The following is a 57,091-nucleotide window of genomic DNA, read 5'->3' on the forward strand; positions in this document are numbered from 1 at the left end:
GGGACTCGAACCCCCACACCTTGCGGCACATGGACCTGAACCATGCGCGTCTACCAATTCCGCCACGTGGGCACTGAACTGCTTGCTACTCTCTGCTGCGTGTTCTGCATCAGAGGCCAGAACTATACGGTAGGCGTAGGGCTCCGTCAAGGGCGAAGAGAAAGAAAATCTTGCTCTCCAGGCATTGCACACTGTATCTTTTGTGGTTTGCATCTTTGCTCACGCTTTCGTAAGCTCTTCATGTTGGCCCCGTCACCTGATACAACCGGAGATAGGCAATGGACATATTGAACAACTGGTTCAGTAGCCAGGGATTCATGCCGCACGGCCACTGCTTCTTGTGGATACCTTCCATCCTGTGGATGAGCGTCATCTCTGACGCGATCATCGCGCTGGCTTACCTGACCATCCCCATCACGCTGCTCTATTTCATCCGCAAGCGGCGCGACATGCCGTTCGACTGGATGTTCATCGCCTTCGGCGTCTTCATCCTGGCCTGCGGCGGCACGCACGTGGCCGATATCTGGGTGATCTGGCATCCCGACTACTGGCTGTCGGTGATACTCAAGGCGATCACCGCCGTCGCCTCGCTGGTCACCGCCATCGTGCTGGTGCGGCTGGTGCCGGTGGCGCTGCGCATCCCGAGCCCGGGCCAGCTGGCCGCCGTCAACGCCGAGCTGCAGCGCGCCAACGACGACCTGCGCGCCGCCATGGAGCGCGCCGAGGTGGCCAACCGCGCCAAGAGCGCCTTCCTCGCATCCATGAGCCACGAGTTGCGCACGCCGCTCAACGCCATTCTCGGCTACACCCAAATCCTCAAGCGCGACAAAACCCTGGGCGCGGCGCAGCAGACCGGCATCAGCACGATACAGCAGGGCGGCCAGCATTTGCTGGCGCTGATTAACGACGTGCTGGATTTGTCGCGCGTCGAGGCGGGCAAGATGGACTTCCATCCGAAGCCGGTGGCGCTGGGCGATCTGCTGTCCGTGGTAGCCGACATCATGCGCGTGCGGGCCGAGCAAAAACACCTGCACTTCGAACTGGAGCTGGTGGCCGGCCTGCCGGTCGCGGTCAGCGTCGACGAGACGCGCCTGCGCCAGGTGTTGTTGAACTTGCTGGGCAACGCCGTCAAGTTCACCGACCGCGGCGCGGTGCGCCTGCGGGTGCTGCCGCTGCCGCCCAAGGCTGGCGCGGCCAAGGACCTGGCCTACCTGCGCTTCGAAGTGCGCGACGACGGCATCGGCATCGCCAACGACCATATCGAAGCGATTTTCCGGCCGTTCGAGCAGGTCGGCGATGCGTCGCGCCGCGCCGGCGGCACGGGCCTGGGGCTGGCGATCAGCCGCCAGCTGGTGCAGCTGATGGGCGGCGAATTGAAGGTGGAAAGCCAGCCCGGCCATGGCAGCCGTTTCTGGTTCGATGTGCCGCTGCAGGTGGTCGATGCGCCGAGCGCCGGCGCAGGCGGCGGCCACGTCGCCACCGGCTACACCGGGCCGCGCAAGACCATCCTGGTGGTGGACGACGTGGCGACCAACCGCGCCTTGATGCGCGACCTGCTGGGCGCGCTGGACTTCCGCATGCTGGAGGCCGACAACGGCGTCAGCGCCTTGCGCCAGATGGAGCAAGGCGTGCCCGACCTGGTGCTGCTGGACATGATGATGCCGGACATGGACGGCATCGAAACCATGCGCCGCCTGCGGGCGGACGCGCGCACGGCCCACACGCCGGTGCTGATGATTTCGGCCAGTTCGACGATGGAAGAGGAGGAGCGTTCACTCGAGGTCGGCGCCAATGCCTTCCTCAGCAAGCCGGTCGACGAGCAGGCGCTGCTGCGCGAGATCCGCGCCCAGCTCAAGCTGGAGTGGACGGAATGAAAAAAGCCTCCATCTCGTATGAACTCGATGGAGGCTTTTTGCGGAATTTTGTGGTGCCCACGGAGGGACTCGAACCCCCACACCTTGCGGCACATGGACCTGAACCATGCGCGTCTACCAATTCCGCCACGTGGGCACTGATGCTTCTAAACAACTCTGCTATTATAACGACGGGGAGAGTTTCGCGCCAGATGAACTTTCATTCCTTACTGCACATCAACCCTGTCTAGCAATTCTCGCGTTGCTGCTGCGAGAGACCAAGATTATAGAGCAATCCTGAGCATTGTCAAACGCCATTTTCTAAAAATCCCGGTGAAATTTGCGAAGGGGCCCTCAAATTGGTCAAGGGCAGCGTTTCCAAGTACACTATGGCTGTCGTCATGACATATATATGCACCTGACGGACTTGCCAGGCCGGATTTCCTCTGAATACTGTCAATATAACTACAGAAATACTTTTGAACCAATCTACCCACACCATTCCCAGCCGGGAGGAAATTCTCGGCATCTTCCGCAGCGCTAAGGCGCCGCTTGACCTGCGCGCACTGTCGAAGTCGCTGAAGGTCGCGACCGACGCCCAAGCCGTGTTGTCGCGCCGCCTGAACGCCATGCAGCGCGACGGCCAGATCGTCTCCGATGACAATGGCCACTTCTCGCTGGCCACCGAAACCGGCTTCGTTGCGGGCCGCGTCAGCAGCCACCGCGACGGCTTCGGCTTCGTCATCCCGGACGAGCCGGGCGAAGACCTGTTCCTGCCCGAGAAGGAAATGCAGAAAGTGCTGCACGGCGACCGCGTGCTGGCCAAGATCGTCGGCGTCGACCGCCGCGGCCGGCCGGAGGGCACCATCGTCGAAGTGGTCACCCGCGCCAACACCCACATCATCGGCCGCCTGTTGAACGAGAACGGCGCCTGGATCGTCGCGCCGGAAGACAAGCGCATCGCCCAGGACATCCTGGTCGAAGGCTCGATCGGCAAGGCCAAGTCGGGCCAGATCGTCAGCGTCGAACTGACCGAGCAACCGATGCGCTTCAAGCAGCCGGTCGGCAAGATCGTTGAAGTACTGGGCTCGCTGGACGACCCCGGCATGGAAATCGAAATCGCCGTGCGCAAGTTCGGCGTGCCGCACATCTTCTCGGACGCCGCGCTCAAGCAGGCCAACAAGCTGCCCGACCACGTGCGCGACGCCGACCTGGCCGACCGCGTCGACCTGCGCGACATCCCGATGGTGACCATCGACGGCGAAGACGCGCGCGACTTCGACGACGCGGTCTACTGCGAACCGGTCAAGATCGGCCGCACCAGCGCCTACCGCCTGATCGTCGCGATCGCCGACGTCAGCCACTACGTCAAGCCGAACGACGCGCTCGACGCCGACGCGCTCGAACGCAGCACCTCGGTCTACTTCCCGCGCCGCGTGATTCCGATGCTGCCGGAGAAGCTGTCGAACGGCCTGTGCTCGCTGAACCCGGCCGTCGACCGTTTGACCCTGGTGTGCGACGCCGTCGTCACCGCCAAGGGCGAGGTCAAGGCTTACCAGTTCTACCCGGCCGTGATCCACTCGGCCGCGCGCCTGACCTACACCGAAGTGGCCGATATCCTCGGCAACACCAAGGGTCCCGAGGCGGCGCGCCGCCCAGGCATCGTGCCGCACCTGCTGAACCTGTACGAGGTCTACCACGCGCTGCTGAAGGCGCGCACCGAGCGCGGCGCGATCGACTTCGAGACCACCGAGACCTACATCGTCTGCAACCCGTCCGGCAAGATCGAAAAGATCATCCCGCGCACCCGCAACGACGCGCACAAGCTGATCGAGGAATGCATGTTGACCGCCAACGTCTGCGCGGCCGACCTGCTGATCCGCCACAAGCATCCCGGCACCTACCGCATCCACGCCAGCCCGACCGCTGAAAAGCTCAAGCAGGTGCGCACCTTCCTCAAGCAGGTGGGCCTGAACCTGAACGGTGGCGACAAGCCGGCCGCCGGCGATTACGCCGAGCTGATGAAGCAGGTCAAGCAGCGTCCGGACGCGTCGCTGCTGCAAACCATGCTGCTGCGCTCGATGCAGCAGGCGGTCTACTCGCCCGACAACATCGGCCACTTCGGCCTGGCGTACGAGGCGTATGCCCACTTCACCAGCCCGATCCGCCGTTATCCGGACTTGCTGACGCACCGCGCCATCAAGGCCATCCTGCTGGGCAAGAAATACGAGCCTAAGATCGCCAGCACCAGCGTGCTGAACACGAACGTGTCCAACGCCACGCGCAAGCAGCAGGCCAAGGACAAGGCCGAGGGCAAGGAAAAGAAAGCCGTCGACCTGACCGTGTGGGACGCGCTGGGCGTGCACTGCTCGGCCAACGAGCGCCGCGCGGACGAAGCGTCGCGCGATGTCGAGGCCTGGCTGAAGTGCTACTTCATGCAGGACAAGCTGGGCGAGGAATACACCGGCGTCATCACCGGCGTGACCACCTTCGGCATCTTCGTGCAGCTGGACCAGCTGTTCGTCGAAGGCCTGGTGCACGTGACCGACCTCGGCGCCGATTACTTCCAGTACGACGACGCCCGCCACGAACTGCGCGGCGAGCGCACCGGCAAGCGTTTCCAGCTGACCGACCGCGTCAATGTGCAAGTGGTGCGCGTGGACCTGGAGTCGCGCAAGATCGACCTGCGCCTGGCCGGCGTCGACGCGCCGCCGCCGAAGGCAGACGGGCCGTCGAAGGATCGCAAGACCAACATCAAGCCTGGCCCGGCCGTGCCAAAAGCGCAGCCGACCGCGGCGGCTCCCAAAGCCGCTGCGAAGTCCGCGGCAAAACCGGCAGCCAAGCCTGCCGGGAACGCGCGCAACGGCCGCAAGACTAATGCCGGGGCGGTTGCCCCGGTAGCACCCCGAGCGGCGAAGCCTGTCTCAAAAAGTAAAAAGAAGCGATAAATGAGTAAGAATAAAATGATTTTTGGTTTCCACGCCGTGACCTCGCGTTTGCGTCATGAGGCTTCGTCCGTGGAAGAGATTTTCGTCGACATCGGCCGCGACGACCGCCGCATGAAGGACCTGGTGGCCAACGCCAAGGCCGCCGGCGTGCGCGTGATGCCGGTCGATTCGGCACGTCTGGACAAGATCGTCGGCACCCGCCGTCACCAGGGCGTGATCGCCTTCGCGTCGCAGCTGTCGCTGGCGCGCAATCTGGATGAACTGCTTGACGCCATCGACGGCCCGCCGCTGCTGCTGGTGCTGGACGGCATCACCGATCCGCACAACCTGGGCGCCTGCCTGCGCGTGGCCGACGGCGTCGGCGCCCATGCGGTGATCGTGCCGAAGGACCGCGCGGTCGGCTTGAACGCCACCGCCGCCAAGGTCGCCAGCGGCGCGGCCGAGACGGTGCCTTACATCACCGTGACCAACCTGGCGCGCACCCTGCGCGACTTGAAGGACCGCGACATCTGGCTGATCGGCACGTCCGACGACGGCGAAAAAGGTTTGTACGAAGCCGACTTCACCGGCCCGACCGCGCTGGTCATGGGTTCGGAAGGCGAGGGCATGCGCCGCCTGACCCGCGAGACCTGCGACATGCTGGTGTCCATTCCCATGTTCGGTTCGGTCGAGAGCCTGAACGTGTCCGTCGCATCGGGCGTCTGTCTGTACGAAGCGCGCCGCCAGCGTATCGCCAAGGACATCTAAGCGACACACATATCCGGCGGCCTGTTACGAGGGCCGCCGTCTCCCTCCCAGCAAGCCGCTTTCCAGCAACCACCGACCGAATACGCTACCATTAGCGTTTCAGTTGCCATCCTGATCATCCATGTTCCACCATTTGCGCCAAGACATTAACAGCATCATCGAACGCGATCCCGCGGCCCGCAACGCCTGGGAGGTGCTGACCTGCTACCCCGGCCTGCAGGCGATCGTCATGCACCGCTGGGCGCACTGGTGCTGGACGCACGGCATGAAATGGCTGGGGCGGTTCATCTCCTACCTGGCCCGCATCGTCACCGGCATCGAGATCCATCCCGGCGCCACCATCGGCCGCCGCGTGTTCATCGACCACGGTTTCGGCGTGGTCATCGGCGAGACGGCCGAGGTGGGTGACGACTGCACCATCTACCAGGGCGTGACCCTGGGCGGCACCTCGCTGCACACCGGCACCAAGCGCCATCCGACCCTGGCGCGCGGCGTCATCGTCGGCGCCGGCGCCAAGGTGCTGGGCGGCTTTACCGTGGGCGAGTACGCCAAGGTCGGCTCGAACGCCGTGCTGCTGAAGCCGGTGCCGCCGGGCGCCACGGCGGTCGGCAATCCGGCGCACATCGTGCAAAAGGACGTGGCGGCGGGCACCAGCGCGACCGCCAACCTGTTCTCCGCGTACGGTGTCACGCCCAACGGCGACGACCCGTTGTCGAAGGCCCTGCACGGCCTGATCAACCACGCCGTCAAGCAGGAAGAGCAGATCGAGCGCATCCTGGCGACGATGAAGGCGGCGGGGCTGCAGTGCCAGGGCGTGCCCGAATGTGATAAATTGAATTCCGACCAACTGAACAAGCTTGTCGAATAAGGATGCCGGATATGGAATCATCGCCCGATGGCGTGGAAGTGCTGGACCCGTTTGAAATCCGCGTGCTGGCCGTGCTGGCCGAAAAGGAAGCGCTGACGCCGGATAACTACCCGCTGTCGCTGAACGCGCTGGTGAACGGCTGCAATCAGCTGTCGAGCCGGGATCCGGTGATGTCGTTGTCGGAAGAGACGGTGGCCGACGTGCTGCAGCGGCTGATGCAGCGCAAGTACGTCAACGGCATCACGCAGGCGGGCGCGCGCGTGACCAAGTACGAGCACCGCATGCGCATCAAATGGTCGCTGGAGCAGGACAAGCTGGCCGTGCTGACGATACTGATGCTGCGCGGCCTGCAGACGGCGGGCGAAATCCGCACCCGCACCGGCCGCCTGCACGACTTCAAGTCGGTCGGCGATGTCGAGCTGGCGCTGCAATTCCTGATCGACAAATACCCGCCGCTGGTGTCGCGCCTGGCCCTGGCGCCCGGCACCAAGGAGCCGCGCTACGGCCAGCTGCTGGGCGGGGAAGAAGCCCTGGCCCGCGAAGAAACCGCCGCCGGCCTGGGCGGCTCGGTCAGTTCGGCGGGGCAGGGCGGCCGCGTCGCCGCGCTGGAGCAGGAAGTCCAGCAACTGCGCCAGCAAGTCGAAGAGCTGACCGCCCAGTTCGCCGAATTCCGCAAGCAGTTCGAATAGAATCCGGGGTCAGATCTGACATTTGGACACGACCTCTTCTGTAGCGAGCTACTACGGTTGAGAACGTGTCCAATTGTCGGATCTGACCCCGGATTTTTAGCCTTCTTCGCGACGGCGGCGCATGTAGACGGCGGCGGCGATCATTGCCACGCCGGCCGCCACGCCCAGCCACAAGCTCGTTCCGCCCAGCGTCGACCACGATGCGCCGAAGATCGTTTCCGGCACCGCCAGCTCATGGGGAACGTGGTTCAGCTCGATCTTGTCCGCCTCGAACACCAGCCACGAACCCGGGATCACGCCCAGCAGGATGCGGTCGACCACGTGGGTGACGAACCAGCCCGCGTTGATGCCGAAGTGCAGCGCCTTCTCGGCCCACACCAGCAGCAGCGACGTCACCAGCGGCGTGCCGACCGCCCACAGGAACACCTTGGAGCGCGCCATGCTCGATACCATCAGCAGCCAGCCCACCGTCGGCAGCGCCCACAGGATGTACACCGGCAGCAGGCCGACCAGGCGCAGCGGCGTCAGGTAGAAGTCCGGCGTCGCCAGCACCGCGCCGAACAGGTTGGTGCCGTGCGCCAGCATCATCACGCAGCCGGCCAGCAGGATCAGCAGCGACAGCAGCGTGCCGACGCCGATCGTGATCAGCGGCGCCACCACCAACGCCAGCAGCACCTTCGACAGCACGGTCGTGAAGTCCGACACCGGCAGCGATTTCCAGAACAGCAGGCTGCGGTCGCGGCGCTCGTCGTGCAGCGCGCCCAGGCAGTAGAAGAACACCAGGAAGCTCAGCATCATCAGCACCGGCATCGCCGAGGCCATGTATGCCTGCGACATGGTCTGCACGATGCGCATGCGCATCGCGCCTTCGATCGTGACCTTGCCGATCGAGATCGCGTCGCCGTCGTCGTTGAAGTTGACGTTGTGACCCAGGAAGATCGCGGCCAGCGCCAGCACCGCGATCAGCGTCGCGACCACCACGGGCGCCCAGAACAGCATGCCCTTGTGCTCCCACATCTCGCGCTTGATCAGCCATTTCATCGTTTTCATGCGTAGGTTCCTTTCATGGTCGCGACAAACAGGTCGGCAACGCTGGGCGTGCGCAGTTCGCCAAAAGTGGACAGCTGGTGGCGGGCGACCCCGTCAAACAGCATGATGGCCTTGCCGAACACGGTGCGCTGGCTCAGCGGCTGCAGCGCGTTGGCGGCGGCGATGAATTGCGGCTCGACCATCACTTCGGTGAAGCGCTCGCCCACTTCGTCCATCGACGCGGCCAGCGAGATCTGGCCGTCCTGGATGAACATCAGGTCGGTCAGGATGTGCTCGACTTCCTCGATCTGGTGCGTGGTGATCAGGATGGTCTTGTTTTCGTCGAAGTAGTCTTCCAGCAGGTTCTGGTAGAACTGCTTGCGGTACAGGATGTCCAGGCCCAGGGTCGGCTCGTCCAGCACCAGCAGCTTGGCGTCGATCGCCATCACCAGCGCCAGGTGCAGCTGCACCACCATGCCCTTGGACATGGCCTTGACCTTCATGTTCGGGCTCAGCTTGGTGTTGGCCAGGTATTTCTCCGCCTTGCTGCGGTCGAAACGGGGGTGCACGCCTTCGACGAAGGCGATCGCGTCCTTGACCTTCAGCCATTTCGGCAGGATGGCCACGTCGGCGATGAAGCAGACGTCGTTCATCAGCGCCTCGCGCTGGGTGCGCGGATCCATGCCCAGCACCGTCAGCTGGCCGTCGAACTGGGTCAGGCCCAGGATGGCCTTGAGGGTGGTGGTCTTGCCCGATCCGTTGGGGCCGATCAGGCCGACAATTCGGCCTGCCTCGACCGTGAAACTGGCGCCGTTCAGCGCGGCTTGCTTGCCGTATAACTTGCTGAGCTTGGACGCGGTGATGATGGCGCTCATGCCGCACCTCCGGGGTTGAGCGGCTTGAGCAGCATTTCCAGCTCCAGGCCGAGGCGGCGTATGCGTTCGAGCATCGCCGGCCATTCTTCGCGCAGGAAGCGCTCGCGTTCAGTGGCCAGCAGTTTGTCGCGGGCGCCGTCGGTAACGTACATGCCTAATCCCCTTCTTTTTTCTACGAGCGTTTCGTCTACCAGTTCCTGGTAGGCACGCGATACGGTTATCGGGTTGAGTTGGTAATCCGCAGCCACCTGCCGCACCGAGGGCAGGGCGTCGCCCGGCTTCAGCAGCCCGTCCAGCATCATGCCGACGACCTTGTCCTTCAGTTGCCGATAAATCGGCGCATTGTCATTCCAGCCTATCGTGGACATACATGGGTACCCCTTGATGTGTGTTAATGAAGTGGTGTTGTAGTGAACTATAACACTAAGATTCAAAAAAACAAGCGTTTTTGCTTTATGTTGTTTTATTGAACAAGGACAGCGCGTTGCCCAGCGCGGCGCCGGAGGCGGTGTTGTCGAAGATGCACCAGCCTTCGCGTTCTTTCAGGTAGGCGGCCACCTGGTCCAGATACGCCTCCTCGTAGGCGGAATAATAGATGCGGGGGCTGCCGTGCAGCCGCACGTAGGCCGCTTCCGCCGTCGGCACGTGCGGTCCCGGCTGGCCGGCTGGCGGGTCGGCGATCACGCGGGTGACGCCGTGGCGCTGCAGCAGCGCGCTGCCGTCATCGGCAAACCAGCTGTGGTGGCGCGCTTCGCAGGCGAGCATGCAGTTGAAGGTGTCGCGCAGGTGGCGGAAGAAATCGTCGGCCACGGCCTGCTCGAATTTCAGGCTGGGCGGCAACTGCACCAGCACGCAACCGAGCTTGCCGCCCAGCGCGCCGGCCTCGCCGGCAAAGCGCGCCAGCGGCGCGGCGATACCGGCCAGCCGGTTGTCGTGCGTGATCGAGCGCGGCAGCTTGACCGAGAAGCGGAAATCGTCCGGCACGCTGTCGGCCCAGCGCTGGTAGGTGGAGCTCTGGTGCGGACGGTAGAACGAGGAATTGATTTCCACCGCGTTCAGCACCTGCGCGTAGCGCTGCAGATGGCTGCCGTCGAAAGGAAAACTCGGCGCCCATTCCTTGCCGATACTCCAGCCAGCGCAGCCGATGCGAGTGTGGTTCATAATACGGGCGTCCCGCCTTCTTCAGAAAGACCAAATGACCGATCTTAAACGCTACGTAAAATTGGCCGCGCCCGCGATGCTGTTGTGTTTCCTGGCCGCCTGCGCCGGCCTGATCGGCCCGCGCCAGGTGGAATTGCCGCAGGCGCGCATGCAGCAAAGCCTGGAGCGCAAATTCCCCGTGCATCACCGCATGCTGGGTGTGTTCGAGGTGGAGTTGAGCCATCCGCAACTGGCGGTGCTGGCCGAGAACGACCGCGTGGCGCTGACCCTGGACGTCAACGTGGCGCCGCTGCTGGCGCGCCAGTCGTGGAGCGGCAGCATGGCCATTTCCGGCCGGCTGAAAGTCGACAGCATGCGCAACACGGTCTACATCACCGACGCGCACGTCGACCGCTTCGTCATCGACGGCATGGATGAAGGCAAGCAGAACCAGATTGCCAGCGTGGCCAACCTGCTGGGCGAGAACGCGCTCAAGGATGTGCCGGTGCACACCTTCAAGCCGGAAGACCTGCGCTATGCCGGCGTGCAGTTCGTGCTGACCGGCATCAGCACCCGTCCGGGCATGCTGGTCGCCAACTTGCAGCCGGCGCAGTAGTGCTGCCAGCTAGACGAAGCCGAGCTTGCGCGCGCCGGCATTGTAGTTGACCAGGCTGGGCAGCATGCTCAGCAGATCGCTGTTCGACACGCCCATCCAGCCGCCCAAGGTGGCGGCGTATTGCTCGATCGACGTGGTCGGCAGCAGGCGGCCCTGGCCGACGTCGTCCGGCCCGTCGCTGGCCACCACCGGCGCGCGCCCGTAGAAGCGGCCGCCATTGACCGCGCCGCCCAGCATGAAATGCATGCTGCCCCAGCCGTGGTCCGAACCGTCGTTGTTGCCGCTCAGCGTGCGGCCGAAGTCGGACGCGGTGAACGCCGTCACCTGATTCGATACGCCCAGCTCCACCGTGGCCGCGTAGAACGCCGCCATCGCATCGGCCACGCTTTTCAGCAGGCCGGGATGCACGCCGAGCAAGCCGTCGTGCGTGTCGAACCCACCCATCGAGACAAAGAACACCTGCCGCCTGGCGCCGATCGCCGGGGCGCTGGCGATCATGCGCGCCACCATTTTCAGCTGGCTGGCCAGGCCGTTGGCATCGGGGAAGGGCGTGTTGATCGCCGGCCCGCCGGCCAGCGCCGCCGTCAGCACGTCGTTGGCCGAGATGGCGCGCTGCGTCACCTGCGCGTAGTCGGAACGCATCGCATGGGCGTATTGCTGGGTGATCAGCGTCTGCAGCGCGCTGCTGCAGCTGGCCGAGCCGAACAGCGGTTTTTGCAGCGCATTGAACGGCACCGAGCCGTTGGGCGACACCTGGTACTGCACCGCCTGTTTGCCGGCCAGGAACACCGCGTTGCCGGACACGTTGACGCAGGTGAAGGTGGCGTTGCCGTTGCCCGACTGGAACAGGTCGCCCATGCGCCCGCCCCAGCCGGACGACGCGCCTTCCGGCAGCGACGACTGCCATTCCGATTGCTGGTCGTTGTGCGAGAACAGCTTGGACGGCAGCGGCGCCGACCGGGTGGTGTACTGCAGCTTGCTGGTCGGCTGGATCAGCGTGCCGACGTTCAGCAGCACGCCCATCTTGCCGGCGTTGAAGATCGGCAGCAGCGGCGCCAGCTCCGGCGCCAGCGCGTACTGGTGCGCCGTGCCGTTGACGTCGACCGGCGCCGCGGCCGGGTTGAGCAGCGTGGCCGACAGCGCGCTGTGCTGGTAGGCCAAGGTCGGCCGCAGGCCGTAGTAGGCGTTGTAGCTGGCGGCGTCGTAGGGCACCAGCGTGTTGGCGTAGTCGTTGCCGCCGTACAGGAACACGCAGACGATGGCCTTGTAGTCGCTGGCGGTGGCGGCCGAGGCTTCGGCCATCGCCGCCAGGTTGACGGCCAGCGGCGTCGCCACGCCGCTGAGGGCCAGCATCGAGGCGCGTTGCAGGAAGGCGCGGCGGGAGGAATCGGCGGTCATGGCGGCCTCTATTGTTGAATGAGATATTCGGGCGCGGCCAGCACCATCGTCAGCGCGGCGTAGATGCGGTTGTACAGCGCGGCCTCGGTCTTGGCGGACATGGTGTCGATGGCGCCGCGTATCAGGCCGATCGTGGCGCTGCCCAGTTGCCCGCCGGCCAGCACCAGGTTGATCTCGTCGACCAGCGCCTGGCCGTTGGCGGCCAGCGGCAGCAGCGTGGCGTAGTCGGGCAGCACGTCGGCCACGCCCTTGCTGACCGCGCGCTGCATGTAGTTGACGTAGCCGACCACCGACGATTCATTGGTCAGCTGGAATTCCGGCGCCACCAGTCCCGCCTTCGACACCGCGCTGTTCGGCGGCACGTAGCCGGGCCGGTAGAAATTGAACACCGACGGCGAGCGCAACGGGCTCTGGCCCAGCCGGGTGGAGGCGTCGCTGGTGTTGCCGATGTTCCAGGCGTCGGTGCTGGAGCCCGCGTTGTAGGCGCGCGCCCAGCCGATGAAGCGCAGCATCGGCTCGCGCAGCTTGCCGTAGTTGGGGCCGATATACGTGCTGGCGCGCGCCTCGGGATCGAGCAGCAGCGCCTTGATCACCGCCGCCAGATTGCCCTTGACGCCGCGCCCGTCGTTGTTGAACACGGCCGCGATGCGCCCGACGTAGGCCGGCGACGGGTTGCTGGTCACCAGTTTCTGGATCAGCTGGCGGCTGATGAAGGGCGCGACGTTGGCATGGGCGTAGATGATGTCGAGCGCGCTCTTCAGCGCGTCGGCGCCGGACAGCCCGGCCGGCACGGTGCTGCCGAGGAAGGTGGAGGCGCCGGTCTCGTGGCGTTTGGCGATCTGTATCATCGGCCGGCGCATGAAGTCGGGCACGGTGGCGGTCTGGCCGGCCATGTCGAAATCCCAGCCGGTGAACACGCGCGCCAGTCCGGTGATGTCGCCCAGGCCGTAGGTTTCCCGGGGTGCGCCGTCGACCAGCACCGGCGTGCCGTCGTCGTTCAGGCGCAGCAGGCCGATGGTGAACAGCTGCATCAATTCGCGCGCATAGTTTTCGTCGGGCAGGGCGCCGGTGGCCGGGTTCTGCTTGACGTTGCCGCGGAAGGTCAGGTACTGGCCCATGGCCGGGCTGGTCGAGATGGCGCCCAGCAGCGTGCGGTAGTTGCCGAAGGCGTGGTCTTCCAGCAGGTCCAGGTAGGCCGCCGCCGAAAAACTGCGCCAGCCGCCGCCGACCAGGCCGTCGATGGAAACCACGCAGATTTCCGACAGCGCCAGCGTCACGCGCTGGCGCAAGGTGTCCGGCGCGCTGATCAGCTTGCGCCAGGCGCAGGCGTCGAAGCCGGCCTGGGAGTTGCGGTGGCTCAGATCGTTGTAGCCCTTGGATACCAGCCAGTCCCAGCGGGTGCCGGAGCGGGGCGCGGCCAGCTGGGCGTCGATCCAGCCGGCATAGCCCTGCGCTTGCACCTGGGCGATGCCGGCGCGGCTGGCGCCCAGGGAGGCTTGCGCCAGGAAGCGGGCGGCGGCTGCCGCTGTGGGTGCTTGCGTCATCGGGAAGGTCTCCGTCCAGGATCGGATGTCAGCATTGCTTTTCAGTAATTTATGCCGAGTCCGCTCGACTTGCCACCGGAACTTTGTAAGCAAACGTTTTTGCGCAACAAGTGGCCGCAACTCGCACCGTTCGGCTGCATTTCGCGCCGCCGGCGTGCATTTCGTCGCATGCCGCCGCGCACGGCGGCCGGCAGCGGCATAGTGGCGTCACACCTTAACCAGCCCTATGGAGCCGATGATGATTCAGCAAATTATTTCCCACACCCCCGTGTACGTTTGGGCCTTGCTGGCCTTCCTGATCTATCGCGGCTTTCTCGCCAGCCGCGACCGCGAGATCACGCTGCTGAGGCTGTCCATCGTGCCGCTGGTGATGATGGGGCTGTCGCTGTCGGGCCTGGACGGCCACGGCGTGCTGGGCGCCGGCGTCTGGGGCGTCTGGGCGGCGGGCCTGCTGGCCGGCGCGGCGATCACGTGGAAGATCCAGCAAGGCGCCGACATCGTGGTCAACCGCGCCGCCGGCACGCTGTTCCAGCGCGGCAGCTGGACGCCGCTGGTGCTGATGATGGCCATCTTCGGCACCAAATACATGGTGGCGGTGTTCTCGGCCATGCATCCCGAAGCGCCGCGGCAATGGATGTTCGCGCTGAGCGTCACCACGCTGTACGGCCTGTTCAGCGGCGTGTTCGCCGGCCGCATGGCGCGCTGCGTGGCGGCCTGGCTGCAGCAGCCGGCCACGGCTGGCGCTTAAGTAATTGGCAACTTTCCTTGTGATACACGTCAAGAGCTTCTACAATTCGCGACATTGATGAACGAGTTGGAGCAGCTCCATGACGATTTTTGGTATTGGATTGCACGTGCTGGTGGCGATATTCTTCGCCATCCACGTGATCCGCAGCGGACAGCAGATGTATTGGCTGATGATTTTGTTCATGTTCCCCGGCCTGGGCAGCATCGTGTATTTCTTCGCGATCTACCTGCCGGATTCCAGGCTGAACCACGGCGCCCGCAAGATGGTGACGGCGGCGGCCAAGTCGCTCGACCCCGGCCGCGAACTGCGCGAGGCGCGCGACGCCTACGCCTACACGCCGACCGCGCAAAACCAGATGCGCCTGGCCACCGCGCTGCTGGAGGCGGGCAACGCCGACGAGGCGGCCGCCACCTACGAGGCCTGCCTGCAGGGGCCGTTCTCCGGCGACCTGGAAATCCGCTACGGCGCCGCGCGCGCCACGCTGGCCAGCGGCAATGCGGCGGCGGCGGTGGCGCACCTGCAAACCATCCGCAACAGCGACGCCAACTTCCGCGGCGAGCAAGTCTCGCTGTTGCTGGCGCAGGCTTTGGCGGCGGCGGGGCGCCAGGACGAGGCGAAGGCGGAGTTCGAATTCGCGCTGGGCCGCTACAACAGCTTCGCGGTCCAGGCCGAATTTGCGATCTGGGCGGCCGGCGCCGGCGACGCGCAGCGGGCCAACCAGCTGCACGCGGAACTGCAGCGCACCATGGAGCGCTGGGCGCGCCACACGCGCGACATCAACCAGGAATTGATACGGCGGCTGAACGCGGCGATGGCGTCGATCCGGCGCTGATTTACTTCGGCTTGACCGAATGGCCGGGATTGTTGATGCCGCCGGTCGCGGCGATGGCCTGGTTCAGCTTGGCCATGGTTTCCGCCGGCACGTCCTTGCTGCAGGCGATGTGGCGGCGCATGCCGGGCGGCATGTCCGGGAAATCATGGCGCACCGACGCTTGCACCGCCTTTTCCTTGTTGCGGAAAAATTCCCAGTCCTCGCGGTCGACGAACATGTAGGAAGCGCGGCCGGCGCTCAGCATGCGCATCATCAGCGTGGTTTCCACGGTACGGCTCATGATCTGGTTCTTGCTGCCCTTGATCATCTGGTCCAGCACCGGCCCGTAGGAAACGCCATCCACCTTGCCCAGCGACAGCGTGGGATCGGCCAGCAGCGAGGCCAGTGTCGGATGCGCCTTGACGCGGTCGACCGCTTTCGGCGAAATCAGCACCGTGTGCGGCAAGTCTTCGTGGATCGGCGAGGTGAACTGCGCCACCGCCTCGCGTTCGGGCAGGCGGTACCAGCTGATCGAGCAGTAGTTGGTGGCGCCGTGGGTGAAGTTGGCCCAGATGCGCTTCTGCGGTTCGTTGACGAAACGCGCCTTAAGCCCGGCGACGTCGAAAATCTCGTGCACGCGCTTCAGCAGGAAGCCCTTGGGCTGGCCGTTTTCGACGTAATGGTAGGGCGGCTTGTCGCGCCAGGCGACCGTCAGTTCCTGGGGCGCGCCCCAAGCCGCGCCGCTTGACAGTACTGCGGCGGCAACTATGCCTCGGTGTAAATGGGTGCCCATGTGGCCGATTATAGGCAGCGCGGCAAACGATGTCACGCTGTTATGATGTGGCCGCCGAGATCGTGGCGCGTGATGGCGCCGCGGCCGTCGATGGCGATCCAGCCGCCGCGCGGCGGCGTGGCGTCCGGCTCCCAGTCCGGCAGCACGTAGCGGCGCTTGCCGTCGACCGTGTGCAGGGCGGGGCGGTGCGTGTGGCCGTGGATCATGACGTCGGTGCCGGTTTGCGCGTACACGTCGCTGATCGCCTGCGGCGTCACGTCCATGATCTCGTAGGATTTGCTGCCCTGGTCCTTGCGGCTGTTCTCGCGCATGCCGGCGATGATCGCCTTGCGCTGCGCCAGCGGCATCGCGGTGAACTGCTGCTGCCAGCCGGGTTGCCGCACCATCGCGCGGAACTCCATGTACTTGACGTCCTCGGTGCACTGGGCGTCGCCGTGCAGCAGCGCCAGGCGCTGGCCGCCGATCTCGGCCACGTGGATTTCCGGCAGCAGGGTCAGGCCCGCCGCCGCGGCGAACTGCTGGCCGACCAGGAAATCGCGGTTGCCGGCGATCCAGTAGACGGACACGCCCGCATCGCTGACGCGGCGCAGCGCGGCAATGACTTGCTGGTGAAACGGATCGCTGAGATCGTCGTCGCCGGCCCAGTATTCAAACAGGTCGCCAAGCAGATACAGCTGTTGCGCGTGCCGCGCATGCTGGTCCAGGAAGTCGTAGAACGCTGCGCTGGTGGCCGGATGCGCGGGCTGCAAATGCAGATCGGAGATGAACAGCGCGCGGACATCGGCCGCGCGCATGCCGGTATTGCCCATTAAGCAGCCAGTTCGATCTTCTCGATGATCACGTCTTCCGCCGGCACGTCGGCGAACATGCCGCTGCGGGTGGTTTTGACTTTCTTGATGGCGTCGACCACGTCGGTGCCTTCGATGACTTTACCGAACACGGCGTAGCCCCAGCCGTCCTGGCCCGGGTAGTCGAGGAAGGAGTTGTTCTTCACGTTGATGAAGAACTGGGCCGATGCCGAGTGCGGCGCCGAGGTGCGGGCCATGGCCAGCGTGTACGGCTCGTTTTTCAGGCCGTTCTTGGCTTCGTTTTCCACCGTGTCGTCGGCAGGCTTCTGCTTCATGCCTGGCTCGAAACCGCCGCCCTGGACCATGAAGCCGTCGATCACGCGGTGGAAGATGGTGTTGGCGTAGTGGCCGGCTTCCATGTATTTCAGGAAGTTGGCTACCGATTTAGGCGCCTTCTCGTCGTTCAGTTCGACGGTCATGTTGCCCATGTTGGTGGTGATGATTACGTTGGTCATATTGTTATCCCGAGTAGTTAAAAGATGCGGCAAGGCCGCTATTTTACATTTTTGGCTGGACTGGCGTCTTCAAAATCGTCGCGGACTTGACCACGACCGGAATCACCGGGATGTTCTGGAAGCTGCCCTTGTCGTCGACCAGCACGCCCTTGATCTTGTCGACCACTTCCTGGCCCTTGACCACCTTGCCGAACACCGTGTAGCCGAAGCCGTCGCGGCCGGGGTAGTTCAGGGCGTCGTTGTCTTCCACGTTGATGAAGAATTGCGAGGTGGCCGAGTTGGGATCGCCGGAGCGCGCCATCGCCAGCGAGTACTTGCTGTTGGTCAGGCCATTCTGCGATTCGATCGGCACCGGCTTGTTGGTTTTCTTCTGCTTGAGCTTTTCGTCGAAGCCGCCGCCCTGGATCATGAAGCCGTCGATCACGCGGTGGAAGATGGTGCCCTTGTAGAAGCCGGCCTTGACGTAGGCGAGGAAATTGTCGACCGACTTGGGCGCCTTGTCGTGGTCCAGCTCGACGACGATGTCGCCCATCGTGGTCTTGATCTCGACTTGCGGCGTGGCGGCGGGCGCGGCCGGCGCCGCGGCCAGCACGGCGCCGGACAGGGCGACGCCGGCGAACATGGTCATCAGTTTGGCGAACAGCGATGGCTGGGTTTGTTGCATTGTTGCTTCCTCGTTTATAAGTGTTGATCAGTTCGACTTCTCAAAATCCCCGTTCAGATTGGGACTATGCTGTTTTTATCAATGCTATACTTGTTCATTCTACCCCTTAGAGGGTGGAAAGAAATACTACCGAGTGTCAGCCGGACCCCACGTGATACGAGTCTAAGCCAGGTGCGCCCCAACAATGCCGCGCCCGGTTCTTGTATTGCCCGGGACGGGGCACCCGCTTATAAAAAACACGCAAGAGTCCGATGAGCAATTTAAAGATTTACAACACGCTGGCGCGTGACAAGCAGACATTCGTACCGATCGAAGCCGGCAAAGTCCGCATGTACGTCTGCGGCATGACCATCTACGACTACTGCCACATCGGCCACGCCCGCATGATGATGGCGTTCGACGTCATGTACCGCTGGCTGATGGCCTCCGGCTACCAGGTCACCTACGCCCGCAACATCACCGACATCGACGACAAGATCATCAAGCGCGCGGTGGAAAACGGCGAGACCATCTCGCAGCTGACCACCCGCTTCACCAGGTATATGGACGAGGACACCGGCGCGCTGGGCATCCTGCCGGCCACGCTGGTGCCGCGCGCCACCGAATACGTGCCGCAGATGCTGGCGCTGATCGAGACGCTGGAGTCCAAGGAACTGGCCTACCAGGGCGAGGACGGCGACGTCAACTACGCGGTGCGCAACTTCCCCAACTATGGCAAGCTGTCGGGCAAGTCGCTGGACGACCTGCGCGCCGGCGAGCGCGTCGACGTCAACACCGGCAAGCGCGATCCGCTGGACTTCGTGCTGTGGAAGGCGTCCAAGGAATCGGAGCCGGACGAGGTGAAGTGGGATTCCAAGTGGGGCAAGGGCCGTCCGGGCTGGCACATCGAGTGCTCCGCGATGTGCTCGGCGCTGCTGGGCGAACACTTCGACATCCACGGCGGCGGCGCGGACCTGCAGTTCCCTCACCACGAAAACGAGATCGCGCAGTCCGAAGGCGCGTTCGGCCATACGATGGTCAACTACTGGGTGCACAACGGCTTCGTGCGCGTCGATAACGAAAAGATGTCCAAATCGCTGGGCAACTTCTTCACCATCCGCGACGTGCTGAAGAAATACGATGCCGAGGTGATCCGCTTCTTCATCATGCGCGCCCACTACCGCAGCCCGCTGAACTACTCGGACACGCACCTGGACGACGCCCGCGTCGCGCTGACCCGCCTGTACACCGCACTGGACGGTGTGGAGGGCGACGGCGCCGCGCTGGACTGGAAAGAAGCCCACGCGGTGCGCTTTGCCGAGGCGATGGACGACGACTTCAACACGCCGGTCGCGCTGGCCGTGCTGTTCGACCTGGTGAGCGAGCTGAACAAATCGAAAGCGCCGGCCGTGGCGCGCCAGCTCAAGGGCCTGGCCGATGTCATCGGCCTGCTGGGGCGCACGCCGCAGCAATTCCTGCAGGCCGCCGTCGGCGAGGCCGATGCCGCCGGCGACGCCGCCATCGCGCAGCAGATCGCCAGGCGCATCGAAGCCAAGAAGGCGCGCAACTTCGCCGAATCGGACAAGATCCGCGCCGACCTGCTGGCGGCCGGCGTGATCCTCGAAGACAAGCCTGACGGCACCACGAACTGGCGCCGCGCATAATGGTCACCGCCAAGGATAACGAGGGCGCAGGCGGCCCGCTATCGGCCGTTCCGCCGTACTGGGAAGAGGCCAAGATCGAGCTCATGAAGCGGGACCGCATCATGAAAAAACTGATCCCGCAATTTGGCGACCTGCACCTGGTCGGCCATGACGACCCGTTTACCACCTTGGCGCGTTCCATCGTCGGCCAGCAGGTGACCACCAAGGTGGCCGACGCCGCCTGGAAGAAGCTGCTGCTGGTCAGCCCGAAATGCACGCCGGCCCAGATCATCAAGGCCGGCGCCGAGCAATTGGCGGCCTGCGGCCTGTCCAAGCGCAAGACCGAGTACATCCTCGACCTGGCCGACCACTTCAAGAACAAGCGCGTCCACACCAGCCAGTGGGACCAGATGGATGACGAAGCCGTCATCGCCGAGCTGGTGCAGATCCGCGGCATCGGCCGCTGGACAGCCGAGATGTTTTTGATATTTAATCTGTTGCGTCCCAATGTACTGCCGCTTGACGACCCCGGCCTGATCCAGGGCATCAGCCAGAATTATTTTTCCGGCGAACCGGTCTCCCGCAGCGATGCGCGCGAGGTTTCGGCCAACTGGGAGCCCTGGCGCACGGTGGCGACATGGTACTTATGGCGTAGCCTGGACCCGGTTGCTGTAGAATAGATGCTCTAATCGCTGTGCGAGGCATTTTTGTGTCCGCATTTTGTCCGCTCGGCTGAGAATAAACACGGAGGTACAATGACCAAAACGACTTTCCTCAATTTTGAGCAACCCATTGCTGAACTCGACGGCAAAATCGAAGAACTGCGTTTCGTCCAGGACGATTCGGCTGTCGACATCTCTGAGGAGATCGACCGCCTGGCCAAGAAGAGCCAGCAGCTGACCAAGGACATCTACGCCAAGCTGACCCCCTGGCAGGTCGCGCAGATCGCGCGCCACCCGCAGCGTCCATACACGATGGACTATGTGAACGAAATCTTCACCGACTTCCACGAACTGCACGGCGACCGCACCTACGCGGACGACCTGTCGGTGGTCGGTGGCCTGGCCCGCTTCAACGGCCAGGCTTGCATGGTGATCGGCCACCAAAAGGGCCGCGACACCAAGGAACGCGCGATGCGCAACTTCGGCATGCCGAAGCCTGAGGGCTATCGCAAGGCCATGCGCCTGATGAAGCTGGCCGAGAAGTTCGGCATTCCGGTGTTCACCTTTGTCGACACGCCGGGCGCGTTCCCGGGCATCGACGCGGAAGAGCGCGGCCAGTCGGAAGCGATCGGCCACAATCTGTACGTGATGGCGGAACTGAAAGTGCCGCTGATCGCCACCATCATCGGCGAAGGCGGCTCCGGCGGCGCGCTGGCGATCGCCGTCGGCGACGCGGTGCTGATGCTGCAATACTCGACCTATTCGGTGATCTCGCCGGAAGGCTGCGCATCGATCCTGTGGAAGACTTCCGAGCGCGCCGCCGACGCGGCCGAAGCGCTGGGCCTGACCGCGCACCGCCTGAAGGCCATGGGCCTGATCGACAAGATCGTCACCGAGCCGCTGGGCGGCGCCCACCGCGATCCGAAACAGATGGCCACGCTGCTGAAGCGGGCGCTGGCCGATTCGCTGCGCCAGTTCCACGGCATGAAGACCAAGGACTTGCTGGAAGCCCGTCACGAGAAGCTGATGAGCTACGGTAAGTTCAAAGAAACCACGCCGCAGGAGTAATCCCGCCGCGCGTGTACACCGACCGGGGGCGCTTGCCCCCGGTTTGCATTTTGGAGCAGCAATTGAAGAAGCAACAGATTCCGACCTTGTCCTCGACCTTTGAGCAGGCCGTCGCCGCGGCGTTGTCGCCGGGCGCAACCGCGCCGCGCATGGCCGTGGCCCTCAGCGGCGGCCTCGATTCGTCGGCGCTGCTGCACCTGGCGCATGCCTACGCGCAAGCGCATGGCGTGGCCCTGTACGCCTTCCACATCCACCACGGCATCAGCCCGAACGCCGACGCCTGGCTGGCGCACTGCGAGCAGGCCTGCGCCGCGCTGGGCGTCACCTTCGAAGCGCGCCGCGTCCAGCTGGCGGACAAGCAAAAGTCCGGCACCGAGGCGGCCGCCCGCAAGGCCCGCTACGCCGCGCTGGGCGCGCTGTGCGCCGAACACGGCGTCAAGCTGCTGCTGACCGCGCACCACCTCGACGACCAGGCTGAAACCGTGCTGCTGCAACTGCTGCGCGGCTCCGGCACGGCCGGCCTGTCCGGCATGGACGCCGCCAACGCCGCGCCCGAGCTGCTGGCCAACCCGGCCCTGGTGATGGCGCGCCCGCTGCTGCCGGTCTCGCGCAAGCAGCTCGACGCCTACGTCGCCGGGCACGGCATCAGCCACATCCACGACGAATCCAACGACGACTCTCGCTTCGCCCGCAACGCGCTGCGCCACAAGGTGATGCCGGTGCTGGCCGACGCCTTTCCCGGCTTCCAGGAACGCTTCGCCCGCAGCGCCCAGCACGCCCAGTCCGCCCAGCGCCTGCTGACCGAGCTGGCCCGGCAGGACCTGGCCCTGTGCCTGGACGGCGACTGTCTCGACATCGGCAAGCTGCGCACGCTCAGCACGGACCGCAGCGCCAACCTGCTGCGCTACTGGTTCGGCACCCGCAACCTGCGCATGCCGAGCGCGGCCTGGCTGGCCGAGATGCAGGTCCAGCTGCTGGAGGCGCGCTACGACGCCCAGCTGCTGGTCACGCACCCGGACTGCCACGTCCGCCGCCACCGCGACCGCCTGCACCTGACGCCGAAGCTGGAAGACCTGGAAGGCACGCGCGAAGACGAGTTCGACAAATCCCCCGGCACCTCGTTCCAGTGGAACGGCGAGGCCGAGATGGCGTTCCCGGCCTACGGCGGCGTGCTGCACTTCGACCCGGCCGGCGAGGGCGAGGACGGCCTGGATCCCGACTGGCTGCGCGCCCAGCAGTTGATGATCGAGTTCCGCAAGGGCGGCGAGCGGCTCAAGCCCGCGTACAACCGCCCGACACGCGGACTCAAGTATCATTACCAGGCGCTGGACATCCCCGCCTGGGAGCGCGGCCGGCTGCCGGTGGTCAGCACGCCGAAGCAACTGCTGTTCGCCGCCGGCATCGGCATGGACTGCACGCAGCTGGCCGGCGGGGCGGGGCGCATGCGTCTGCGTTGGCAAGCGGTATAGACAATTGGGCCGATTTGCCGAATTTTGTATGTAGATATGTCTATACGGTATGACTTTATGAGCTTTTTGACTTGTTATTTTGCAGTGCGGCATGTAGAGTTAAGGGTTCCATTTACCTTTATTTGAGCGGAAAACTCACTGTTATGGCTTTAATCGTGCACAAATACGGCGGTACGTCGATGGGTTCGACGGACCGTATCAAGAACGTGGCGCTGCGTGTCGCCAAGTGGCATGACGCCGGGCACCGCATCGTCGTCGTCCCCTCGGCAATGTCCGGCGAAACCAATCGCCTGATCGCCCTGGCCAAGGAAATTCAAGCCCAGCCGGACCCGCGCGAGCTGGACATGATCGCCTCGACCGGCGAGCAAGTGTCCGTCGGCCTGCTGTCGATGGCGCTGCTGGCCATCGGCAAGAAGGCGGTTTCCTACGCCGGCTGGCAAGTCGCGATTAAAACCGATTCCGCGTTCACCAAAGCCCGTATCCAGTCGATCGACAACGAAAAAGTCAACCGCGACCTCGACGACGGCAAGATCGTCATCATCACCGGCTTCCAGGGCGTGGACGAGGGCGGCAACATCTCGACCCTCGGCCGCGGCGGCTCGGACACCTCCGCCGTGGCGATCGCCGCCGCGATGAAGGCCGACGAATGCCTGATTTTCACCGACGTAGACGGCGTGTACACGACCGATCCGCGCGTTGTTTCCGAAGCGCGCCGGCTCAAGGCGATCACGTTCGAGGAAATGCTGGAACTGGCGTCGCTGGGCTCGAAAGTGCTGCAGACCCGTTCGGTGGAATTCGCCGGCAACTACCGCGTGCCGACCCGCGTACTGTCGTCGCTGACCGACCCTATGCTGGACCTGGAAGAAGAAGCCAACTCGGGCACCCTGATTTCGTTTGAGGAAGATACACACATGGAACAAGCAGTCATCTCCGGTATCGCGTTTAACCGCGATGAGGCCAAAATCACCGTGCTTGGCGTGCCCGACCGTCCAGGCGTGGCGTACCACATCCTCGGCCCGGTGGCCGACGCCAACATCGAAGTCGACATGATCATACAGAATCAGTCGGTCGACGGTAAGACGGACTTCACCTTCACCGTATCGCGCAACGACTACCAGCGCGCGATCGACGTGCTGAACGGCACCAAGGCCGAACTGGGCGCCGCAAGCGTCACCGGCGACGCCAAGGTGTCGAAGATCTCGGTGGTCGGCGTGGGCATGCGTTCGCACGTGGGCGTGGCCTCGCAGATGTTCCGCACCTTGTCGGAAGAGGGCATCAACATCATGATGATCTCCACCTCGGAGATCAAGATTTCGGTGCTGATCGATGAAAAATACATGGAACTGGCCGTGCGCGCGCTGCACAAGGCGTTCGAGCTGGAAAAAGCCTGAACCCGGGCATAATTTTTTCGAAAAAAATCGTCGGCTAGCCTTGACCAATGTGGTCACGGTCTATACTATGACGGTCGTCTGCTCTAGCGCAGTTTGGCAGAAAAGACATAGTTGAGCGATCGACTAGGAGACGTGGCCGAGTGGCCGAAGGCACATCCCTGCTAAGGATGCATACGGCTTATACCTGTATCGTGGGTTCGAATCCCACCGTCTCCGCCAGAATCAGACAAAAAGCCCTTGATTTTCAAGGGCTTTTTGTTTTTCTGGACAGGTCCTCCGATTTCTGCCCACAAGCCTGCCCACAAACATGCTGCTGCTTCGAGTCCTCGTTGCGGCAACACGCATCGGCAGGCGGATTTACACTGGTACTAACCCAGGCGCGCACCGTGTGCCAGCGGCCGTGGACCCGTCGCGTCGAACTGCCGGCCGCCAAAGGCAATAGCGTCAGCCTGACCTGCATCGTGGCACGCGAATACGACGCCCCGCTTGGCCTGAAATCGATTGAGTGACGGCTGCTGACCAGTCGCGCCGCCGGCATGGCGGCGACCGTCGCCGAACTGATCGACTGGTATCGCTCCCGGTGGGGAGTCGAGATCCAATTTGACGTGATCAAGAATTCCTGCCGGGTCGAACGCTCCAACTGGGCGCCATCGAGCGCATTGGACCGCGCCTTGGCACGTATCTCTTGATGGTGTGGGGCGCCGCCCTATTTGGTGCGGCTTGGACGAGCCTGTGCGGTTGTGTGATAAAACACCGCTCCATCACAAAGACGGTGCTCAAAAACGATTAAGCAACGTAACTATTTGATTTTAAATAGGATTGTTACCTTGAGGTGCCTTTGTGAACGCGTCAGCATGAGGTTGTTCAAACAATCGGAGTGATGATGACAGCAAGTGCTTCTTCGGCTAAAAGCGCTCGACGACTGCCTACAAGCGTTCCGAATAGGGCCTGTGAAGAGGCTGCAGTTGCGCATTTGGTACAAGCCAAGATTGGTCTGTAACTCTCGGTGGGGGCCACCAGCGGCGTCCTCGATTGCTAGCCTTGACGTGGCTGATGTCGAACGGTTGTGGCATTTTGAATGTTCCCCTCGGCTGTGTTATCTGGATGGGAATTTGCGCTTCTTCGCTCTAGAAGTCGGTGCGCTCTTCGAGTATTTGCCCTCCTTCTGCGGGTTATCGCGTCCCATTTTTTTTGCTTCTCGGAAATCATTAGTTTTCCATATGGAAATTCTGACGGCGTCGTGGAAAGCTCAAAATATCCAACAATAAAATACTGTCAATACGAGTGAGTAAATTGCTAAACATTCGTAATTAACGAATCACTTGCATATAGGTGAATCTTTGCATACTATCGTTATGAGAGGCACAGCGGCACGTTGGTCGGTCGAGCTGAAGGACTGGTGAATTTGCTTTCGGTGCGATGCAGATGAGGTGTCGTGCATGTGGCCTCCTAATGGAGATGGCAGTTGGGCAACATAGCAGGCTGGGGCGGGTGTCTTGCTCTCGATGATCTGGTGAAGTGTCTGATCTTCGGTGTGGCACGTGTTTGCATCACCCCTAGGCGCTCTTTGCTCGGTCTGGTCCATCTTCATAACGTGAATAAATTATGTTGTGGGAGATGAGCTATGCAGCCGGACGAACTTATTCAAATTCAGAGCCAACTACGGTATCGGTTGCTCGAAGATTCGCGAACTCGCGTCAGCGGCGGTGCACGTGACCTGGCTGCACATCTTCTTTTGTATTTAGATGACGGGTTGTATTGCTGGAACCTGACAGTCTCTTGGCTGCGCGACGTGCTTGATGCCGACCGAGTAGATGGTGGATTTTTCACACAAGGCGATCAGGCGTTCATTCCGCTGGCGGAGTCGCTACATCCAACGCGCGAAGTCCCTTCTTCTGTCGGCCTCAAAGTTGATACTGGAGATTTTGGCGTTCGCTGCGTGAGGTCGTCGAACGTAACGGTGTCGTTTGCCGATGTCGAATCAGAGAACCGTGTTCAGTTCGCTTTGCGGCAGCACTTGCGGGCACTGGGAACTCGCTCCAGGTTGGCGGTTGCGCTGCGCGATGGAGAGGAGTCTGTCGGTCTGATTTGCGCCGATTGGATGGAAGCTGATAAAGCGACTGAACCTGGGCGCCGCGAACGGCTTGACGAAATCGCTCGGTCCGTCCTTGGTCCAGTGTTTGCCGCACTGCGCAGGGCGTCAAAGATATCGCCCCCGGTAGGGGGAGTTAAAACGGCTGTGCTCGATGTAGGTCCTGGGCTTGCATTGCTTACGCCCGCAGAGCGCAAAGTGGCCCAGCTCGCAGTTGAAGGATTGAGCTACAAGGAAATCGCCAGGAAGTTAAACCGATCTACGTTCACCGTTGATCATCAGTTGCGGAGCATTCGGGAAAAGCTGGGCGTTTGCTCAACTTCGAAAGCGATTCACATTCTGACTGAGGAACTGGTCGCATAGCGAGGAGGGCAGTCATCCCTGATGAACGTAGGCTTGTGAACTGCCTGATCAACCGCTATGCCACTCTGGAAGCAGATTATGGTGCGAAGCCTCGAGCATAGTCCCTGGGGCTCACGCCAAAGCGTCGTGCAAATGCCTTTCTGAGCACATCGAGGCTCTGATAGCCGCATTGGCGCATGATTTCTTCCATGGAGTTGGTGCCAAGTTCGAGCGCGCGACAGACGGCTTCGAGTCGAACGTCTTCGACATATTTTGCGGGCGTGGTTTGGAGGTCGCGCCGGAACATCCGTATGAGAGTTCTGCTACTTGTCGACACTCGGTCGGCCAGCATGTCGACTGTGAGTTCCATGTATAAATGATCGCAGATCCAGACGCATAGGTCATTGAGGCTGGAGTGGGGAGCATGTTGCGATAAAAGAGTGGTGCTGAACTGAGCCTGTCCACCTGGCCGCCGCAGGAACAGGACCATTTTTTTTGCGACCTCCAATGCGATGTCATCCCCTAGGTCATCGCCTACCAATTTGAGGGCAAGATCGATACCGGCTGATACGCCAGCAGATGTGTAGACGTGGTCGTCCTTTACCCAAATCGGGCTGGGGTCCACCTGCACGTCGGGAAAACGATCCGCCAATTGCTGTGCCATGCTCCAATGCGTGGTGGCTTTGCGACCATCCAGCAGCCCCGCCTCGGCGAGAGCAAACGCTCCGACACAGATCGAGCATACACGCCGTATTTTTTTGGAGTGAGATCGTATCCATTCAATGGTTGGCCGCTCAAATCGGTCAACTGCATTAAAGCCTGTCGCTACGAGCAGTGTGTCTATAGGCTTGCTTGAACGGCGTTCCTGCTCCAATGTCCTGTGCGCCCTTAGACCGATGCCAGTGTCGCTGTCCAGCGTAGCGTCTGGCGACGCACCGACTAGTTCAAGCGAGTAGGGCGCAGCTTGTGGTTCGAACTGACGGTTAGCGTAGGTAAACACTTCGGCGGGGCCGATGACGTCGAGTGCATCGACTGGAGGAAGGCCCAGAATTACGATTCGTTTTTTCATGGGGTATTATGGCGTAAAACATCTGAAAACTGTCATTTCGGACAGTCGCTAACTGCCTAAAATGAAGACCGTTATAAGTCAACTTTTGGAGAATATCTTGAACGCACCTGTAATCATTGGGGGCATTAGCGCGCCAGACTCGGAACTTACACGGAAAGCCGCTGGCCTTGTCAAAAAAGTTCACACAAAAACCTTGGTGAATCACTTGCACCGCTCGTGGTGGTTTGGCGAATTCATGGGGCGTGCACGTGGGCTGAAATACGACCGCGAGTTACTCTACCTCTCCGCGCTTCTGCACGACCTGGGCTTTACGAAAGAATATAGTGCGGATCAGCGTTTCGAAGTTGATGGCGCCAACGCGGCCAGCCGCTTTTTGGTGGAGAACGGTTACTCCCAAGAAAAAGCCAATTTAGTCTGGGATGCGATCGCGCTGCATTCGAGCATCGGGATTGTGGAGTATAGGCAGCCGGAAGTAGTGCTGACGTCAGCCGGCGCTGTCGCCGACGCATTTGGACTGCGTCTGCAGGAAATCACGCCGGAGCTTGTGGACGACGTGATCCAGCTCTATCCACGAATCGGTATGAAGGAAGCATTTACCCAAGCCTTGGCCGAGGTTGCACGTAAGAAGCCGCACCTGTGCATGGGGACCGGCTTGGCAGACATCGGGCGCCGGCACGTGCACGGCTTCGAGTGCGGAAATCTCTGTGACGCCATCGCCCACGCTCCTTTCGAAAGCTGAAAATCGCGCGATGCTGGCTTGAATGCGGTATCGCGAACTGTTGAACGAGGTTGCCAGACACTGCCTGGCGACCTCGTTTTTCATTTACGACGAGCTTGCCGCCTTTACTGCCTCTCTCTTAAGGGTGAGCGCTGGCATACCGGATCTAGAGACATTGGCGGCTGGTCTTCGACCGAGGGTACAGCGTGCCTCGGACCAAGGCGCCGTGGATTCTGAACACTCTTGCCACATCGTTTTCCAGCTTCAATACCGATTCATCACGCCCCGAAACCTCCTTTATTGCGAATCATTTGGTCGATGTCAGCGGCAAGGCTCAACAACGACGAGTCGCTGGCAAATGGTCCTTCACACATGACCCCAACCGGAAGGTTCGCGTCCGGGAAGGTAGCGGGCATCGATAGCGACGGAATTCCGGCAATTGACGCAGGGCTCGTTTGGCTAATGATGTTCGAAAACAAAGCTGCACTCGCTTCGGTGGGCATGTTATGCGGCACATCACTGGCCAGCGGCGGGACGCACAAAGTAGTAGGACGCATAAGACAATCGAAGCGCTTCCGGCGGAACAGATCCTCGTACCAAGAGATAATCTCCTCTCGTTGGTTCATCGCGACGAAGTAATCGCGGTCAGAAAACATCTCGTGGCTGCACATGAACTCGAATACATTCCGCACATCGGCACTCGCAACTTCAGATGCGAGCTCCGCAATGGACATGCCTAATTTGTCCTGACAAAAGGCTGACCACCAAGCCCGTGCCTCATGCAATGCGATGACAGACCGTGCCGATTGGTCGAGTTCTGAAAGACGGGAGATATCGATTTCTTCGAACGTCACTCCCGAGTCGCGCAGCCCATCCAACACACCTATCATCGCCATGCGCACGTGCTCGTCTGCACTTTCCAAATGCGCTGCGCTCGGCACTGCAATTCGCGAGTGAGGGAGACGCCAGGTGGTCCGAACGATCTTCTGGGTAAGTACATCATCCATTAAGCACAGGTCATAGATGCTGCGTGCCATGGTTCCTATTGTATCCAATGTCCTGGAAATTTCTATGCGGCCGTCTTTTGGGTAGCGATTGAGACTCGGCCGGAACCCGTAAATCCCGCAAAATGCGGCAGGTATCCGAGCTGAGCCGCCAGTATCGGTAGCCAGGCCTAAAGGCACAGCCGTCGCGACGGCAGCGGCCGTGCCGCTACTCGAACCACCTGCGATGCGATTCATATCATGCGGGTTTTTAACGGTCCCATATTTGGGATTCACACCTGTGATTCCGAACGCAAGTTCGTGTAGGTTTGCTTTGCCGATAGGAATCGCACCGGCCTCAATCATCAATTCAACGACCGTTGCGGTCCGAGCTGGCTTGAAGTTACGCAGCAGTGAAGAACCAGCGGTTGTAGGCATCGTTGACGTCATGATGCTGTCTTTGATGACAAAAGGAACACCCGCTAGCGGTAGATTTCTACGCCCACGCGCAATCTCCGAGTCAACGCGTTGAGCCGCCGCCATAGCGACGTCGGGATCGATATGAACCATTGCATTCAAGGAGCTATACTTTTCCAACCGACCTAGCGCCTCTGTCACTGCTTCCACGGCAGTTTTCCGCCCTGCGAGAACAGCACTCGCCAGCTGGCCTGCAGTCTCAACCTTCCCCGCAGATTGTAGGGTCTCAGCCTTTTCTAATGTACCTGACATCAAAACTCCTTTACTGTGCCAACATCCTTGGAATGCACCACCTCAAGCTGTCGTCATGTACGATTGGTGACGTCTAGAGTGGCGCGGCACGCGGCGCGTTTGATTCACTTTGCGTGCCGTATCTTCGATTACTGAAGATATGTCGAAGCCTGATTGCGTTGAACTACGGGCTCCTTCCTTCTAGCTGGTGACAAGAGGAAGTGACATAGTGCTGGCAATAGGATCAATGCTCCAAGCATGTTCCAAACGAACATAAATGCCAGCAATATGCCCATGTCGGCCTGGAACTTAATTGGAGAGAATGTCCACGTGGCGACCGCAACGCCAAGTGTGATGCCGGTCAAAACGACGACCTTCCCGGTGAATAGCAATGCTTGGTAATAAGCGTCAGACAGGCTTGCGCCTTGGCGAAGGCGTGAGAGTGTGACGGTAAGAACATACAGCGCATAGTCCACCCCGATACCGACACCCAACGCGATCACTGGCAGCGTCGCAACCTTAACACCGATGTCCAGGTAAACCATCAGCGCTTCGCACAAGGCCGAAGTAAGCATCAACGGAAGTACCGCGCAGATAACTGCCTTCCACGAACGGAAGGTGATGAAGGCCAGAGCAATCACTGCACCATAAACCAGCAGCAGCATTTCCACGTTGGCGCGTTTCACTACGATGTTGGTGGCAGCTTCAATGCCGGCATTGCCTGCAGCGGAAAGGAACTTGATTTCTGTCCCTTTTCGGTCCTTGACAAAGTTCTCGAAGACCTGAACCACGTCATTGAGCGTGTCTGCTTTGTGATCTTTGAGCGATACGTAGAGAGTCAGCAGGTTGCAGTTCTGGTTGAACAGTTCGCGCGGAGCTCGCGTAACAATGGCGTTAAGAAGGTCTTGAGAGCGAGGAATTTCGTACCATTTCAGGTTGCCCTCATTCAGACCTGCCGAGGCCTGGCGAGCCAAAGTCGCCAACGAATTGGTTGCCTCGACACCAGGAAGCAGGCGAAGCTGAGATTCCAGGTCATCGACGTCCAGCAATGTGCCATACAGGCCGCATGCGAATTCGGGCGTCTTGATCATCACCACATAGGTATCGCTGCTGGCGGCATAGTTTGCCACCATAAAAGCGTTATCCTGGTTGTAGCGTGATTCAGCGCGTAGTTCCGGCGCACCTGCACCCGTGTCGCCGATCTTGAGTTTGAGGCTCACAAGTGATGCGGCCACCCCCAGTGCCACAGCTGCAACCAGGGCAATAGTAGCGGGGCGACGGCGCGTGAACAGATCGAGGAACGCCCAGAATTTGTGCTTGCTGTGTTCGGCGTCGCCGTCGTCATTGGCCAGGAGGCTGCGGCGAGCTCCCTGTTCGCTGACTCCGGTGTATGAAAGAAGAATAGGAAGAAGCACCAGATTCGTAAAAATCAACACGCCAACGCCAATGCTGGCCGTGATGGCCAGATCTTGAATCACGCGAATATCAATGACCATGAGAACGGCGAAACCGACCACGTCGGCCAGCAGTGCGGTCAGGCCTGCAAGGAAAAGCCGGCGGAAGGTATATCGTGCCGCAACTAGCTTATGGGTGCCCCGCGCGATGTCCTGCATGATCCCGTTCATCTTCTGAGCACCATGGCTCATGCCAATTGCGAAGACAAGGAATGGAACCAGCACGGAGTAGGGGTCAAGCTCGAAGCCGAGAGTAGGCAACAGCCCGAGTAGCCACACGACCGCAACTAACGAGCACAACACTACGAGCAGCGTGCTGCGTCCGCATCGGGTATACCAGTACAGTACACCGGTGCAAAATGCGGCGGCAATGAGGAAGAATATCAGAACCTGGCGCAAGCCATCCATCAGGTCGCCAACTACCTTGCCAAAGCCGACGATATGGATACGAACTCCATTCTTCTCATACTTGGTTCGAATCTCTTCCAGTTTGTTCGAGAGCTTGCGGTAGTCAATGCGCTCGCCGGTGTCGGCTACCTTATCCTGCAGCGGCACCAGCACGATGCTGGATTTTAAATTTCCTGCGACGAGCTGGCCAATCTCACCCGAGCGTTCGACGTTAATGCGTACCTGGGCTACCGACTCAGGCGAGCCGCTATAGTCGTCAGGAATTACGGGACCGCCGTCCAGGCCTTCTTCGGTTACACCTGTCCATCGGACTGCAGGCGTCCAAAGAGACTTCATGTAGGGACGGTCAACACCCGGATACAGGAACATCTCGTCGGTAATTTTCTTGACGATATCGAGATATGCCGCATCGTAGATAGTGCCTTTCGGGTTCTCCACGGAGATGCGCAGCGTGTTGCCCAGACCGGACAGCTGGGACTTGTTGGCAAGATAGTTCGCGACGTAGGGATGGCTCGTGGGGATCATCTTCTCGAACGCTGCATTGAGTGTTACCCCGAATGCTTTGTAGCCGAGTACGATGGTCAGCAGAGCGCAGACTGCTACAACCCAAAAGCGATTATTAAAGAGAACTCGTTCGCCCAGTGAACCAGAGTTTCGGTCAAATTTGTTAATGTCGCGGATGACCGGATGTTCCGCGAGGGTGTTGTCGTGATTCATCGCTTTGACTCTGAGGTTAAGGTAGATGCGTCGATGCGCGTCATGCCACGTGCACCAGCTAGAACGATAGCGCCATCGGCCGCAATTGCGACGCTGCTGATGTACGATGGATTGGGGATAGATAGGGCCTGGAACGTTTTCCCCGAGTCATGACTCTTGAGGATACGGCCAGTCTCGTCAGCGAGTACCACGTCGCCATTTCCGAGACGCGCTCCGGCAGTAACTGTCAAGGGAGCTCCGACTTCGACCTTACCCCATCGGTCGCCAGTGCCATCAAGTCTATAGACGTTGCCGCGCAGTCCGTAGACCAGCAACTGCTGGTCCGCCGTGCTCACTAAGCCGAAATATGTGCCGGCGTATGGTGTTTTTACAGCACTGAATTTGGTACCATCGGTGCTCGCGAGTAGCGTTCCTTGTTCGCCAGTGATGTAGAATTTTCCTGCCACGGCCTGAATACTATAGAGATGGCGCAGCTGGCGGTTCTCCACATTCGGGATGATGGATTGCCAGTGTTTTCCACCGTCCTCGGTGGTGAACGCAATGCCATAGGCGCCGACTACCCACCCACGATTGGCGTCCGCAAAATAGACTCCCAGGAATGGCTTATCTGGACCGTCTTGCACGAGTTGCTCGGCATTGCGGCGCTGGAAATCGTCGCCACTCTCCTTCACCAAGTCGGCGTTGATTTTCGCAGCTAGCTTGCCGTCCAGCTGCTTCTCCCAAGTTTCGCCGCCGTCGTGGCTGGCGAGGACGATGCCGCTATGCCCAACGGCCCACCCGTTCTTGGCGTCGACGAAAAAGACATTGGTCAGTGTTGCTCGGACGGGCACGGGAACCTGACGCCAAGTCTTTCCGTTGTCGTCCGACAGCAGCACGTTACCGCCGTTGCCGACGGAGACCAAGCGCTGGTCGGCACGTGCTACGGCAAGCAACACCGAGCGCGACGCACGCGAAGACATAAGAGCGGGGCGCTCGAGCACATCTTTCGGTTGAGACCATGCAAGTGGACTGATCCCCGCTGTCGACGCCGCGACTAGCAGCGAAAGCGCTAACGGCCCAGTAAGGGTTGACTTTAAATACTTCATTCTGAGACTCGCATTGTGATTGGTTATGGTTGAAATCAGCAGCAAGCGCTGCGCTCAGCGACGAGATGTTCGGCGCCTAAGAAAGAGGCTTTAGCGCGCGCCATCGCCGGCAATCGCATCTCCGGTAAAGTAGCTATCCGGCCGCTTACTAACCACCTTGTAGTACTCCTCGTTGAGCATTTGAACTCCACTCATGGTGCCGGCCTGGAGATTGAAGACGGCCACTGGCAAGGTCACGACGGCGGGAATCGCAGGTTCGACAAATGGCGTCGTCATGGACGTCCGCCAGAGCTTGCCTTCGGCATCAAAGCCGTCCAGCAACGTCAAGATATAGGTATCTTCATCAAAGTAGAACGTGCGCTTTGGCACCGCGTGACGCTTGCCGGAGGCGATAGTTGCTTCTACTTCCCAGACCCGATGCAGTTCCCAGCGCAGCTTGTCCGGATTCAGGTGGTTCCTGGAGACGGCCTCATCTACTTTCGCACCGAGAAAGCCGTTGGTGTTATAGGGGATATACATCTCCTTTTTGCCCACCAATTTCCAGGTATAGCGCTCTGGATGGCCCAAGAACCCTTTGACCTCGTCAAAGTAATTGGAGCCGGATGCCACGAAGTCGGGGGTATCGAAACCGACGGTTGGCGCGCGTCGGACACGGCGCTGGCCGACCAGGTATTGCCATGCGTTGCGCGAATCTTTGGGGGTAACGCTGTCGCGAATGACGAGAGATTCCCCGACCTTGAATGGCGGAGCCGTGGTTATGAAGCGAACGAATACGTATTCGCCATTCCATTTGGCGGCGGAGCCGTCCTTGAAGTTGTATGGGAACTGATAGGTCTCATCATTTCGCGTCGCGAGGGTGTGCGAGCCATCGGAGTTCACCACGATGTTCTTGAATCCAAGATCGACAGATTCAGCCTCTACGCGCAACAGGTAGTTCCAAATCAGTTCCGAACCGTCTTTCGGGATAGGGAACGGAATGCCACCGTAGCAACCTTCTACGGAGAGTCCACCATCTTTCAATTTACATTGTGTCGCGTTTTTGAAAGTGTTCTCATACGTCCACGATGGTGCTGCGGCAGTGCGGTGCGTTGGATACACGTCAATGCGGAAGGTATCCGGATACTTCTTCATCAGCGCCTTTACACCTTCACTGAGCTTGTCCGCGTACTGCGCCATGTTCTTCGCACTGATTTGCGCGATAGGCTTTTCGTTGGAGAACAATTCTACCGGCACATCGCCTAGCTTTTTGCCAGGTACAGGCTTCGTCCAGCCGCCGTCCCAGGCCGGGATCGAACCGTCCTTGTTGCCGGCCTTCTCGCCGCCCAGAGGGGTCAGGCTGCTCTTGAGCTTGGCCGCTTCATCGGTAGTTACTGCTGCGGTAGCGACATTGCCGCCCGCGAGTGCACCAGCCAGGATCGCCAGCGGGATGTATTTTGTTTTCATGCGGTGCTCCTAAAGTAGATTATTAGAATGTGCGCTGCAGGCTGAACGAGATGTAGTCGCGGTCGCCGTAGTATTGTTTGTAGCTGGCGTAAGTTCCTGCCGCTACACCGACCGCCGGTGCCGGCCCCTTCGCACCGTAGTAATGAACGAAGTTAATGTTGGCGCGCCAAGTTTTCATATAGTCGGCGTTGATACCGATGCTGAGGTCACCGCCATGTTCTGGCGACGCCTGGAAGATCGCAGATCGCCCATTGATTCCGTAACCGACGCCGATTGGAACTTGCAGATCAACCCCCGGGAATACCTGGAAGTACTCGGGCTGGAAGACAAACCGCATTGCGGTTGCATCACGGGTATGTGTGGAGTTCAGGGCTGGCAGGCCCGTAACGCCACTGATTGGGTCATGAGTCACACTGAGGAGACGGTTGAATGCCAGCTCCCCTACAAACGAGGCGCCGTCCCATACGGAGGTTCCAGGCAGCACCGTAATGGAAGATACGTTCGTGTGGAACGAGTTACCTCGCGCGTATGGCGTATTGCCGTCGTTGTTCGCGTGCGGATCCGTGGTAATGAACAGATCGCCGATAACCGTGAGAGGCGTGTTGCGGCGGGTGGACATTTCGACCGCCACGTTGGTCTCACCGATTACGGTGGAGGCACTTGCACCGTATGTGCGTACACCCTGCGAATACATGGCGTTGTACTGGCCAGTGGCTGCATTGAGGACGAAGATTGGCGCTTTGTCATCATAGCGTGCGGCGTAGAGACCATAGTCGACGCTGCCGCCTTTGAATTTGAGTTGCAAACCATATTGGCCAGAGTTGCGGCCCTTGAAATCATTGCCACGCGTCGCGGCGCCATTTACCGGGTTCAGCAGCAGATCGCCGCCATCACCTGCAAAGTCGGCCATGCTGAAGTAGCTACCGGAGGAAGGGATACGTAGCGACCGCCACTCGTACTGACTGTACCCAGACAACGACACCCCTGGGCTCAATTGCACGTTAGCCGATACCTGGTTCACCGGTATGGCGATTTCCTTGAACTGTGAATTCGGCAAAGAGAAGAGCTTTACCAAATCCACCGGACCCTGAGCGGCGGCGATGCCATTGGCACCCAGGAAAAGGGTTTCGCCGAAAAGCAGGGTGTGTCGGCCGGCACGAACGGTTAGATTTTGCTCGTCAGTGAGTGCAAATTTTCCGAAGACGAAAGCATCGGCCAACTCTGCTTTGTGTGCCATCACCTTGCGGGAGGCAGCGTTCGTTTGATTGAATCGACCGGACGCGAGTTGTCGCTGATTGTTCGGTGCTGAGCCGGCGTAGTCATTGTCCTTCTTGTCGTACTCATTGTCGTACCAAGCAGCGCCAGAAACCCGCATGCCAAGGTTCTTGTAGCTGACATCCAGCTCAGAGAGAAGGTCGAAACGGTTGTTGATCAGACCCTTGTCGTGGCCGAGATCGCCGAAGTCGACGTTGGGGTTTGTTGCCGATGCCGCGATCGTTTGATTCGGATCCTTCAGGCGCCAGGCCGCCGAATATTTGAAGGTGTTGTCCCAGTTAACCTTAAGCTCCGTGTCGCCCATGTCCAGTTTGCCGGCGAAGGCGGTAGGTGTGACCAGCATGCTGGCCGCCGCGGCTGCAAGCAGTGGCAGGTAGACCGTTTTGTTACTTTTATCTCTGTGTTTCATCAAGTTCCCCTCTTTAGAGTTGTATTCGCTACGCCTTGCGGGCGGTTTCTTATGAGTCCGTCTGCAAGGAATTCATGGTGCTTTCTTCCGCTACTGCGAGTTCTTGCTTTCGAGTAGCGACGCTTGGTTGAAAAGATTTGCCATTTGAAATTGCACTCTAGTTGCATGCTAAAAGTGGAACAATCGCGAACATTCGCTAGTGCTTTCTACGGGGGAACTCCTTACGCTGGTACTGCGGTGTCGTTCGTGGACGGTGTTGGATAGGAAGATAGATTGCTGCACCCGAGCAGAATGCGGTCAAGAACGAAAGCTGTGGTCGAAGCACAGGTGCCTTGTCTAAGGGGGACATTGGCGTGAAAACCACAATGTGCTTTGCAGGAGGTTGTTGTGCGATGCCGCTGTTTCGTTCTCGCTTTACCTGTTTGTTGGAAGTTCTCGATGGGGGAACTGTAAACGTTGGCCACGTCTGATCCTTCTTGGCGGATGGGGCTGGCGAATTGACCATCGAGCGGGAATGCTTTGGTCAGGAACGGAAGGTCGGCTGTTCCAAAGAGCCGTGGACTCAGCTGCAAAAAATTGGTGGAGATCAGATGCAGCTGGGAAGTGGCGGTGATGAAGCCGCGAGCACGCCGGAAAATGAATTTGGTCTTATTTACTAGGGCGCATCATGATTAATATTAGAACTCGCTTAGCTGCCATTTTCGCGGGAATGGGCATACTGTGTTTCGCCATCGCAGGAGGCGGACTTTATGGGATGGCAGACGCCAATGCGCGGGCCGGCCGAATTTTCCAAGAGCTGTCGTTACCTGCTCAATATTTGAAGGATGGCTATGTGCCTCTGTTGGTTAGGGGGCTGCAGATATATGAGGTCATTCTTGCTGGGAATGTCGCCGCAAGCAAGCAGCAATTTGAGGTCGCGGACTTCATGAGCAAACAACTGGATGACCAGTTAGAGCGACTGCGAACCAGCCATGCTCAGAGCTCTTTACGTCCAGTGATTCAGGAGTATATCGATGCGGTAACTCAGTCTCGCCAGGCGTCCAGCGAGTCGCTTGCGTTCGCTAAGAGAGGTGAGTTCGCTGCAGCTGAAAAGCTGATGCGTGAGCGAACTCGGCCTACCGGATTGTACGCAGCGCAGGTAATGGGAAAGCTGACGGCAATGTTCAATCAAGAGATTGAGAAGGCCAATGAACAAGCGGCGGTGTCCTACCAGCGCATGCGCTATTTGATGCTGGCTGGCCTCACAGGCGGAACGGTATTGTGCAGTGCCGCCGTCATTTTCCTAATCCGGTCGATTGGTGGCAGCCTGGGGGCGATCCAGGCTGCGCTTAATGACATTAGCAGGACGCTTGACCTGCATCGGCGCGTTCCTATCCACCGCAAGGACGAAATTGGCCGTACTGCATTTGCCTTTAACGCGCTGATCGAGCGCTTTGAGTCCGCGATTCGGGGAGTGCGGGGAAGTACGGATTCGGTGTACACGGCAGCGCGCGAGATCGCTGTCGGCAACGTCGACCTTTCGCAGCGCACCGAGCGCCAGGCAAGTGCATTAGAGCATGTGGCATCGAAGGTCCACGAACTAAACGATGCCGTCGCTGATAATGCACGAAACGCGGAAATCGCGAGTGAGCTCGCGAGTAAGGCTCGCAGCCTGGCAGACGATAGCGGTGCCACTGTGGATGCCATGGTGAAGACGATTGGCTCGATTAGCGAAGGGGCGGCTAAGATTGCTGACATCACCAGTCTGATCGAGGGAATCGCGTTCCGTACCAATATCTTGGCGTTAAACGCGGCGGTTGAAGCTGCCAGGGCAGGAGAGCAGGGGCGAGGTTTTGCCGTGGTCGCAAGTGAGGTACGGGATTTGGCGCAGCGTTCTTCGTCAGCGGCAAAAGAGATCAAGGTTTTGATTGATACTTCAGTCGCGATGGTTCGCGACGGTACGCGGCAGGCTGGCAGCGCGGGCAACGCAATGACTCAGCTGCGAACGGCAATCGACGAGGCATTTTCCACGGTGAATGAGATTGCTGCCGCCGCTCGCCAGGAAAGCAAGGGATTGGCGGAGATTAGTGACACCATGGGGCAGCTTGATGGCATGACTCAGCAGAACGCTGCGCTGGTTGAGGAGGCGGCAGGGGCGGCAGGTCTTTTGGAGGAGCAGGCCGACATGCTGCAAAAAATTGTCTCGGAATTCAATGCAGCCCCGTCGGAGGTTGTGGTGTCTGGGCCGCTGTTGACTAGGCAGCCTGAAAGAAGCGCCGGCCGTATCGTTCAACGTACTCGCTCCACGGTTTGAGGTACAACTTCTGACGAGGTGAAAAGACGTCGATCTCCCGCTGCGGTAGTACTCCTGAGGAAGTAGGGGGAGAGGACTGCAGTCCAGCAATGACCATCGAGACAAGACTTGTGGTGGCCCGGTATCCCGTTGCTCCAGACGGTCGATGACTTCGACTTCGTCGTGGAGGTTGTCTTGGCGAACTACTCGTCGCCTGCGTTCCAATGGTGCTGCCTTCTTGGGCTAGTGCTATCGAAGGCAATGCAACTCCCAGACAAGCAATGCGCAATTTATGGAGCAGACGCCGACAATTCGTCACCCTACAATTCAACACGGTCATAACGCTGTCCACTTTTTTGAGAATGGAAACACGATGAAATCTGACGCAATTGGCACCTACGCCTGGAGCGAACGTACTAAAGGCATTCTGAGCGCCCGTGAGCGCCGCGCCCTGGTTGGAATGTTGTTCAAGACACAGGTAACCGAGCTGCTTGACAAGTTTCTCGGTGCGATGGGGAGGCGCCAAGCGTCGGTCGAGATGGATCGGATCATTATGCCGGGCACGGCGATCTGCAAGGAGGCCGAAGAGCAGGCCGCCGCGATGTATCCTGAGGACCTGCATGTGCATTGCTACCGCACGTACTATTTGGGCTCTCTGCTTGGCCAGGCATTTGGGTTGCGCTGGGACCCGGAGGCTCTGTATGTAGGCTGTCTACTGCATGACTCCGGGTTGAGCGATACTCACGCAGCGAAGACTGCCGATACTGGTTTTCAGATTGTCGGTGCACGTGTCGCACAAGATTTGGCGCTTCGCCATGGTTGGAACGAGTCGCAGGCACGCGCATTGTACGAGTCGATCAGCCTGCATTTGAATCCGTATTTGTCTCGCTCTCGATGGGCTCCTGAAGTGATTTTAGTGAAAGGCGGAGCAGTGATGGATGTGATCGGCGCCTACCGCCATCGTATCCCGCATCAGCAACTTAGTAAGGTGCATGCTGCTTATCCGCGCACAGGTTTCAAACGTCACATCGTGACCTCGATCACCGATACTCCCCATGCACAGCACACGCATGCGCATTTCCTGTGTCGCTGTGGTTTTGCCAACATGGCAGAGAAAAATCCCCTGGATAATAATTGGGCTTGATTTGCTGCCGCGTTTCAAGTCCATAGGCTGCTGCGCCAAGCTGAGGGAGAAAGACCATAGCGTTGGCGGAACAGTCGGGAGAAATGGGGCGCGCTGTTAAATCCCGCAGCAAACGCGATCGAGCTTACGCTGCGCCCCTGCATTGCAGGGGCACCTAGGTTGTGCTTGCAGACTTCCAGTCGCTCGGTCCACACCCACTGCATAAGCGACTGAGGTTCGCGTTGGAACAGACGATGCAGATGTGCTGTTGATAAGCCAACTGCATGTGCGATAGCCGCCGCATTCAATGCGGGATCATGTAACTGCGCCATGGCGTGCTGGCGCGCGCGGTCGATATGGAATCGCGTCAAATCAGAAGGGCCGGATGCGCGCGCCGCAGGGAGGGTTCGCAAGCCGGCGACAATGATGTTTAACACCGCATCGGCCATCGCGCCGGCTGCCGGCCCAAACGTTTCGGCAGCCCCCAAGGTGCGCACCACTGAGTCGATCAATTGACCGCTTCCGTGGCCGGCGCCGACGGCGATTGCTGTCAAGGCATCAGCGTCCGGCAGGTGCGTCCGCATCTGGCTGGCGGGTAGCACCAGTACCGTTTGTCTGAAGTCATCATAAAAGTTAAGTTCATACGGCCGGCTGCTGCCACACAAAACAAAGTCACCTGGGCCGACCACCGCTACGCGGCCATCTTGCTCGAACACGCCTTGCCCTGCGGTCTGAAATGCCACCAGAAAGCATTCTTCAATTTGACCCGAAATATGTTGTGACGTGCGCCGCGCGTTATGGGCATCACACCTTAATTCGGCGACGTGTAAATTGGCCAGCGTGCTTTGCTTGATCGAGCCACGGAAATTGCCAGGAGTGCCGATGTCGCAGCTAAGCGGAACGAAGGCCTTGCCGACGACATCGCGCCAGTATGACGCGCGCTGTTCTATCGGAACCATCTCGGTGGAGAAAAAGGTTGACATGTCTAGACTTGCTCAAAGAGAAGCACCGAGAGGTCCTCGGTGCTTGACAAGAGACGTGCCTTACCGGGCACCGTCGCCGGCGATCGCGTCGCCGGTAAAGTAGCTGTCGGGCCGCTTCGGCACAACCTTGTAGTATTCTTCATTCAACATCTGCACTACGCTCATGGTTCCTGCCTGAAGGTTGAAGACGGCAACTGGCAGGGTCACGACAGCGGGGATAGCGGGCTCAACAAAGGGCGTCGTCATCGAAGTGCGCCAGAGCTTGCCCTCTGCGTCAAAGCCATCCACCAACGTCACAACATAGGTGTCCTCATCGAAGTAGAATTTCCGTTTTGGCACGGCGTGGCGCTTGCCGGACGCAACGACTGCCTCGACTTCCCAGACCCTATGCAGTTCCCACCGAAGCTTGTCCGGGTTCAGATGGTTCTTGGAAACCGCCTCATCCACCTTCACAGCGAGCAATCCGTTGGTGTTATAAGGGATATACATTTCCTTTTTGCCTAACAGTTTCCAGGTATAGCGTTCTGGGTGACCTAAGAATCCTTTGACTTCATCAAAGTAGTTCGAACCGGAGGCCACGAAGTCAGGCGTGTCGAAGCCGACGGTCGGTGCGCGTCGAACGCGGCGTTGGCCAACCAGGTATTGCCACGCGTTGCGCGAGTCCTTGGCGGTAATGGTGTCGCGAATGACGAGCGATTCTCCGACTTTAAATGGCGGGGCCGTGGTGATAAAGCGGAGCATGACGTATTCGCCATTCCATTTCGCGGCAGAGCCATCCTTGAAGTTGTACGGGAACTGGAAAGCCTCATCATTTCGGGTTGCAAGGGTGCGTGATCCATCGGAGTTCACCACGATGTTCTTGAAGCCCAGGTCGATGGACTCGGCCTCTACGCGAAGCAGGAAGTTCCAGATCAGCTCCGCGCCATCTTTTGGAATGGGGAATGGGATGCCGCCGTAGCAGCCTTCCACCGAGAATCCGCCGTCCTTCAACTTGCACTGTGTCGCGTTCTTGAATGTGTTCTCGTAAGTCCACGGTGGTGCGGCCGCGGTGCGATGTGTCGGATACACGTCAATGCGGAAGGTCTCCGGGTATTTCTTCATCAACGCCTTCACGCCTTCGCTGAGTTTGTCCGCGTACTGCGCCATGTTTTTTGCATTGATTTGCGCAATCGGCTTTTCGTTGGCGAACAATTCCACCGGGACGTCGCCCAACTTCTTGCCTGGTACTGGTTTAGTCCAGCCACCGTCCCAGGCTGGGATGGAGCCGTCCTTGTTGCCGGCTTTCTCCCCACCCAGAGGGGTCAGGCTGCTCTTGAGCTTGGCCGCTTCATCTGCAGTTACTGCTGCAGATGCGACGTTGCCACCTGCGAGCGCGCCAGCGAAGATCGCCAGTAGGATGTTTTTCTTCGTCATGCTGTACTCCAAAGACAGATTATTAAAATGTGTGCCGCACACTGGATGAGATGTAGTCGCGCTCCGCCTAGTGGTGCCGTTAGTTGGCATAGGCTTCTGCGCCTACATCGACGGCTGATAGCCAACATGTGTTGCCGGTCGAAGATGCACTCTAGTCGGCCCCGAATGGGGGAGCAATCGCGAACATTCGCTAAGCCTTTCGTTTAAAGGGATATATTTGAGGAATGCAGTGTCGTTTCGGATGGCACTTCATGCGCAACGCCCTGGTGCACGCCAACAAAGGCCAGCGCCAGGCGCTGGTGGCCTTGATCAACACGATTTTCGCCGAGGAGACGGCGGAGGCGGCCAGTGTCAAATGGCGTTGCGTCACCGACCATCTGCGCGCTAAATTGCCCAAGCTGGCCGACATGATGGACGTGGCCGAGCACGACGTGCTGGCCTACATGGCGTTTCCGAGCGCGCATCGGGTCCAGTTGCGTACTACCAATCCATTGGAGCGACTAAACGCCGAGGTCAAGCGACGTACCAACATCGTGGGTATCTTCCCCAATGAGCGCGCCGTCATCCGCCTTGTCGGCGCTATCATGTTGGAACAGAACGATGAATGGTCTTTACAGCGGCGCTACACGCAGCTCGAAGGCCTGCAGTCGCTCTATGAAACGCCGCCGACACGGCTTTCCGCCGTGATCAGCTGAGCGGGAGCCCAGCCTCCCAGGAATTACAACTCATACACCACGCCTGGGGACACAATCACGAGATGGAATTCACCGCTTGGTGGCGCATGGCTCGGATACTGTAAGCCATGCGCACTAGATGATTCGCCGAATGCCCTGATCGGGCTGCGAAATTTTAGGGCTGCCTTGCAGGTAAAACTGTACCCGAGACAGTGCCAAATCCGATACGGCGGTAACCATCACGGCTTGCGCACCCGCGCATTACTACGGAGTCTCCATCTTCGAGGAAAACACGTTGTTCGCCATTTGGCAGGCCAATCGGTTGAACCCCTCCTAAGCTCAGCTCTAGTAATGACCCGGCTTCGGCGGGTTCTGGTCCCGATTGGGTACCGGAGCCTAGCAGGTCGCCCGATCGAAGCGCGCAGCCGTTGACGGTATGGTGTGCGACCAGCTGAGCGACCGCCCAGTAGGAGTGACGGAAATTTGTGCGCGAAATGCGAACGGGAGCAAGGCTTTCTTGGCGCATTTTGCTTGTCTGCAGTTGAACTTCCAGCTCGATGTCAAAGCCGCCCGCGTTACGAAGCTCCGTACTGTCTAGATACGGCAGTGGCTGTGGGTCCGAGGACGGGCGCTGCCAACTCGTGCGATAGGGGGCAAGTGCTTCAAGCGTAACGATCCAGGGTGAGATGGTCGTGGCGAAGTTCTTCGACAGGAAGGGCCCAAGCGGTTGATACTCCCATGCCTGGAAATCGCGCGCGGACCAATCATTGAGCAGACAGAGTCCGAATATATGCGCTTCGGCGTTTTGGATGTCAATCGGAGTCCCAGACTTGTTGCCTGGACCGGTGAAGATGCCGACCTCCAACTCGTAGTCCATGCGTCGGCTCGGTCCGAAGACTGGAGCGCCGTTCTCGCTGGTCGGGCGAGTTTGACCCAATGGGCGCTGAAACTCTTGGCTGGAGACTCCGATCGTTGATGCGCGGCCGTGGTAGCCAATTGGCACCCATTTGTAGTTCGGTAGTAAAGGATTGTCTGGACGGAATAGCTTTCCAACAGACGTCGCGTGATGAATCGAAGTGTAAAAGTCAGTGTAGTCACCGATTGCTGCAGGCAGCTTGTACTCCGCATCCGCCTGCGCAACCAGTGCGGAATGCAGCGGTTTGGAACCACTACGCAGTAATCGGGACAGCTCCAGGCGCAAAGCGGACCAGGCTGGCTGGCCCGCGGCCATCAGCAAATTCAAGTTGTCGGTCATAGCCAAGGCAGCTGCGTTGCGTGCAATTGTAGATGCATCTGCCAGGGTATCGTCCAGTTCGGTAAGGTCGAGGATTTGATCCCCGATTGCGATGCCGCCGCGAAAGGCTCGATTGCTCCCTTTTATGCGAAAAACGCAGAAGGGGAGATTTTGAATTGGGAAATCGGTATCTGGCGTATTTGCCGATTCTACCCAGCTATTGAGTGCGGGATCGTGGGTTTCGTTCAGTGCGATGTTCATGCCTGTTGGTCCTTGAAATATTTGTTAAATCCCGCCCAGCACTGGTAGTAGTCTGGCTGGAGTTGCGGTGAGTCGAGGGCGTATGCGGTCGGGCAGATAACGTCGCGAGTCTCAAACATGAATGCCATGGTGGCGTCGACTTTGTGCGGCGTAGCGGTGTCTGCAGAGCTTGCCTTCTCAAACGTAGGAACATCGGGTCCGTGTCCGCTCATGCAGTTGTGAAGGCTTGCACCACCAGGACGGAACCCTTCTGACTTCGCGTCGTACTGTCCATGAATCAGACCCATGAATTCACTTGCGACATTTCGGTGGAACCAAGGCGGGCGGAAGGTATCCTCTGCTGCAAGCCAACGCGGCGGGAAAATTACAAAGTCAAGCGTGTCGACACCCGGCGAGTCTGAGGGCGCATGAAGTACAAGGAAAATCGACGGATCCGGATGATCGTAACTGATTGACCCGATGGTATTGAAGCGACGCAGGTCGTATTTGTACGGGGCATAGTTACCGTGCCAAGCGACGACGTCCAATGGAGAGTGTCCAATCGCGGCGCTCCACAGATTGCCACCAAACTTGGCAACCAATTCAAAGTCCCCCTCTTTATCCTCGTAGGAAGCGGTCGGGGTTAAGAAGTCGCGTGGATTTGCGAGGCCGTTAGAGCCGATCGGTCCCATGTCCGGCAGGCGCAGTAGAGCACCGAAGTTTTCGCAAATATACCCACGGGCGACAGTATCAAGCAGCCTGACCTGGAAACGGACACCACGCGGAATGACCGCAATTTCTTGAGGTTCCAAGTCGATTACCCCCAGTTCGGTGGCGATATGCAGACGACCTTCCTGAGGCACGATCAATAGCTCTCCATCGGCGCTGTAGAAATAGCGCTCCTCCATCGAGAGGTTTGCCGCGTACAAATGAATCGCGCAGCCACTTTGATTTGCCGGCGATCCGTTTCCGGCCATAGTCACCCAGCCGTCAATGAAATCGGTAGGGGACGAAGGATAGGGAATCGGGTCCCAGCGCAACTGATTGGGAGGCACCGCCACTTCGTCGAAGCGGCTCGTAATCCGGCTATTTCCTATTTTCCGGAAAGGCTGGTGCATTGCCGCCGGCCGGATTCGATACAGCCAGCTGCGGCGGTTGTGAGCACGAGGGGCTGTAAATGCGGTTCCAGAAAGCTGCTCAGCGTAGAGGCCCAAAGGCACGCGCTGAGGAGAGTTCTGGTGAGGCGGGAGCGCACCAGGCAGTGCCTCGGTGGCGAATTCGTTGCCAAAGCCTGATTGGTAGCTTGGACGTTGTTGAGGGGTGTTCATGCGGTCTCCTGTTGGCTAGTTCCATCAACGAATTTAGTGCAATGCCGTGGGATTTGCGATATAAATGGAAAAATTATGACTATTTATAGTGTGAATACTCAAGGATATGGAACTGCGTGACCTGGATCTGAATCTGTTGCTGGTGTTTCAGGAGATATTTCGTGAGCGCCAGATTTCAGCCGCTGCCAAGCGGCTGCGCCTTACGCAGTCAGCTGTCAGCAACGCGTTGACGCGATTGCGCAAGAGTACCGGTGACGAGTTATTTGTTCGTACAACTGACGGAATGCAGCCGACGCCCTATGCCGAGCGGATGGCTGAGCCGGTGGCGGCCGCGCTTGCACAATTGGAGTTCGCCTTCAAGCCAGAGCAGCCATTCGTACCGACCAGTACTCGCCGGAGATTCACCATTGCCATGTCCGACGTTGGTGAAATGTACTTCATGCCGAAGCTCGTCGAACGCTGCGCGACGCTTGCGCCAAACGCAGAGATCGCGACAGTCCGCGCCGGCACAATTGATTTGCGTGCGGCTATGGAGGTAGGGCGGGTGGATCTGGCAATCGGCGCCTTTGAAGATGCTCCGAGCGTTTTCTATCAGCGGCGCCTGTTTCGGCAGTCATGCGTCAGCATATTCCGAGTAGGGCATCGCTTGGGGGAGGGAGGGGTGACGCTTGAACATTTCCGCCGCGAGCGACACCTGGTCGTTACGGCTATGGAGAGCCCATATCATGGCATTAATGAGGCGCTGGAACGTGCCGGCGTGTCGCTTGAGACTGCATTCAGTGTGCCGCACTTTGCCGCAGTGCCTTACATCGTCAGCACCACAGATTTGGTGGCCACAGTCCCACAAAAATTAGCAGAACGAGCGGCCGGCCCATTCCAGTTGCAGGTCCTTGAGCCTCCGCTAGCGCTACCTGGGCTACAGACGAATATGTTCTGGCACCGTCGCTACCATCAAGATGAGGGAGGGCGCTGGTTGCGCGACCTGGTCGTCAGCTTGTTTGCCGAATAACGCCATTATTATTCGGGAATAGTATCGAAAACTTCCTTGATCTCCCGTCGTAGCCAGCTGTTGGCAGCGTCATGCTGGAAGCGCGGGTGCCAATGCTGTCTGATTGCAAACGGCGGTACATTGACCGGCGTCTCCACTGCTTTGATGCTTTTGAAGGTAGCGAACTTGGTCGCCAGCTCGCTTGGCACTGTGGCGATGAGGTCGGGGTTTTCTTCGATAATCATCGGTACCGTCAGAAAGTGAGCTGTTGTGAGATAGACGCGTCGCGGGCCGGCCAAATGGTCGACTATGGCGTCATAGGCTTCGTCGGCGCGACCTGACAGCGACACAATAATATGCTCCATCTCAAAGTATTGTTCGCGCGTCATACTCCCACCAATCTTGCGGTTTCTTCGGTTGACTAGCGTGACGAATGATCGAGTGAACAGCAGTTGCTGAAATAGGCCTTCGGGCACCGAATGAAGCGAACCCAGTGCTACGTCGGCTTCCCCACTCTCCAGTACGTCGTGAATCTGATGCATGGGGACCTGCATTGTGCGTAATGTACAGCCTGGTGCGGTTTCGCGTAGCCGTGCGATCAACTTCGGTAGGAAGATCAGCTCGCCCATGTCTGTTACGCACAACGAAAATGTTCGCCGAGCGTGAGTGGCTTCAAAGCTTTCTTGTACAAGTAATTCGCCGCGCACGGTGCCCATTACGGCCAGCACGGGAGCGAGCAATTCCAGCGCCTTGGGCGTTGGCTGCATACCCATACCGGATTTCAGAAATAGAGGGTCACCAAAGAAGGTGCGCAGGCGCTTCAACGCGTGGCTGACTGCGCTCTGCGACATATTCAATTCCTGGGCGGCTCGGCTGACGTTTCGAATGCGCAAGAGTGCATCCAGCACAGGCAGAAGATTGAGGTCTAAATCGGTGTTATGAATGCTATTCATAATGGTTATCGATGAGTGGTGATTTACACATAATACGGCAACCCGTATTGTCTGACTACCGACACTAAGGTCGTAACAGATACGAGGAGATAGCATCATGGCAGGCAAGAAATTTGCGTCGCAGGCAGACTTGGAAGAAAAGAAGACCAGCTTCATCAAGCTGTCCGACAATGCTTACGCATATACCGCTGAAGGTGACCCCAACTCCGGGGTCATCATTGGGGACGACAGCGTAATGGTGATCGACACCACGGCCACGCCGTTGATGGCTCAATCGCTCATTGATCACATCCGCAGCGTGACGGATTTGCCGATCAAATACGTTGTGCTGTCGCACTACCATGCCGTACGTGTTCTGGGTGCTTCCGCCTACCTTAAAGAGGGCGCAGAACAGATTATCGCGTCGCGTGGGACCTACGAACTGATCGTCGAACGCGGTGAGCAAGACATGAAGTCCGAAATCGAGCGTTTCCCTCGTCTGTTCGCCGGTGTCGAGTCGGTGCCTGGCTTGAGCTGGCCGACCATGGTGTTCGAGAAGGAGATGACCATTTTCATGGGCAAACTGGAAGTTCGTCTCGCCCATATCGGGATGGGGCACACCAAGGGTGACACTATCGCGTGGATTCCATCTCAGAGGATCTGCTTCTCGGGCGACCTGGTCGAGTATGGAGCAGCCGCTTATACAGGGGATGCCCAACTCGAAGAGTGGCCGGATACTTTAGAGGCATTGCGTGCCTTGGGTGCCGAGAAGCTTGTTCCTGGACGAGGTCCGGCACTGGTAAACCCCGAGCAGGTGAATGCCGGCATTGATTACACGAAGGACTTCGTCAGTACGCTCCTTCAAAGTACCAAAGAAGCCGTCCGTGCTGGAAAGTCGCTGAAGGAAGCGATGGCTTACACGCGTAGCAGGATGGATCCAAAGTTCGGCCACGTGTTTATTTACGAGCACTGCCTTCCGTTCGATGTCACTCGTGCCTACGATGAAGCTAAAGGAATCAAGCATCCGCGCATCTGGACCGCCGAGCGCGATCAGGAAATGTGGCATTCGTTGCAGACCTAAGTTCGAGCAACTTGCCAACATTAGTTAAGACGATTAACTCCTGGACATATTATGGATACTGATTATCAGCGGCGTGAGTTCGAATATGAGCCGCATCCCCTCAGCGCGAGCAATCTTGTCGTACGCTATCCGGTAGTCGTGGTCGGCGCTGGCCCAGTTGGGCTGGCAGCAGCAATCGATCTGGCACAGCAGGGCATTTCGGTGGTTCTGCTTGATGACGACAATAAGTTGTCCATCGGCTCGCGCGCCATCTGCTTTGCGAAGCGAACGCTGGAAGTCTTCGATCGCCTGCAATGTGGTGAGCGCATGGCGAACAAGGGTGTTCGCTGGAACGTAGGTCGTGTATTTATGGGCGACGAAGAGGTTTACAGATTTGATTTACTGCCGGAACAAGGTCATGAGCGCCCAGCGTTCATTAACTTGCAGCAATACTATGTGGAAGGCTATTTGTACGAACGTGCCCAAGAGCTTCCTCAACTGGAGTTGCGCTGGCGTAACCGTGTGACTGGCCTGGTGCAGCACCCGGAATACGTTGAGTTGTCCGTCGAAACGCCTGAAGGAGAGTACAAGCTCCAGGCTGAATATATTGTTGCGGCGGATGGTGGCAAGAGTGCGGTACGCGGTTTGATGGGTTTGGAGAGCAAGGGGCGCGTTTTCCGTGACCGCTTCCTAATTGCGGACGTCAAAATGACGGCAGACTTCCCCACGGAGCGTTGGTTCTGGTTTGATCCGCCATTCCATCCGGGGCAATCAGTGCTCTTGCATCGTCAACCGGACAACGTCTGGCGCATCGACTTTCAGCTGGGCTGGGACGCTGATCCGGTCGCCGAACGGCAGCCAGAGCGGGTTCTTCCTCGTATTCGCGCTCTGCTTGGTATGGACGCGAATTTCGAGCTGGAATGGGTCAGCGTTTATACCTTTTGCTGTTTGCGAATGGACGAGTTCCGTCATGGTCGTGTGCTGTTTGCGGGCGATTCTGCACATGGTGTATCTCCGTTCGGCGCTCGTGGTGCCAATAGCGGTGTCCAGGATGCAGACAACTTGGCGTGGAAGCTACGCATGGTAATCCAAGAGAAAGCTCCTCCGTCTCTATTGGATACCTATGCCCGTGAACGAGAGTACGCGGCCGATGAAAACATCAGAAACTCGACTCGGTCTACCGACTTCATCACCCCAAAGAGCGAAGTCAGTCGACTGTTCCGGGATGCTGTGCTGCAGCTCGCGAAGACGCAGCCGTTTGCTCGGAAGCTGGTTAATAGTGGTCGCCTGTCGATGCCATCGACATATGGAAATTCGATGCTGAACACCCCGGACAAAGACTCTTTCGCCAAAGCGATGCGACCGGGATCCCCGGCAGCTGATGCTCCTCTTCTTGAACAGAGCTGCGCTACTTGGTTACTGCGGCACCTGGGGGGCGAATTCACCGGTGTCTATTTTGCTGGTGATGAGGAGCAGGTGCCTGACTTTGCAGAATTGGCCGGCGATCGTGTTCCGGTTCGCACTTTGATTGTGACGTCTAACAAGAGAGGTCTGCCAGGAGCTCTGGTCGACGGTGACGGGCTGTTTGCTTCTCGCTACGACGCTGTGCCGGGCACGTATTACCTGTTGCGTCCGGATCAGCACGTCTGTGCTCGTTGGCGTTCCTTCGATGTAGGTGCAGTCCGTGATGCGGTGGCGCGCGCTACTTGTAATGAATTGGAGAGCGCATGAACAGCCGATTGAATCTCAATGTCAATCTTGATGACTACGACGAGTTCTATGAAATGCTCGTGGACTCGCATCATGACTTGACGGAGGAGCAAAGCAAGATGCTCAATGCTCAGTTGATCCTTCTGCTTTCGAACCATATTGGTGACCCGGATGTACTGCGCGAGGCCTTTGTATTGGCACGAGTGACCGTCGAGGCAAGCCAGCCTCAGTAAGAGTGACACGGCTCCTGTAAGACCAGGGGGCCGTGTTGTGGTCGGAGTTGCTTTTGGATAGGCGCATGCTCGATTCCTAATACAGCAGGCGTGCTCAGTTTGCCTGGCGCGAAACATGGAATTGCGCGCTTTGGGAATCATGTGCAACTGAGGCCTCGCAGTGAAATTTCGGTTCGTCAGATTGACCAGGGTTAGAAGGAATCGTAGCCAGTGAACTCATCCGCGGTAATTTACCATCCCAGTGAGCGCAAGATTGCGGTCTTGCTTGGCGCGCTGGCAGCCTTCGCGCCTCTGGCAATTGACTTATACCTACCAGCATTGCCGACGATCGCCGCTTCTTTGAATGCAACGACAGATTTGGTTCAGATGTCGGTCACGTTATTCCTCGCCGGATTCGTGCTGGGGATGTTGTTCTCCGGTCCTGTTTCCGATCGAGTTGGCCGGCGGAACGTCCTCTTTTTGGGCATTGTGCTGTTCGCGCTTTCCAGCGTTGCATGTATGTCGGCGAGCTCTATCGATCAACTAATTGCAGCTCGCTTTATTCAGGCGCTTGGAGCAGGTGCGGTGTCTGTTCTGTCTCGTGCGGTGGCGCGTGACGTTTTTCCAGGGCCGCGTGCGATCCCGGTTTTTTCGCTGATCGCCATGGTAAGCGCGATTGCTCCCTTGGTTGCCCCGCTAACAGGTAGCGGGTTGATGGTGCTATTCGGGTGGCGAGGGACGTTTGGTGCGTTGGCTGTCTGGGCACTTTTTGGCGCGTTTATCGTCTGGACCAGGGTGCCTGAATCTCTACCACCGGAACGTCGCGTGCAGACGTCTATGTCTGCGGTCTTTGCTGTGTACCGCAGGCTTATTGGCGATAGCACTGCGATAGGGGTGTTGTTGGCAGGAGGCGCCTCTTTTGCCGGGATGTTTGCTTACATCACCGCTGGTCCGTTCTATTTTATTGAACTCAATGGCTTTGCTCCTGCACAGTACAGTATCGTATTTGCTGCAAATGCGTTCGGCATCTTCCTCGCAAACTATTTGAACCGCCAGCGGTCGGCTAAGCGGGGACCGGAAGCGATGATGCGCTTGGGAAGCAGAGTCGCCTTGTTCGGGGCGCTGGGTTTAATAGCCGCAACCCTACTGCATGCTGGTACATGGCTGGTGATTTGTGCGCTGTTTGCCGTGGTAAGCATGACCGGTCTTTTGGGGGCGAATGGGGTGGGGCTGTTGATGGCACGCTATCCGGATAATACGGGAGCATGCGCAGCGCTGTTTGGCGCCGCGCAATTCGGGCTCGATGCTCTGGCCAGTATGGCGGTTAGTTTGATGCACGACGGTAGTGGGCGACCGATGGCGATCGTGATTGTCGTGGCAGCATCGACATCTGTCCTGGGACAGATGGTTTACCGCAAAAACGCTCTTAGGGGAGTCGCTGATGAGTGCAATCGCCAAATTCGAATCTAACTTGACTGCCGGTCAAGGCGCTCGTGCTTGTGGGAAGCGCGCTCCTTACGGATTGTGTCCGAGTACGCGAGAAAGATGGTCGGCGGTTTCCCTGAGCGCCTTAGCGATATGGCCGTCCCAGCCGGCATCGAAGGTGAGCGAAGAACCGCTTACCGTGATTGCCAACACCATGGAGTGGGCATGGTTGAACACTGGTGCTGAAAGCGCGCTGACGCCGGGGATGGGTTCGTTTTGGACGCGAGCCATGTTGCGAGTACGAATTTCGTTTAAGGTTGCATCTAGCTTATCTTGGGATGCGAGAGATTTCGTTTGGGCGAGAACGGCTGAGTCACCGACCTCTCTTTCGATCATCCTTTGAACCAGCTTTGGAGGCATAAATGCAGAGAATGCAAGTCCTGTTGCCGTACCGAGCAAGGACATCACAGACCCAGGACGCATCGCAATCTGAACGGGCTGTGGTGATTCAACGATGTACGTAATAGTCGGGCCGTGGGATCCCCAGACTGCTAATGCGACGGTGAGTTCGAGTGTGTCAGCCAGTTTAGTAATTTCAGGGATGGCTAGCCGAATTGGGCTGAGTTGCTGGAGCCCGACTAGTCCCATTTGGATGGCAAAGGGCCCGAGTCCGTAAAGGCCTGTGACCGGGTCCTGCTCAACAAGTCCCAGGTTGCAGAAGCTAACCAGGTAAGGATGTGCTTTTGATGCCAGCATGCCCCCATGTCGTGCAAGCTCGCTCAAAGTCATCGGACCTGAGTTATCCACCAGCGCAGTGAGTAGCTTCCCGCCGACCTCAACCGACTGGATGCCACGACGCGATTTTGTTTGTTCTGTCATTTTAAGGAGGTGCCGTTAGTGTCTGCATTATAGGAATTTGAAGCGACTAGATAATAGAGAATGATTCGTTCGGAGTCAAAGATTGACTATCGATGACGTTCATCATCTATATGGCGAACTTCAGTCTTGCTACAGGTGGAAGCGTAGCCGGTTTGATGGCTTCAGGAGTTAGCGAATCTTCGCGATTCTCAGATGCACTCCGGTAATGCAGAATCCTTTAGAATCGGAAGCCGATAAAGGTGCCATCCGATAACCAGCAACGATTCAGGCCGCTAGTTCGGGCTGTGAAATCACAATAACTGTTCTTGGAGCAACGAATGTCTGTACAAAACAAAAACACGCTGAAAGTAGCCGCCGTCCAAGCCGCTCCGGCGTTCCTCGATTTGCAAGCCGGAGTCGCCAAGGCGATTAAGCTGATTGACGAAGCTGGTGCGGCCGGAGTCGAACTGATTGCCTTCCCCGAGACTTGGCTGCCTGGCTACCCGTACTGGCTGTGGCTGGGCACCCCGGCGTGGGGCATGGGACGTGGCTTTGTAACCCGATACGCCGAGAACTCTCTGCGTTACGACAGCCCAGAAGCGGATAAGCTGCGTGAGGCAGCCAAGCGAAACCGTATTTATGTGGTGATGGGACACTCTGAGCGAGGAGGTAGTAGTCTTTACATCGCTCAGTGGATAATCGGTCCAGACGGCAAAGATGTGGCGCGCCGTCGCAAATTGAAGCCGACGCACGTTGAGCGTACACTGTTTGGCGAAGGAGATGGTAGCGATTTGACGGTGCACGACCTGCCGATCGGCCGCGTTGGTGCTCTGTGCTGCTGGGAACATCTGCAGCCTCTGTCCAAGTATGCGATGTACGCTCAGAACGAACAGATTCACATTGGCGCCTGGCCTAGTTTTTCTCTGTACGAGCCGTTCGCTTTCTCTTTGGGAGCGGAGGTTAATAACGCCGTTAGCCGCGTTTATGCCGTTGAAGGTTCGTGCTTCGTATTGGCGCCGTGTTCTGTTGTGTCCGCAGAGATTATTGACTTGCTGTGCGATACGCCGGACAAGCATTCGCTTCTGCATGTAGGTGGCGCCCACACTGTCATCTACGGCCCAGATGGCTCGTCGCTGTGCGAAAAGCTGCCTGAAGACCAAGAGGGGCTCCTGATTGCCGACATCGACCTCAGCGCCATTACGTTGGCCAAGTCGGTGGCTGATCCTGCGGGCCACTATTCGCGACCTGACGTAACCCGTCTGTTGATCAATAAGCGCAAGTCGAATCCGGTCGAGTATTTTTCCCTGCCGCTGGACCAACAGGAAAATGTCAATGAGCAGTCGGAGGGCCGGGGCACGTCCTAAGCGAATCCCCGGGTAGTGGGTAATAATATTTTGCCGGGATGCGCGAGACGTTCAATGACAAACTAGGTTGACCGAGCTTCGCGGAAACAATCGCCCAGTAGTTTGTCATCCGAGCGTTTCGTGCTCAAGCAGAATTAGTTTTCACGAACTCAGTCTGAATTTCCGTGGCATGGGTTTTCGCCGCCAACACCAGACGCAATATTGCTCTAGCTGGTCGCTCGAAGTAGGGACTGGCGGAAGTACGAAACCTGGCTTAACGTTCGGCCTCGATCGCCAGGCAGTCAACACCTCATCTAAGACTCGATCGACAAGATCGAAGACGGGGCCGACTAGATTCAGTCGGCCTGCAGTGAACAAGTGAATCAGGCCATCACCCGGGTGTACGGCATTATCCTGCAAAACAACGCGCTGGATCAGGTAAACGCCTTTGCCATGCAACAGCGGAACCAGGCAAACAGTCTGGCCAGGGAGATTGACATGTTCAGGCTAGCGCCGTCCCCTTTGGTGACATCGTACGGCCACCACGCCATGCGACTTTTTTGGATCATATTATTTCTATCACTGTGCCCCTATGCACTGGCTGCCGAATTGCACGTAGGTGGCTTTGTCGTCGCCCCATTTGTGATGGCAAATGGGGGGGGCTTGGAAGGCTTGTTGGTAGAGTTTATTAAAACCGAGATACAACCTCAGCTTCCATGGCCGATAAAATGGGAGGCGCCAGTGTCCCTGGAACGATCGGTGGCAAGCTTGGCAAGCGGTTCGCTGGATATAGTGCTGATCATGCCGGGAACCTTGGATGGTAATACGAAGTATGGGCTGTTTAAGTGGGCCTTTTTGCAAGTGCAGCCGCATCTGGCTGTGCGTCCAGACTCGGCACTGTACGATCTCAGTGATCTGCATCAGCTGTGCGGTATGAGGCTGGGCTGGACCGGTTCGGGCCGGGCCGATGTTATTTCGCTATTCGAAAGCTACGGTGCGTATGTAGAGAAGACTACGAATCAAACCTGGCAGCAAAGCAATTTGCGCAAACTGGCTGCTGGCCGGCTTGACGGAGCGTTCTTCTTGAACCCCTATTCGCCGCAATTTGTTGCGGGTCAAGAACGCATACCGATTCGCCTGCTGCCCTTGCCGATGCCAGTCGAGTCATTCAGGATGGCCTATTCGCTGAAGACCGATAAGGAAGTCGTGGCTCGCTTCGAGCAGGCCGCCCTCAAGGCTTTTTCCGCTCCAAAGTTCAAGGCATTGTTGCGCGAGTATCTGCAACTTCAGCCGCCTAAAGCATCCGCCGTCACACCGAGCCCAGTGTCTCAGTCTCACGGGCCACAGGTGCATAAATCTTGCCGCGTTCGCTGACCAACGCTCCGAGAACTGAGGTCTGCCTATAGTCATCTGAGCCCTAGGTCGATACCTTGTTGCGGTTGCGTTATAAGGGGCGTTCCCGATGCCGCTCGGACTCAATCGTACGCTTCGTTTCCAAGTAGCTTGTGCAACTTCGTATCCCAAGGCGCCACAGAGCCACCGAATCGCTCGACTAAGAACTGAATCAGGAGTCGCAATGGCTTTGGTTGATGCCGCCTCGAAAGGTAGACGGTTTGGATGTCTATCGGTGGCAATTCATAACTTGGCAGCACAAGTTCTAGCCGCCCCTGTAGCAAGTCGTCTCCAACGTAAAAAGTCGGCAGCATCGCGATGCCCGCGCCGGCGAGCACCATAGTCCGTAACACAGAAGTCTCGTTGCAACTAAGGATGCCTTTCGCAGGGATGGCGTGGATCTCTCCCTTGTGGAGCGAGGCCAAATTGAGTGCGGTGGCGCCGTTGTGGAGGACGCAGCGATGCGAGCGGAGGTCGTTGACGTCAGTCGGATGGCCCTGGCGCTGCAGGTAGGCCGGCGTTGCACACAATACCGAACGGCATACCGCCAATCGACGCGCAATGATTCCTGGATCGACGTGATTGCTTAGGCGTATCGCTAGGTCAACTCGCTCTTCAACCAGGTTGATTGTGCGATCCAGAACAATTAGATCGACCTCGACACCAGGGTGCAGCTGCTGAAAGTCTACCAACGCATGCGCAAGTTGAGCTTCGGCGAATGCGGTGGATGTCGTGATGCGCAGGCGTCCCTGTACTTCTTGCGTATGTCGACTCGCGATCGACTGCACATCCGAGGCTAGGTCTAGCATTTCCCGCAGTCGAGGTAGCGCCTGCTCCCCCGCATTGCTCAAGCTGATTTTGCGCGTTGTTCGATGAAGCAAGCGGGCACCGAGCCAGTCTTCAAGTTCATCCAGGTATCGACTCGCCATTGATCGAGAGATTTCGAGCGAATTGGCGGCCGCG

At 59.0% G+C, this 57,091-nt stretch carries 50 protein-coding genes, 2 tRNA genes and 1 pseudogene (1 of these 53 cut by a window edge); 29 read left to right on the forward strand and 24 right to left on the reverse strand.

The features are described from left to right. The first annotated feature begins 278 nt into the window (after positions 1-278). Positions 279-1,874, forward strand: a complete 1,596-nt coding sequence (locus ACCD07_RS23340) for an ATP-binding protein (RefSeq protein ID WP_413448691.1) — start codon at positions 279-281, stop codon at positions 1,872-1,874. Positions 1,875-1,925: 51 nt separating this feature from the next. Here the strand turns inward: ACCD07_RS23340 and ACCD07_RS23345 are convergent. Further along, positions 1,926-2,010, reverse strand: a tRNA-Leu gene (locus ACCD07_RS23345). A gap of 322 nt (positions 2,011-2,332) precedes the next feature. On the opposite strand from ACCD07_RS23345, the gene rnr reads away from it, so the two are divergent. The 4 genes from rnr (at position 2,333) to ACCD07_RS23365 (ending at position 7,105) form a co-directional block, all read left to right on the forward strand. After that, positions 2,333-4,801, forward strand: coding sequence for a ribonuclease R (gene rnr / locus ACCD07_RS23350; RefSeq protein WP_353402480.1), 2,469 nt, complete (start codon positions 2,333-2,335; stop codon positions 4,799-4,801). Further along, on the forward strand, positions 4,802-5,548 hold the full coding sequence (gene rlmB / locus ACCD07_RS23355; protein WP_353402482.1) for a 23S rRNA (guanosine(2251)-2'-O)-methyltransferase RlmB: 747 nt from the start codon (positions 4,802-4,804) through the stop codon (positions 5,546-5,548). Positions 5,549-5,669: 121 nt separating this feature from the next. Further along, positions 5,670-6,416 (forward strand): serine O-acetyltransferase, encoded by a 747-nt coding sequence (gene cysE, locus ACCD07_RS23360; protein WP_413448692.1) that lies wholly within the window; start codon positions 5,670-5,672, stop codon positions 6,414-6,416. A gap of 11 nt (positions 6,417-6,427) precedes the next feature. After that, entirely contained in the window at positions 6,428-7,105 is a 678-nt protein-coding gene (locus tag ACCD07_RS23365; RefSeq protein ID WP_353402486.1) for a YceH family protein, read from the forward strand. Positions 7,106-7,201: 96 nt separating this feature from the next. Here the strand turns inward: ACCD07_RS23365 and ACCD07_RS23370 are convergent, their stop codons facing one another. The 4 genes from ACCD07_RS23370 to ACCD07_RS23385 all read right to left on the reverse strand — a co-directional run bounded on the left by ACCD07_RS23370 (position 7,202) and on the right by ACCD07_RS23385 (position 10,170). Beyond that, positions 7,202-8,155, reverse strand: coding sequence for a hypothetical protein (locus tag ACCD07_RS23370; protein ID WP_176653961.1), 954 nt, complete (start codon positions 8,153-8,155; stop codon positions 7,202-7,204). Continuing rightward, the gene (locus ACCD07_RS23375; RefSeq protein WP_413448693.1) at positions 8,152-9,009 is read right to left on the reverse strand and encodes an ABC transporter ATP-binding protein; all 858 of its coding nucleotides are present in this window, start codon (positions 9,007-9,009) and stop codon (positions 8,152-8,154) included. Before ACCD07_RS23375 ends, ACCD07_RS23370 begins: the two co-directional genes overlap by 4 nt. Next, positions 9,006-9,377 (reverse strand): GntR family transcriptional regulator, encoded by a 372-nt coding sequence (locus ACCD07_RS23380; protein ID WP_176653963.1) that lies wholly within the window; start codon positions 9,375-9,377, stop codon positions 9,006-9,008. The genes ACCD07_RS23375 and ACCD07_RS23380 overlap by 4 nt, the downstream gene beginning before the upstream one ends. Positions 9,378-9,462: 85 nt before the next feature. Further along, positions 9,463-10,170, reverse strand: a complete 708-nt coding sequence (locus tag ACCD07_RS23385; RefSeq protein ID WP_413448694.1) for a DUF72 domain-containing protein — start codon at positions 10,168-10,170, stop codon at positions 9,463-9,465. A gap of 34 nt (positions 10,171-10,204) precedes the next feature. Here ACCD07_RS23385 and ACCD07_RS23390 point away from each other — a divergent pair, with 34 nt between their 5' ends. Continuing rightward, the gene (locus ACCD07_RS23390) at positions 10,205-10,765 is read left to right on the forward strand and encodes a DUF1439 domain-containing protein (RefSeq protein WP_413448695.1); all 561 of its coding nucleotides are present in this window, start codon (positions 10,205-10,207) and stop codon (positions 10,763-10,765) included. 9 nt (positions 10,766-10,774) lie between these two features. Here the strand turns inward: ACCD07_RS23390 and ACCD07_RS23395 are convergent, their stop codons facing one another. Both ACCD07_RS23395 and ACCD07_RS23400 read right to left on the reverse strand, forming a co-directional pair. Then, positions 10,775-12,163 carry a DUF1501 domain-containing protein gene (locus ACCD07_RS23395; protein ID WP_413448696.1) on the reverse strand — a complete coding sequence of 463 codons (1,389 nt, stop codon included), beginning with the start codon at positions 12,161-12,163 and terminating at the stop codon, positions 10,775-10,777. 8 nt (positions 12,164-12,171) lie between these two features. Further along, on the reverse strand, positions 12,172-13,707 hold the full coding sequence (locus ACCD07_RS23400; protein ID WP_413448697.1) for a DUF1800 domain-containing protein: 1,536 nt from the start codon (positions 13,705-13,707) through the stop codon (positions 12,172-12,174). A 235-nt stretch (positions 13,708-13,942) separates the two neighbouring features. Here ACCD07_RS23400 and ACCD07_RS23405 point away from each other — a divergent pair, with 235 nt between their 5' ends. After that, positions 13,943-14,455 (forward strand): DUF6622 family protein, encoded by a 513-nt coding sequence (locus ACCD07_RS23405; protein WP_353402499.1) that lies wholly within the window; start codon positions 13,943-13,945, stop codon positions 14,453-14,455. 79 nt (positions 14,456-14,534) lie between these two features. Next, entirely contained in the window at positions 14,535-15,287 is a 753-nt protein-coding gene (locus tag ACCD07_RS23410; RefSeq protein WP_413448698.1) for a tetratricopeptide repeat protein, read from the forward strand. Position 15,288: 1 nt separating this feature from the next. On the opposite strand, the gene ACCD07_RS23415 is transcribed toward ACCD07_RS23410, so the two are convergent. The 4 genes from ACCD07_RS23415 to ACCD07_RS23430 are packed head-to-tail and all read right to left on the reverse strand — an operon-like array spanning position 15,289 to position 18,026. Further along, on the reverse strand, positions 15,289-16,095 hold the full coding sequence (locus ACCD07_RS23415) for a substrate-binding periplasmic protein (RefSeq protein ID WP_413448699.1): 807 nt from the start codon (positions 16,093-16,095) through the stop codon (positions 15,289-15,291). Further along, positions 16,092-16,868, reverse strand: a complete 777-nt coding sequence (locus ACCD07_RS23420; RefSeq protein WP_413448700.1) for a UDP-2,3-diacylglucosamine diphosphatase — start codon at positions 16,866-16,868, stop codon at positions 16,092-16,094. The genes ACCD07_RS23415 and ACCD07_RS23420 overlap by 4 nt, the downstream gene beginning before the upstream one ends. After that, on the reverse strand, positions 16,868-17,362 hold the full coding sequence (locus tag ACCD07_RS23425; RefSeq protein ID WP_176653971.1) for a peptidylprolyl isomerase: 495 nt from the start codon (positions 17,360-17,362) through the stop codon (positions 16,868-16,870). Before ACCD07_RS23425 ends, ACCD07_RS23420 begins: the two co-directional genes overlap by 1 nt. Positions 17,363-17,405: 43 nt before the next feature. Continuing rightward, complete coding sequence (locus tag ACCD07_RS23430) at positions 17,406-18,026, reverse strand: peptidylprolyl isomerase (protein WP_353402504.1); 621 nt, start codon at positions 18,024-18,026, stop codon at positions 17,406-17,408. A gap of 251 nt (positions 18,027-18,277) precedes the next feature. Between ACCD07_RS23430 and cysS the strand changes: the two genes are divergently transcribed. The 9 genes from cysS (at position 18,278) to ACCD07_RS23475 (ending at position 26,693) form a co-directional block, all read left to right on the forward strand. Then, entirely contained in the window at positions 18,278-19,669 is a 1,392-nt protein-coding gene (gene cysS / locus ACCD07_RS23435) for a cysteine--tRNA ligase (protein WP_176653973.1), read from the forward strand. Then, a complete protein-coding gene (locus tag ACCD07_RS23440; RefSeq protein WP_176653974.1) occupies positions 19,669-20,328 on the forward strand; it encodes a DNA-3-methyladenine glycosylase family protein in 660 nt (219 codons plus the stop codon). The genes cysS and ACCD07_RS23440 overlap by 1 nt, the downstream gene beginning before the upstream one ends. 75 nt (positions 20,329-20,403) lie before the next feature. Continuing rightward, the gene (locus ACCD07_RS23445) at positions 20,404-21,378 is read left to right on the forward strand and encodes an acetyl-CoA carboxylase carboxyltransferase subunit alpha (protein WP_176653975.1); all 975 of its coding nucleotides are present in this window, start codon (positions 20,404-20,406) and stop codon (positions 21,376-21,378) included. Positions 21,379-21,440: 62 nt separating this feature from the next. Then, positions 21,441-22,847 carry a tRNA lysidine(34) synthetase TilS gene (tilS, locus tag ACCD07_RS23450; protein ID WP_413448701.1) on the forward strand — a complete coding sequence of 469 codons (1,407 nt, stop codon included), beginning with the start codon at positions 21,441-21,443 and terminating at the stop codon, positions 22,845-22,847. A gap of 143 nt (positions 22,848-22,990) precedes the next feature. Further along, positions 22,991-24,238, forward strand: coding sequence for an aspartate kinase (locus tag ACCD07_RS23455; protein WP_413448702.1), 1,248 nt, complete (start codon positions 22,991-22,993; stop codon positions 24,236-24,238). Between the two features lie 126 nt (positions 24,239-24,364). Beyond that, positions 24,365-24,457: transfer RNA gene (locus ACCD07_RS23460), tRNA-Ser, on the forward strand. A 110-nt stretch (positions 24,458-24,567) separates the two neighbouring features. Next, positions 24,568-24,747 carry a hypothetical protein gene (locus ACCD07_RS23465; protein ID WP_413448703.1) on the forward strand — a complete coding sequence of 60 codons (180 nt, stop codon included), beginning with the start codon at positions 24,568-24,570 and terminating at the stop codon, positions 24,745-24,747. Positions 24,748-24,774: 27 nt separating this feature from the next. Beyond that, on the forward strand, positions 24,775-24,927 hold the full coding sequence (locus ACCD07_RS23470) for a transposase (protein ID WP_413448704.1): 153 nt from the start codon (positions 24,775-24,777) through the stop codon (positions 24,925-24,927). 935 nt (positions 24,928-25,862) lie between these two features. Continuing rightward, positions 25,863-26,693: a response regulator transcription factor gene (locus tag ACCD07_RS23475; RefSeq protein WP_413448705.1), complete on the forward strand. Its 831-nt coding sequence runs from the start codon at positions 25,863-25,865 to the stop codon at positions 26,691-26,693. A 76-nt stretch (positions 26,694-26,769) separates the two neighbouring features. On the opposite strand, the gene ACCD07_RS23480 is transcribed toward ACCD07_RS23475, so the two are convergent. Then, the gene (locus tag ACCD07_RS23480; RefSeq protein WP_413448706.1) at positions 26,770-27,741 is read right to left on the reverse strand and encodes a GlxA family transcriptional regulator; all 972 of its coding nucleotides are present in this window, start codon (positions 27,739-27,741) and stop codon (positions 26,770-26,772) included. A 97-nt stretch (positions 27,742-27,838) separates the two neighbouring features. Here ACCD07_RS23480 and ACCD07_RS23485 point away from each other — a divergent pair, with 97 nt between their 5' ends. Then, a complete protein-coding gene (locus tag ACCD07_RS23485; protein ID WP_353397453.1) occupies positions 27,839-28,480 on the forward strand; it encodes an HD domain-containing protein in 642 nt (213 codons plus the stop codon). 257 nt (positions 28,481-28,737) lie between these two features. On the opposite strand, the gene ACCD07_RS23490 is transcribed toward ACCD07_RS23485, so the two are convergent. The 5 genes from ACCD07_RS23490 to ACCD07_RS23510 form a co-directional block, all read right to left on the reverse strand. Then, positions 28,738-30,171, reverse strand: coding sequence for an amidase family protein (locus ACCD07_RS23490; protein WP_413448707.1), 1,434 nt, complete (start codon positions 30,169-30,171; stop codon positions 28,738-28,740). Positions 30,172-30,299: 128 nt separating this feature from the next. Continuing rightward, positions 30,300-32,729, reverse strand: coding sequence for an efflux RND transporter permease subunit (locus ACCD07_RS23495; protein ID WP_413448708.1), 2,430 nt, complete (start codon positions 32,727-32,729; stop codon positions 30,300-30,302). Next, on the reverse strand, positions 32,726-33,859 hold the full coding sequence (locus ACCD07_RS23500; RefSeq protein ID WP_413448709.1) for a WD40/YVTN/BNR-like repeat-containing protein: 1,134 nt from the start codon (positions 33,857-33,859) through the stop codon (positions 32,726-32,728). Before ACCD07_RS23500 ends, ACCD07_RS23495 begins: the two co-directional genes overlap by 4 nt. A gap of 45 nt (positions 33,860-33,904) precedes the next feature. Next, complete coding sequence (locus ACCD07_RS23505; protein ID WP_413448710.1) at positions 33,905-35,257, reverse strand: DUF1329 domain-containing protein; 1,353 nt, start codon at positions 35,255-35,257, stop codon at positions 33,905-33,907. A gap of 22 nt (positions 35,258-35,279) precedes the next feature. Continuing rightward, positions 35,280-36,941 carry a DUF1302 domain-containing protein gene (locus ACCD07_RS23510; protein WP_413448711.1) on the reverse strand — a complete coding sequence of 554 codons (1,662 nt, stop codon included), beginning with the start codon at positions 36,939-36,941 and terminating at the stop codon, positions 35,280-35,282. A gap of 497 nt (positions 36,942-37,438) precedes the next feature. Here ACCD07_RS23510 and ACCD07_RS23515 point away from each other — a divergent pair, with 497 nt between their 5' ends. The 3 genes from ACCD07_RS23515 to ACCD07_RS23525 all read left to right on the forward strand — a co-directional run bounded on the left by ACCD07_RS23515 (position 37,439) and on the right by ACCD07_RS23525 (position 40,357). Further along, entirely contained in the window at positions 37,439-37,600 is a 162-nt protein-coding gene (locus tag ACCD07_RS23515; protein WP_353397470.1) for a hypothetical protein, read from the forward strand. An 8-nt stretch (positions 37,601-37,608) separates the two neighbouring features. Continuing rightward, positions 37,609-39,234 (forward strand): methyl-accepting chemotaxis protein, encoded by a 1,626-nt coding sequence (locus tag ACCD07_RS23520; RefSeq protein ID WP_413448712.1) that lies wholly within the window; start codon positions 37,609-37,611, stop codon positions 39,232-39,234. Between the two features lie 352 nt (positions 39,235-39,586). Then, positions 39,587-40,357 carry an HD domain-containing protein gene (locus tag ACCD07_RS23525; RefSeq protein WP_413448713.1) on the forward strand — a complete coding sequence of 257 codons (771 nt, stop codon included), beginning with the start codon at positions 39,587-39,589 and terminating at the stop codon, positions 40,355-40,357. A gap of 14 nt (positions 40,358-40,371) precedes the next feature. Here the strand turns inward: ACCD07_RS23525 and ACCD07_RS23530 are convergent, their stop codons facing one another. Beyond that, entirely contained in the window at positions 40,372-41,319 is a 948-nt protein-coding gene (locus ACCD07_RS23530) for a helix-turn-helix domain-containing protein (RefSeq protein WP_413448714.1), read from the reverse strand. Positions 41,320-41,379: 60 nt separating this feature from the next. Continuing rightward, a complete protein-coding gene (locus tag ACCD07_RS23535) occupies positions 41,380-42,732 on the reverse strand; it encodes a DUF1329 domain-containing protein (protein WP_413448715.1) in 1,353 nt (450 codons plus the stop codon). Between the two features lie 227 nt (positions 42,733-42,959). Here ACCD07_RS23535 and ACCD07_RS23540 point away from each other — a divergent pair. Next, positions 42,960-43,427 (forward strand): annotated as a pseudogene (locus ACCD07_RS23540) (transposase); the annotation flags it as partial. A 154-nt stretch (positions 43,428-43,581) separates the two neighbouring features. On the opposite strand, the gene fahA reads toward ACCD07_RS23540, so the two are convergent. Beyond that, entirely contained in the window at positions 43,582-44,901 is a 1,320-nt protein-coding gene (gene fahA / locus ACCD07_RS23545; protein ID WP_413448716.1) for a fumarylacetoacetase, read from the reverse strand. Next, the gene (gene hmgA, locus ACCD07_RS23550) at positions 44,898-46,208 is read right to left on the reverse strand and encodes a homogentisate 1,2-dioxygenase (protein ID WP_413448717.1); all 1,311 of its coding nucleotides are present in this window, start codon (positions 46,206-46,208) and stop codon (positions 44,898-44,900) included. Before hmgA ends, fahA begins: the two co-directional genes overlap by 4 nt. A 106-nt stretch (positions 46,209-46,314) precedes the next feature. On the opposite strand from hmgA, the gene ACCD07_RS23555 reads away from it, so the two are divergent. Then, complete coding sequence (locus ACCD07_RS23555) at positions 46,315-47,217, forward strand: LysR family transcriptional regulator (protein WP_413448718.1); 903 nt, start codon at positions 46,315-46,317, stop codon at positions 47,215-47,217. A gap of 8 nt (positions 47,218-47,225) precedes the next feature. Here the strand turns inward: ACCD07_RS23555 and ACCD07_RS23560 are convergent, their stop codons facing one another. Beyond that, positions 47,226-48,149: a LysR family transcriptional regulator gene (locus ACCD07_RS23560; RefSeq protein WP_413448719.1), complete on the reverse strand. Its 924-nt coding sequence runs from the start codon at positions 48,147-48,149 to the stop codon at positions 47,226-47,228. Between the two features lie 97 nt (positions 48,150-48,246). Between ACCD07_RS23560 and ACCD07_RS23565 the strand changes: the two genes are divergently transcribed. The 4 genes from ACCD07_RS23565 to ACCD07_RS23580 all read left to right on the forward strand — a co-directional run bounded on the left by ACCD07_RS23565 (position 48,247) and on the right by ACCD07_RS23580 (position 52,580). Then, positions 48,247-49,209 carry an MBL fold metallo-hydrolase gene (locus tag ACCD07_RS23565; protein WP_353397495.1) on the forward strand — a complete coding sequence of 321 codons (963 nt, stop codon included), beginning with the start codon at positions 48,247-48,249 and terminating at the stop codon, positions 49,207-49,209. A 51-nt stretch (positions 49,210-49,260) separates the two neighbouring features. Next, positions 49,261-50,919, forward strand: a complete 1,659-nt coding sequence (locus ACCD07_RS23570; protein WP_413448720.1) for an FAD-dependent oxidoreductase — start codon at positions 49,261-49,263, stop codon at positions 50,917-50,919. Continuing rightward, positions 50,916-51,131: a DUF2783 domain-containing protein gene (locus tag ACCD07_RS23575; RefSeq protein ID WP_413448721.1), complete on the forward strand. Its 216-nt coding sequence runs from the start codon at positions 50,916-50,918 to the stop codon at positions 51,129-51,131. Before ACCD07_RS23570 ends, ACCD07_RS23575 begins: the two co-directional genes overlap by 4 nt. 210 nt (positions 51,132-51,341) lie before the next feature. Then, positions 51,342-52,580 (forward strand): multidrug effflux MFS transporter, encoded by a 1,239-nt coding sequence (locus ACCD07_RS23580; RefSeq protein WP_413448722.1) that lies wholly within the window; start codon positions 51,342-51,344, stop codon positions 52,578-52,580. A 45-nt stretch (positions 52,581-52,625) separates the two neighbouring features. Here ACCD07_RS23580 and ACCD07_RS23585 read toward each other — a convergent pair whose 3' ends face one another. Further along, entirely contained in the window at positions 52,626-53,414 is a 789-nt protein-coding gene (locus tag ACCD07_RS23585) for an IclR family transcriptional regulator (protein ID WP_413448723.1), read from the reverse strand. A 317-nt stretch (positions 53,415-53,731) separates the two neighbouring features. On the opposite strand from ACCD07_RS23585, the gene ACCD07_RS23590 reads away from it, so the two are divergent. Together ACCD07_RS23590 and ACCD07_RS23595 are read left to right on the forward strand one after the other, a co-directional pair. Further along, positions 53,732-54,757, forward strand: coding sequence for a carbon-nitrogen hydrolase family protein (locus ACCD07_RS23590; protein WP_353397510.1), 1,026 nt, complete (start codon positions 53,732-53,734; stop codon positions 54,755-54,757). 357 nt (positions 54,758-55,114) lie between these two features. After that, positions 55,115-56,110 (forward strand): substrate-binding periplasmic protein, encoded by a 996-nt coding sequence (locus tag ACCD07_RS23595; RefSeq protein ID WP_413448724.1) that lies wholly within the window; start codon positions 55,115-55,117, stop codon positions 56,108-56,110. 101 nt (positions 56,111-56,211) lie between these two features. Here ACCD07_RS23595 and ACCD07_RS23600 read toward each other — a convergent pair whose 3' ends face one another. Continuing rightward, positions 56,212-57,091, reverse strand: partial view of a LysR family transcriptional regulator gene (locus ACCD07_RS23600; protein WP_413448725.1) — the 3' portion only. It continues 59 nt past the right edge of the window; the window shows 880 of its 939 coding nt (coding positions 60-939); the start codon falls outside the window, past its right edge — the gene reads right to left on this strand; the stop codon is at positions 56,212-56,214.

It is taken from the genome of Duganella sp. Dugasp56, from assembly GCF_047304105.1.
In the GTDB taxonomy this organism is placed as follows: domain Bacteria; phylum Pseudomonadota; class Gammaproteobacteria; order Burkholderiales; family Burkholderiaceae_D; genus Rugamonas; species Rugamonas hordei.

What these genes read in the sequence shown, in the direction of transcription:
- ACCD07_RS23560 (WP_413448719.1), bottom strand. Translation starts at nt 48,149, where the DNA reads ATGAATAGCATTCATAACACCGATTTAGACCTCAATCTTCTGCCTGTG.
- ACCD07_RS23575 (WP_413448721.1), top strand. Translation starts at nt 50,916, where the DNA reads ATGAACAGCCGATTGAATCTCAATGTCAATCTTGATGACTACGACGAG.
- hmgA (WP_413448717.1), bottom strand. Translation starts at nt 46,208, where the DNA reads ATGAACACCCCTCAACAACGTCCAAGCTACCAATCAGGCTTTGGCAAC.
- ACCD07_RS23495 (WP_413448708.1), bottom strand. Translation starts at nt 32,729, where the DNA reads ATGAATCACGACAACACCCTCGCGGAACATCCGGTCATCCGCGACATT.
- ACCD07_RS23555 (WP_413448718.1), top strand. Translation starts at nt 46,315, where the DNA reads ATGGAACTGCGTGACCTGGATCTGAATCTGTTGCTGGTGTTTCAGGAG.
- ACCD07_RS23420 (WP_413448700.1), bottom strand. Translation starts at nt 16,868, where the DNA reads ATGGGCAATACCGGCATGCGCGCGGCCGATGTCCGCGCGCTGTTCATC.
- ACCD07_RS23530 (WP_413448714.1), bottom strand. Translation starts at nt 41,319, where the DNA reads ATGTCAACCTTTTTCTCCACCGAGATGGTTCCGATAGAACAGCGCGCG.
- ACCD07_RS23375 (WP_413448693.1), bottom strand. Translation starts at nt 9,009, where the DNA reads ATGAGCGCCATCATCACCGCGTCCAAGCTCAGCAAGTTATACGGCAAG.
- ACCD07_RS23380 (WP_176653963.1), bottom strand. Translation starts at nt 9,377, where the DNA reads ATGTCCACGATAGGCTGGAATGACAATGCGCCGATTTATCGGCAACTG.
- ACCD07_RS23410 (WP_413448698.1), top strand. Translation starts at nt 14,535, where the DNA reads ATGACGATTTTTGGTATTGGATTGCACGTGCTGGTGGCGATATTCTTC.
- ACCD07_RS23445 (WP_176653975.1), top strand. Translation starts at nt 20,404, where the DNA reads ATGACCAAAACGACTTTCCTCAATTTTGAGCAACCCATTGCTGAACTC.
- ACCD07_RS23385 (WP_413448694.1), bottom strand. Translation starts at nt 10,170, where the DNA reads ATGAACCACACTCGCATCGGCTGCGCTGGCTGGAGTATCGGCAAGGAA.
- ACCD07_RS23400 (WP_413448697.1), bottom strand. Translation starts at nt 13,707, where the DNA reads ATGACGCAAGCACCCACAGCGGCAGCCGCCGCCCGCTTCCTGGCGCAA.
- ACCD07_RS23370 (WP_176653961.1), bottom strand. Translation starts at nt 8,155, where the DNA reads ATGAAAACGATGAAATGGCTGATCAAGCGCGAGATGTGGGAGCACAAG.
- ACCD07_RS23425 (WP_176653971.1), bottom strand. Translation starts at nt 17,362, where the DNA reads ATGACCAACGTAATCATCACCACCAACATGGGCAACATGACCGTCGAA.
- fahA (WP_413448716.1), bottom strand. Translation starts at nt 44,901, where the DNA reads ATGAACATCGCACTGAACGAAACCCACGATCCCGCACTCAATAGCTGG.
- ACCD07_RS23590 (WP_353397510.1), top strand. Translation starts at nt 53,732, where the DNA reads ATGTCTGTACAAAACAAAAACACGCTGAAAGTAGCCGCCGTCCAAGCC.
- ACCD07_RS23480 (WP_413448706.1), bottom strand. Translation starts at nt 27,741, where the DNA reads ATGAAAAAACGAATCGTAATTCTGGGCCTTCCTCCAGTCGATGCACTC.
- ACCD07_RS23455 (WP_413448702.1), top strand. Translation starts at nt 22,991, where the DNA reads ATGGCTTTAATCGTGCACAAATACGGCGGTACGTCGATGGGTTCGACG.
- ACCD07_RS23565 (WP_353397495.1), top strand. Translation starts at nt 48,247, where the DNA reads ATGGCAGGCAAGAAATTTGCGTCGCAGGCAGACTTGGAAGAAAAGAAG.
- ACCD07_RS23585 (WP_413448723.1), bottom strand. Translation starts at nt 53,414, where the DNA reads ATGACAGAACAAACAAAATCGCGTCGTGGCATCCAGTCGGTTGAGGTC.
- cysE (WP_413448692.1), top strand. Translation starts at nt 5,670, where the DNA reads ATGTTCCACCATTTGCGCCAAGACATTAACAGCATCATCGAACGCGAT.
- ACCD07_RS23510 (WP_413448711.1), bottom strand. Translation starts at nt 36,941, where the DNA reads ATGAAACACAGAGATAAAAGTAACAAAACGGTCTACCTGCCACTGCTT.
- ACCD07_RS23440 (WP_176653974.1), top strand. Translation starts at nt 19,669, where the DNA reads ATGGTCACCGCCAAGGATAACGAGGGCGCAGGCGGCCCGCTATCGGCC.
- ACCD07_RS23520 (WP_413448712.1), top strand. Translation starts at nt 37,609, where the DNA reads ATGATTAATATTAGAACTCGCTTAGCTGCCATTTTCGCGGGAATGGGC.
- cysS (WP_176653973.1), top strand. Translation starts at nt 18,278, where the DNA reads ATGAGCAATTTAAAGATTTACAACACGCTGGCGCGTGACAAGCAGACA.
- ACCD07_RS23390 (WP_413448695.1), top strand. Translation starts at nt 10,205, where the DNA reads ATGACCGATCTTAAACGCTACGTAAAATTGGCCGCGCCCGCGATGCTG.
- ACCD07_RS23340 (WP_413448691.1), top strand. Translation starts at nt 279, where the DNA reads ATGGACATATTGAACAACTGGTTCAGTAGCCAGGGATTCATGCCGCAC.
- ACCD07_RS23470 (WP_413448704.1), top strand. Translation starts at nt 24,775, where the DNA reads ATGGCGGCGACCGTCGCCGAACTGATCGACTGGTATCGCTCCCGGTGG.
- rlmB (WP_353402482.1), top strand. Translation starts at nt 4,802, where the DNA reads ATGAGTAAGAATAAAATGATTTTTGGTTTCCACGCCGTGACCTCGCGT.
- ACCD07_RS23525 (WP_413448713.1), top strand. Translation starts at nt 39,587, where the DNA reads ATGAAATCTGACGCAATTGGCACCTACGCCTGGAGCGAACGTACTAAA.
- ACCD07_RS23365 (WP_353402486.1), top strand. Translation starts at nt 6,428, where the DNA reads ATGGAATCATCGCCCGATGGCGTGGAAGTGCTGGACCCGTTTGAAATC.
- ACCD07_RS23570 (WP_413448720.1), top strand. Translation starts at nt 49,261, where the DNA reads ATGGATACTGATTATCAGCGGCGTGAGTTCGAATATGAGCCGCATCCC.
- ACCD07_RS23405 (WP_353402499.1), top strand. Translation starts at nt 13,943, where the DNA reads ATGATGATTCAGCAAATTATTTCCCACACCCCCGTGTACGTTTGGGCC.
- ACCD07_RS23395 (WP_413448696.1), bottom strand. Translation starts at nt 12,163, where the DNA reads ATGACCGCCGATTCCTCCCGCCGCGCCTTCCTGCAACGCGCCTCGATG.
- ACCD07_RS23475 (WP_413448705.1), top strand. Translation starts at nt 25,863, where the DNA reads ATGCAGCCGGACGAACTTATTCAAATTCAGAGCCAACTACGGTATCGG.
- ACCD07_RS23430 (WP_353402504.1), bottom strand. Translation starts at nt 18,026, where the DNA reads ATGCAACAAACCCAGCCATCGCTGTTCGCCAAACTGATGACCATGTTC.
- ACCD07_RS23505 (WP_413448710.1), bottom strand. Translation starts at nt 35,257, where the DNA reads ATGAAAACAAAATACATCCCGCTGGCGATCCTGGCTGGTGCACTCGCG.
- ACCD07_RS23535 (WP_413448715.1), bottom strand. Translation starts at nt 42,732, where the DNA reads ATGACGAAGAAAAACATCCTACTGGCGATCTTCGCTGGCGCGCTCGCA.
- ACCD07_RS23490 (WP_413448707.1), bottom strand. Translation starts at nt 30,171, where the DNA reads ATGTCAGGTACATTAGAAAAGGCTGAGACCCTACAATCTGCGGGGAAG.